We start from the raw sequence: 55939 nt of genomic DNA, 5'->3' as shown, positions 1-55939 counted from the left end.
CGTTGCGGCTCAATTTCAGCCATATCGACCCGGCCCGCCTGGATGAAGGTCTCAAGCGCCTGGCCGCGGTGGTCCGTCAAGCACAGCACGCGCAAGCGGCATAAGGGGAGCCCCATGTACAAGGTTTATGGCGATTACAAGTCGGGCAACTGCTACAAGGTCAAATTGATGCTCAACCTGTTGGGCATCCCGTATCAATGGATCGATGTCGACATCCTCAACGGTGACACCGAGACCGCCGAGTTTCTGGCCAAGAACCCCAACGGCAAGATCCCCGTCTTGGAACTTGAAGACGGCACCTGTCTGTGGGAATCCAACGCGATCCTCAACTTCCTCGCCGATGGCAGCGAGTTTTTGCCGAGCGAGCCGCGCCTGCGCACTCAAGTACTGCAGTGGCAGTTTTTCGAGCAATACAGCCACGAGCCGTATATTGCGGTCGCACGGTTTATCCAGTTTTACCTGAACATGCCGGAAGATCGCCTTGATGAGTACAAAACTACTCACAAGGGCGGTTACAAGGCACTGAAGGTGATGGAGCGTCAGCTGCAAGCAACACCGTACCTGGTGGGCGACCAGTACTCGATTGCCGATATCGCGCTGTATGCCTACACCCATGTGGCGCATGAGGGCGGTTTTGATCTGTCGCCTTACCCGGCGGTGCAGGCGTGGTTGGCCCGCGTGGCGAGCCATCCCAAGCATGTTGCAATGTTGGACTGACCCGCGCGATCGCGTCTGGCCGGCGAGGGGGTTCTTGAGGGCACCCTTGCCGGTCGCCCGTAAAAATTCCATTTGTGGGATCTGCAAATGGGAAAATCATGCCGTTTAAGCAATTTGAGGCAAAAAGCACAATTCGTTTCTGGGACGATGTGGGTAGTTTAGTGATGCACTAAAAAACTACGCCATGCGGGAACGTTATGCTGCCACTTAATTATTTATGTTGGTTGCCGGATCGTATTTCATTAGAACCCTTGAGTACGCTTGAGCAATCCCACGATTTAAAAGCGGGTACGTGCAAGGTCCTGCAGCGCTATTATTCTTTACAGGCCGTTGGCATGTCGTCCAGCCCCCATGCACAGATGCTGGAGCAAACGCTGTGCGCACTGATGGCAGCAAACCCTTATGTCAAACAACTCAGTGGGTGCCTGGTATATGCCAAGACCCAAACGCATAACACGTTCTTTGATAGTCATTGGCTGGAGGACATTGCCGAGGCCGGCGGGATAGGGCATTGGGAAGTACTCACGGTCAACTTGAACCATTGTTCGTCTGCCTTATCGGCGATTCACCTATTCAAAAACAGATTGATCAAGCGCGGCGAGCCGATGATTCTCCTGACCGGGGAGAAGGCTTTTCACAGTGCCGTCAACCGGCTGGATAACAGCGTGCTGGCCGAAGTGCCTGCGGCGATGCTGCTCAATGCGGGACCTGCCCAGTGGCAGTTGACGCATACCGCTGTAAGGCACCTGGCGTCCTTCTATGATAACCACCGCCAGGAAACGCCCACGCGCCGGCGCGAGTTATATGCGTCGCTGGAGCAGGACTATTATGACTTCTACCTGTATGCGTTGGATAAATTCAATGTGTCGCCTGACAGTATCGACGCCATCGTTCCGTGCAACCTAGACCTGCCGATGCTTAAAAGAGTGGCCGATAAGTTGGGTTTCAAAGGGATTCTGTTTACCGAACATGTTGCCGAGTACGGGCATGCCTATTGTTCGGATGTCCTATTTAATTTGTCCGCCCTGTTAAAAGGCTTTAGCGGGCAACGAATACTCTGCCTGACCATGGGCATGGGCGTTACGCTTTCATGCGTTTTAATTGAAAAAAACCAAAACAGCGAGGTTTTACATGTCACGTCTTCTCTTGGCGGTTAATGAAGCGCTCAACGATGTTATGTCGTCCGGCGTGTCGGTCAGCCTGGAAACGGATTTCAACGAAGACTTGGATCTGGATTCAGTGTTGTTTGTGCAGTTCTTGTTGACCCTTGAAGAAAAAGTACCTGGGTTGATGTTTGAGCCTGATCAAATCAGTCAGGACGCATTCACCTCGGTCGGTAAATTGATCGGGTGGATTGAGCAGCACGTGCAGGTGGAGAGCTCGTATGCCTGACGGTCCGTTTAACAGGACTTATCAGCTGTTTGCGGATAATGAGCCTGCGCAAGCCGTGCGCTTGTTGCGTCTTGAGTTGCCGGCGGCGAGTGCATTCAGCCACGGCTATCAAATCGTGCCGTATGAACGCACAGCGACAGCCAGCCCAGCCCAGGTGGACAGGGTGCTTGCTTGCCTCGGCCTGGACCTGCAATTCCTGGGAGAAGAGCGGACGGTCGCCGTCGATGATACCCAACTCATTGTCTCTGTCGCCGCCCGCTTGGGGCTGTTGGTGCGCATGCTGGGCATGAGCTGGACGCATTTGTCCGCACGCCGCAGCTTTGGTGTGAAAACCACCCGGCATCAGTTGATCAAAGCCGAATTCGCGGACTTGAGCAGCCAGTGCAGCCTCTTGGTGTCCCAATGGGAAATGCGCATCGCGGCGCAAGACTTCCAGGACGCTGAAGACGACCATTGGCAGATCACCCTGCTGACCAACCGAGCGGAAAAACTGATGGGTGGCCATGGCTACCTGCTTGGTGCAACGCACACGCTGTCTTATCTGTCGATGATGTTTTACAGCCTGTATGGCAAGACAACGGGTTACTACGCCGTGCCACGGCGCGATAGCCTGGGGGAGGTCATGTGAGCACTTCGCCGGGGTTGGTGCTGTTGCAACGCCAGGGGGCAGGCCGGGATATCGTGGATCTGCTCAAGCTTGCATGGCCAATGATCGTTGTGGCCGTCGCGGTGTCTTTTTCGCAAAACATCCAGACCGCCATCTTGGGGCATGGCGCCGAGACAACCTCGATTTATTGGCTGTCGATGATCCAGCCGTTCAGTTTTTTATTCCTGGCGATTCTCGAATGCCTGGCTATCAGCAACCAGGTGTTCAGCGCCAGGTCCTTGAACCTTTGGTCAAGACAGAAAGTATCGAGGGCAACCACCTTTTTATCCTTGCTGGGCATCCTGGTGGTTGCCTTGTTGAGTGGGGCAATTGCGTTGTCGTCGTCTTGGCTGGAAAAGCTGCTGCCTGTATCCGGCGGGAGCTTTTACCCAGAGGCGCTTCCTCTCTATTTCCTGTCGATGTTGCCGTTCATTCAGCTAGAGATGTGCAACAGCGCTCTGCGAGGGCAGGGTAAAAGTGCGGCGAGCATGTTCCTTGTGATTGCCTACATTCTCCTGAACGCCGGTATTTGCTACACCAGCTACCACGTCTACGGCCTGGGCTTCTATTCCATTCTCCTGGCCAATGCCTTGGCATCCGGCCTGTTGCTCCCGGTCGCCACCTGGCTGGTATGGCGTGTTGGCCGCCAGGAGCCGGATGACCGACCGCAAGCGTTCATTGCGCGATTGAAAGGCCTGCTCCAGCAGGTGGGCTTGCCGATCTTCGCATCGTTCATGGTGGTGTTTTTCAGTTCGCTGCTGGTGTTTCCACTGATTGGCACGCTGGGTGAACAGTATGTCGCGGCGTTCCTGATCATCACCAAGATCAGGATGTTCATCGTCATTCCAGCAGTGGCCTGCGGCTCAGCCCTCGCCATCCTGATAAACCAGCGTCTGACCATCAGCAGCGGTGAGGGACTGAAACGGCTCCTGCATCGTGGGCTGATGTTTATCGGCGGGCTTTATCTTGTGCTCACGGTCGGGGTCTACTTCGGTGAAAAAAGGCTGATTGGCATTTTGTCCGGGGATGGGGCCATCAGGGACGCCAGTAGCCAGATGATGCTGGTGTTATTACCGACATTCTTTCTCACGGCGTTTGTGGCCTCTCTGCAAGCCTTGCTGGAACAACTGGACCAGGCGCGCCGTGTATTGGTTTTGACGGTAATCATAGAGTTGCTCATGGTGATTGTCTTACTGGCCGGCTGGGATCGTTTTTCCAACGTGAATGCGATCCTGAGCATCATCATTGCATTCAGTACGATTAACTTTTTAGCCTTTGCCAATGAGTACTGGCGGCTGGCGAAAAAAATCGGGAACGAGCATGTTCTTTAGTGTTATCTATCCCCTGTTGCTGATCATTTCGCTGATCCACCAGAATTACCTGCGGGTGCTGGTGGTGATGCGGCTGCGGCCTACCTTGTTAATGAAAGCCAGAGTCAGGCCAACGACTCACTATGTGCGCGTGTGCCGTTTAATCAGGCTGTTCGACCTCTATTCGTTAGACATGATGTCCTCTTATCTGTCAGCGCTGTATGCACTGCGCCTGTTTGAAAAGACCCGACCCTTGCCCTATAAACCCGCCGAGATGATGTTGCTCAGCCAGTGCCGGCAGGAGAATCTCACCTGGCGGCACACGTTCGTGAAAATGTTTATCTACCCTCAATCGGCACCGCAAACAGAGAAAGTACTGTTGCTGCATGGCTGGGATGGGCGAAGCATCATGCTCAGGCACCTAGGCCAGCGTTTGCAGGCGAAGGGATACACCGTCTTTGCACCTGACCTGCCGGCACACGGGGTGTCCCCGGGCAAGGGGGTCTCCTTTTACGATCTCTCCAGGGCCGTCATCGATATCGAGCGCCAATACGGTCCTTTCTCAGTCGTAGTCGGACACTCATCCGGCGGGTTGGTAGGCTGTATGGCAGCATTGCAGGGGTTGTCGTTCAAGCGAATGATCTTGATCAGCAGCCCCTGCAGCTTCGGCGAAGTGCTGGACAATTATGTGCTCAGTCATAAGCTGCCCCGGCATATTGCAACGTCGATGAAAAAGCTCTACCAGCTGCGTTACGGCGTACACCCCGATAAAATCGGGCCGGAATTAATCGCAAAAATAAAGCAGCCTGTACTGATCTTGCATGACAAGGGCGACGTGAGTATCGATTTGGAAGATGCCATGGTACTTAACCATGTCCTGGGCAAAAGCAAACTGATTGTCACCGAAGGCAAGGGGCACAATGGTGCGTTGCGCGATGCCACGGTGTTCAAGCGTATTGCTGCTTTCCTGGATAATACGGCGCAGGATGACTATGTGGCGCTGGGTGATCCTGCATTACGCCTACGTAAAAAAATCAATATGAGGGTGAAGGTCTCAAGACGTTGATTCTATGTTTTTTGCCAATCGGTGGTTTTTGAACCCATCGAGCGTACTTCTGTTTTTTTGCCTTCCCCTCAAGCACTCACCACTCTTTTTCAGCAAGTTGGAGGGCTGCCTCAGCTTCTGCTCATGCCGTTGTCTGGCAACAGGACGCTGTAGCGGCATGGCTGCGCTGATGTGTCGTGCCGTATAAGTGTGTGAGCGACTTGAGGTTCGTGCTGAGTGTGGGTTCTTATTAGTTATAGTGTGTTGATGTTGTTGATCAGCATGTTGCGCGAGAAATCATTTCTTTGCATGCCAAAGATGAAGTCATATTCAGACGATTCTTTCTTGGCTTCCTGCCGGATCGACCTCATTACGTACTGTTTGAGTTTCAGCGGCGTTTCATTATAGGTTTTACTGAAGCTTCGAGAGAAATGTGGCAAGGAAGAAAAGCCGCAGGCGTAGCTGATATCGGTCAATGACCACTCCGGTGCCAGAAGGATAAACTCCTTTGCCAGCGCCAGCCGCACCCTCCACATCCACTTGATCGGTGTCACGTTGTAGAACAAGTTGAACATTCGACAGATATCGAACCGCGACTTACCACAGGTTTTTTCAAGGTCTTCCAACGTAATCTCCTCTGAAATGTTTTCCACGATGTAGTTGATCACCTGAACAATGCACAGGGCTTTTTCTGTGTGTGCATGTTTGCCATAGATGTTCAGGTGGCGTTTATGCAGGTCGTCCATTATATGTTGTGTAAATAATGTCTTCTCTGCGTTCGAGATTTTACGTTCTCCCATACAGACTCCGTTCTGCAGCACTCAATGGCGAGGCGTTTTATTATTGGTGTTGGCGTTTGACTCGCTGATGAGTAGGCAATTGCTATGCCATTTTTCTCGCTGTTTTAAGTGTCTGTTTGTTAACTGGTTTTTCACCCTGTCTCGATTTAGGGAAAATAAACTCCCATTTTCGAAATGCTTTTTCGTGGGCGACTCTCTGGCGTCCCACTATTGGGATTTGTGTTTTGTGCGGTTTAGCCGTACTCATCTGCTGAATAAGTAAGGCTGGGTTGTCTGCCGTTCCGGAAATGAGACGGCCAGCCGCGGGCATTCACATTTCTTGAAGGTTGTTGATTTTTATTCGTTTAATATCAATAGGTTATGTTTGTTTGTTTTGTTGGCATGAAGTGTGCTTGTGGTTATTTACGTTGTTAAGGGTGGTATTAAAATGGATATCTCAATCCCGCAGCAGGGAAATAAGTTAGTACTCAAAAAGCACAGTAAGGCCATTGCTGGTGGCATCCTTTTACTCGTGCTGCTGTTGGCTATTTATAACTACCGATTCTCGCCTTATCAGGTGGCCCGCGGCAGCGTCACGGTTGCTGAGGTCAAGTATGGTGATTTCGCCGTGGAGGTCCGGGGCAACGGAGTCCTTTTGCCCTGGGACATCAACTGGGTGGCGGCAAACGTTGACGCGCGGGTGGAGTCGGTCATTTATAAGGCCGGTATGAAAGTCAGCAAGGGAGAGTTGCTGGTTGTGATGAGTAACCCAACACTCGAACAGCGGCTTCAGGAGAACCAACTGGAGCTGAACGCCCTGCGGGCCGAAACCGAGGCAAAAAACGCCGAGTTGCAAAATAAGGTCCTCAATCAAGAGGCCTTGATGCTGGAGGCCAAGAGCCGCTTGCTTGGCTCCACACTGCGCCTTGCCGCCCAGAAAAAATATATTGCGGCGGTGCCAAGGCTGGAATATGAAACCACGCGCATCCTGACCGAACAGTACACTCAACAGGTTGGCTTTGAAGAGCGGCGCTTAAAGACACTCAAGCTCAGCGTCGAGGCGGATAAAAAGGCGAACTTCATGCGCCTTAATAAAGTGGAGTCACTGGTTGCCTTGAGTCAGCAGGAAGTTGATTCGCTCAAGGTCAAATCGCCGATCGATGGCATCTTGCAGGATGTGAAGGTCCAGGTCGGGCAGCGGGTCACGGTAGGCAGTGATATTGCCCGCCTTGCGAAAGAAAAAGAGCTGTATGCGGAACTCAAGGTGCCCGAATTGCAGTCACGCGACCTTGCGGTTGGGCAGGCTGTCACGATCAACACCGGGCGCAGCCGGTTTACCGGTGTGTTATCCAGGGTTGATCCTGCGGTGACCAACGGGACGGTCAAGGTGGATGTGACGTTCAATCAGCCGTTGCCTCAGGAGGCGCGGCCTGATTTGAGTGTCGACGGCTTGATCGCGGTGACGAAAATCAATAATTCGCTGTATGTCGAACGCCCGCCGTTCGCGCAGAATAACTTGCCTTCTATGCTCTACCGGCTGGATGACAAAGACCGTTCAGCCACCAAGATGAAAGTGGATTTCGGGCAGGGTTCTGCTGACTACATTCAGATCACCAGCGGGCTCAAGGCTGGCGACAAAATTATTCTCAGTGACAGCACCGCCTGGCAGGGTGCCGATCAGATTGAGATTGCCAACTGATGAAGCCTGCGCCGGCTAACGGAACAACGCCCTGGAGACAGTAATGATGGAACCTTTGGTAGAACTGACTGACGTTAATAAGATATTCCTGACTGATGAAATAGAAACCCATGCCCTCAGCAAGATCACGCTCAGTATTGCAAAGGGCGAGTATGTGGCGATATCGGGGCCATCAGGGTGTGGGAAATCCACGCTGCTCTCGGTGCTGGGGCTGTTGGACACGGCATCTAGCGGCACTTATCAGTTGGCGGGTCACAATGTCGAGAATATTTCCAAGAAGCAGCGTGCGCAGGTACGTAATCGAGACATCGGTTTCATTTTCCAATCGTTCAATCTCATCAGTGATCTGACCATTGAAGAAAATGTCGCGCTGCCACTGACCTACCGCAGCGATATTTCCAAACCTGAGCGACAGCAGCGGGTTGCGGAGGCCCTGGCCAAGGTCAATATGTCCCACCGCAGCCGCCACTATCCTTCGCAACTTTCCGGCGGGCAGCAGCAGCGTGTGGCGGTGGCGCGGGCCATTGTCGGCAATCCGGCCATTCTTCTCGCGGACGAACCCACCGGTAACCTGGATTCGCACAATGCCGAGGCGGTGCTGAATATCCTCGATAACTTGCATAAGGAAGGCGCCACGATCTGTATCGTGACCCATGACCCTCGCTCGGCTGAGCGTGCTCAGCGCAGTATTGTCCTGTCTGACGGCAAGGTCGTCGGCGACGGAGAACAAGCGCGGCCACTGACCCTGGTGAAGGAAGCATAAGATGCTTTTTGACATTCGCTATGCCCTGCGCTTACTCCTGAAAAGCCCCGGCTTCACGTTTGTGACCGTGCTGATCATGTCCTGCGGACTGGCACTGACCCTGTATATGTTCTCGGTGATCAATACCATTATGTTCACGCCGCTTCCCTATCAGGACGGAAAAAGCATGGTACTGGTCAATCCGACGGTGAATGGCGTGAGCCTGAGCGATTCTGGGCTGAACTTCATGGACTATAGCGATATCCAGGCGCGTACGACCCAGCTTGAGGATGTGGGCTATTTCTACGCAGAACGCGCGGATATCAGTGATGGCAGCAAGGCAGTTTCCTACATGGCCATCAGAAACACCCCGCAGATGTTCTCTTATGCGGCGGTCCAGCCATTTCAAGGGCGGGTGCTGAACCAGGAAGACGTGCAGCCAGGCGCTCCGCCTGTCGCAGTGATCAGCTACGCACTGTGGCAAAACTACTTTGCGGCGGACGCGCAACTCATTGGCCGCGATATCAGGATCAACGGTGTACATACCCGTATCGTCGGCATCATGCCGCAGAGTTTTGCCTTTCCCTTCTTCCACGACCTGTGGCTGCCCTCACAACTTGAACCTTCGAAATACCTGGTGCGTAAAGGCGCTCCGGAGGTTTCGGTGTATGCGCGCTTGAAGCCTGGCGTGACCCTTGAGGATGCGAACCGCGATCTCAATCAAGTGATGCAGGCGCTGGCACTGGAGCATCCGGAGAGCAATAAAGGGCTTTCCGTCCAGGCATTGACCTTCCAGGAAAACTTCATGGGGGAGGAGACCAAGCCGATCTTTATTATCATGTTGGCCGCCGTGAGTTTCGTGCTGCTGTTGGCGTGCTGTAATGTCGGGAATCTATTGTTGGCAAGAACGACCGAGCGTTCCAAGGAGATCGCCATACGCGTGGCGCTTGGATCCCCTGCGCTGCGCCTGGTCTTGCAAATGATGCTCGAAAGCTTGTTTATCTGTTCCCTGTCCGGTGTCGTGGCGGTCCTGCTGGCCGCGTGGGGGCTGGAGATAACCAATACGATACTGCCTGGTTTCGTACCCAATAAGATCCCTTTTTGGTGGCAGTTGTCACTCGACAGCATGTTGGTCCTCAATGCCCTTGCCCTGGTGATCATCACGGCGGTGCTGACCAGCGCATTGCCGGCCTGGAAAATCGTGCATGGCAATTTCAACGACGTGCTACGTGATGGCACTCGTGGCGCGCAAAGCCGTGGCGCAGGTCGGGTATCGCGCACTCTGGTGATTTTTGAAGTGGGGCTTTCCTGCTCGATCCTGTGCATCAGTGCGTTGTTCGCGGTCCTGGTCTACCAGGCCACTCGTGCGGATTACGGTGTCGACACCCGCCACTACATGACCGGTCAAATCCACCTCAACATTAACAATTATCCTGACGATGCGAGCCGCATCCTGTTTTACCAGCGCCTGCGGGATGCTGCCGCTGCGATTCCCGGCGTTCAAAGCGCAGCCCTGACCACCAGTGCCGTAGGGCAGTTCACCCTACCGCGCCAAGTGGACGTCGACTCGTCGACCAATAACAGAAACGAGCGTTGGTCCTATCCCATGGTCAATGACGTGCAGGTCATGCCGGGCAGCTTGTCGGCGATGGGGATTACGCCTACGGCGGGCAGGGAGTTTGCCCACGGTGATACGCAGGATTCGCAACAGGTGGTCGTCGTCAGCCAGTCCTTTGCCGAACAGTTCTGGCCCCAAGAGCGGGATGTGATTGGCAAGCGCCTGCGTTTTCGCGATAGCGATGACCAGCGCTGGTACACCGTCGTAGGCGTAGTGCCCAGCGTCATTCATGGGCGTCCGTTCAGCGCATTCCGCCACCGTGCCACGGTCTACCGTTCCCTGGAGCAGCAACCTGCCACCACCTTGATGGTGGTGCTGCGCGCTCAGCATCCTGAAACGGTCGGGCCCGCCTTGATCAACGCACTCCGCCAGGTGGACAGCAACCTTTCCGTCAATCAGCTCCAGACGTTGGATGAACGCCTGGCGCGCAATACCGCTGGTTTGCATTTTATCGCCAATCTTTTCATGTTATTTGGCCTGGTGGCGATGATACTGGCGGCAACGGGCATTTATGCGGTGATGTGCAACCTGATCAACCAGCGTACCCAGGAAATCGGCTTGCGCATGGCCATGGGCGCCACTGAGAATAGTTTGTTACGTATGCTGATGATCCAGGGCGGCAAGCAGTTGCTGACCGGCCTTATCATCGGCTTGCCTCTGGCATTTTTCGTCGCGCCCAAATTGACGCGTGTGCTGGGGAATGGGCACACACCCTTTGTGCTTCTGTTCTGGGGGGTGGCGTTGATGATTTCGCTGGTCGTTGCGCTTGCCGTCTGGCTTCCTTCCCGGCGGGTAACCCATATGTCGCCCGCCGACGCGATTCGTTATGAATAAACGATCGCCGTGCTCTCGGGCACGGCGGTACAAGCTGGATGCTTAAAAATGAACGATAAAAAACACATCCTTGTTATAGATGATGACGCGGGCATCCTGACCAGCCTCGATATCCTGTTGCGTATGCAAGGGTATGACGTGACCTTGGAAACCCAGGCTGATCGCCTGCTTGCCCATTTGTCCGCAGAGCCTATTGACCTGGTGCTGATGGACATGAACTTCCAGAAAGACACCACATCAGGCATGGAAGGCCTGCAGCTGCTGGCCGAGATGAAGAAGTTCGATGATTGCTTGCCTGCCGTCGCGATGACGGGGTGGGGGAGCGTCGACATTATCGTCAACGCCATGCGTGCGGGCGCGGCCGATTTTATTCAAAAGCCTTGGGATAACGAGCGTTTGCTAAGCATCGTCCAGCAGCAGATTACCCTGAGCCAGGCGCGCCGTTCAGGTGCGTGTCTGCGTGAAGAGAACAAGCTGCTGAAATTGGCGCTTGAAGACGATATGGACAGCGAGTGGGTGGTCCGTTCGCCCGCGATGAAACGCCTGGTCAACCTGGTGGAGCAGGTGGCGGTGACCGACACCAGCGTACTGATCCTGGGCGAAAACGGCACTGGCAAAAGCCTGCTTGCACGTTATATCCACCAGATTTCCTCACGCGCCGAACACAGCATTGTCGAAGTGAACATGGGCTGCATTAACGAGCAGTTGTTTGAAAGCGAGATGTTTGGCCATGTAAAAGGTGCCTTCACCGACGCGCGGGAGAACCGTATCGGCCGATTTGAATTGGCGGACAAAGGCACGCTGTTCCTCGATGAAATCGGCAACCTGCCGCTGACACAGCAAGTGAAACTGCTACGGGTGCTGGAAGAGCGGCAATTTGAGCGCGTCGGCTCCTCGCGGACCCAGACCACTCAATGCCGGATCATCGCTGCCACCAATTCCGACCTGGAAAAGGCCGTGGCGGAGGGGCGGTTCCGTCAGGACCTGCTGTATCGCATGAACCTGATTCAGATCCAGCTACCGCCGCTTCGCGAACGGCTGGAAGATATCGAGCCGTTGACCGCGCGCTTCCTGAAACGGTTTGCGCGCAAGTACAACAAGTCCCTGCCGGTGTTAACGCCGCAGGCCCGTCAAGGGCTACTTGATTATCCATGGCCTGGAAATATCCGTGAGCTCAGTCACCTGTTGGAACGTGCCGTCTTGTTGTGTCGCGCCAATGTGATTGATCTGGAAGACCTCTGCCTGCCGTTCTCGGTGTCATCCCATAGCGCCGCACGCCCAGTCGCTGACGTGGCGTCAGGTTTGACCGACGCGTGCACCCTGGCTGAAGCTGAAGAAACCCTGCTGTTACAGCGCCTGCGTCAGTATGACGGCAATGCGGTAAAGGCTGCGGAATCCCTGGGGCTCAGCCGCAGTGCTTTTTATCGTCGGCTTGAAAAATTAAAAATCTGCCATGAGTAAGTTTTTCCATTCTTTTGAAATACGTCATCTGCTGCTGTGCAGTCTCGCGCCGATCGGTGGAATTGTTGCTTACGTGCTGCTTTGGCTTTTTCCGGAGCAGTCGATCTACCTTAAGTTCTTCACGCTGTTTGTGCTGTGCGTGACGATGGTTTATTTCTGCTATCACTTTTTTCAGCAACTGCTTTATAAAATCAACGTCATCTCCAACTTGCTGGAAGCGGTGGAGCAGGAAGACTTCAGCCTACGTGGAGTGACCACTGGGGCGGGGGCTTTCGAGGGTGTTATCGAGCAGATCAATGATATTTCCGGTCAGTTGTCGCGCCACCGCCAGCAACAGCGGGAGATGGATTTCCTGCTGCAAAAAGTGATCTCCAATATCACGGTTGCTATTTATGCCCTGGACGCCAACCATCGCCTGATCTGGTGTAACAGCGCCGCCTCGCGCATGTTGGGCACCTCCCTGGAAAAGTTGATTGGCGACACGGCCAGTACCTGGCAACTGGATAACCTTTTACACAATGCCAATACCGAACACCCGGTGGTGTCCGATCACGAAGGACGGCCCGGGCGCTATAAGGTGACCAGTGACACCTACATGGTGGATGGCGTGCAGAACGTACTGTTGTTTGTCAGTGACGTTGACGACATGTTGCGTCAGGAAGAGCAGAAAGCCTGGCAGGACCTGTTGCGTGTGATCAGTCACGAAATCAACAACTCCCTCAGTCCCATCGCCTCCATCAGCCAAATGTTGCAACAACACTACCGGCATCACGCTGACAACCTGCCTCCCGGGTTCACCGAGGGCATCGATCTGATCAATCGGCGTGCCCTCGAGTTGATCGCGTTTATCAGCAGCTACAGGCAGTTGGGCAAACTGGCACCGGCGCTGAAGGAACGGGTGGATTTGACGGCCCTGGTGGCCGAGCTGCCGCTGCTGTTCTCCCACCGTGTGATTACCCTGAACGGGCCGCGACCGTTGATGGCCAGCCTGGATCGGGTCCAGATCCATCAGTTGCTGATCAACCTGATCAAAAACGCCGATGAGTCGATGGGCAGCAGCGCTGACACGATCGATATCGAATGGACAGAGGAAAAAGGGCGCTTATTGATCACCATCCTTGATCATGGCGTGGGGCTGACTAATCCGAAAAACCTGTTCGTGCCGTTCTATACCACCAAACCCAATGGCACCGGCATCGGCCTGATTTTGTGCCGGCAAATTGCTGAAAGCCATGGCGGTTACTTGTCCCTGGAAAATCGCCATGAGCAGACCGGTTGCAAAGTCACCATCAATTTACCGCTGCAGTCCCCTGCCTGAGTTGATCGAGGGCGTGGGCATCTGCCTGCTGCGGCATTTTGACGAGGTGCCCGCGCAGGTGACGGTGCGCCAACAGGCCCAACGTTGGCTGCACCAGGTGCTGGCCGCGTACTTGGCGATCCCGGTCGAGCACGTAAGCATTGCCCGAGCCGCTACCGGCAAGCCCTGGTTGCCCGAGCACGCCTGGTTGCGTTTCAACTTGAGCCATAGCGGTCATTCGGCCGCCATCGCGCTGTGCCGGGACCATGAAGTCGGGGTTGACCTGGAACAGGTCAGCGGCAAAGTCGCGGCTAAAAAAGCCATCGCCCAGCGTTTTTTTCACCCGCAAGAGCAACGTTGGCTGGCGCTTGACGAAGCCAACTACCTCACGCGTTTTACCCAGCTCTGGAGTCTGAAGGAAGCCTGGCTGAAGGCCTGTGGGACGGGGTTAACCCGATCGCTGGCCAGTTTTTGTGTCATCCCCCCGCAGGGGGAGAGTGGGGTGGCGCAGGTCATGGTCGAACCACCTGTCAGCCATGGGCAGGTTCATTATTGCCAGGTGAACGGGCCAGCACGTTTTTGCCTGGCTTATGGCGCGATCCCTGCGCCGCAACAGCCCTCAATCCGATGGCAGCTAGGCTGCCATCAAACGGAGGATGGCCGGTTGAGCCCTGCTGCTCAGGAACAACCCGAGGTTGAAACGTCGCTGCCAAAAGTGCCTGTGGCGCCGGTATCGACCTGAGCCGTTGGGCTGACAGACACCTTGGCGCCGGCAGACAGGCTCCCGTTGATCTGGGGAATACCGCACAGGGAAGATTCCGCGCCCATGCTCATGCGTACATTCGCCACCTTCGCGGTGAAGGGCTGCGGTTTCTTGTTGAAGGTGCCGCCCATGGCGAGGTCAAGCTTCAGCTCGTGGGTCTTGCCCTCGACTTGGATGTCTGCGCCCATGCTGCCGGCAACGGCTAGCTTGGCCTGATCGACGGCACAGGCGGGCGCCACGATTTTTACCCCAGCCTTGCCTGTCAGTCCCGTCAGTGGAGTACTGGTGTACAGCGTGATATCCAGCGTCCGCGAACCGAAGCGATCATCTTCAGCGGCAGCATTGACGAGCAATAGCGCTTTGTCGTTGGTGCTGACCTGGAGTTTGTCCAGCGCCTGCGCAGCGCCCGAGACCACCATCGACGGTGTCGCGGCGCATTTGATCGACAGGTTGATGCCCTGTTGGACCTCAACGCTGCTGAAGGCGGTCAACGGGAAGGTTTTTTCTGCGGCCAGCGCAGCGTAACTGGTCGTGGTGGCCAGCACGGCAAGCAGCAGTTTCAGGGGTTTCATGGTATTCATATCGCCTCCATATTTCACAGTAATGTCGCCAGTGTGCGTAGGGTTGTTTCAACGCTGTCCTGAGGCATGCCGAAGTCCACCAGCCCCGCCACCTCATCGATGCCCTCACGCTTGAGCTGTGTCAACTGCTCCAGGCACTCGACGGCAGAGCCAAACAGGCCGTAGTGGTTAAGGTACTTTTCCACGCCCCATTTAAGCGCGTAGTCCTGTTTTTTTCCTGTTGTCTGTTGATCACGCGCCGAGGGCGCATTGAGGTTGTCAGACAGCTGCATAAACGCGCGCAGGTAGCCTGTCAGGGCTGGCCGTAGGCGTGGCAGCAGCGCTTCCCGATCCTCGCCAGCCTGGGTATGCATCATCAGCGTGACCGTGCCGCCCGCCGGATCCAACCCGGCGTCCCGGCGAGCGAGGCGATAGCTGGCGCAGTTTTCCTGCAGTTGTTCGCGGGTTTGTGAAACCAGGTGGGTCAGTACATTCAGGCCGCGTTTTCCGGCCTCGCTGAACAGCAAGGGATTACTCCCTGTCGTGACCCAAACCGGCATTTCAGCTTGATAGGCGGGCGGCCAGGTTTGCAGCGTGACCGGTTCCGCATGGCCCGCAAAGGACAGTTCGTGGCGCGTCACGGGTTCGCCGCGCCACAGAGCCTGAACCTGCTCCAGGGAGGAGAAGAGCACTTCGTGACGTGCCCGGTAATTCTGCGCATTGAGCACGAAATCATTGCGTTGCCAGCCCGCCGAAAAGGCGACGCCGACTCGGCCGCGCGAAAGGTTATCCACCAACGCCCACTCTTCAGCGACGCGCAGCGGATCATGCAAGGGCAACACCACGCTGCCTGCGCGGATCGCGATACGTTGTGTACTGGCGGCCAACGCGGCGCTCATTACGGACGGATTAGGAAACATCCCGCCGAAAGTATGGAAGTGTCGTTCAGGCGTCCAGATAGCATGAAAGTTGAGCTCATCCGCCAGCCTGGCGGTGCTCAGCAACTGTTCATACTTTTCTGCAAAGCTGTCCCGGGCCACGTCTGAAAAACAAAACACGCTCAGGTGCGGGAGGGTATCTCCCGCCAGGTTAGGCGATGCATTCATGCTGTGTGACCTTGCCTACGGATTCGAGGGTGAAACAGATAGCGCCCCTGGGCATCACGTTCAGTCCATACAGCGGTGTGAGCGCAGCGGGGGCAGTGGATGGCGCCAGGACGAAGTGACATTGGCTGCACAGCGTCTCAATGGCCGTGGTGAGTTGGTCCAGTGCGAGCGCCATGCCTACGCAGTTACGCTTACCCACGCTGAAGGGCACAAAATGCTCCCGTGCAATCTTCCGGCCCTCAAGAAAGCGTTCGGGCCGGAAGCTCAGGGGCTCTGGCCAGTAAGAGGCGTCACGATGGATCAACCAGGGGGAAAACAGCACTTTGGTGCCGGCCGGAACCACGGCGCCATCGATCTCCAGAGGGCCCAGGGTGGTGCGCTCGAAAAAGGCGGTCACGGGTGTAAGGCGCAATGATTCCTTGACGATGGCGCTGGCCATGTCGCGCGTTCCGTGGCGGGACTCTTCGCGGACTTGATCCTGGTAATGGGGGTGTTGGGACAGATGGGTCAGGCACCAAAGCAGCGCAATCCCGGTGTTATCCACGCTGGCGATCAGGTTGCCCAGCAACAGGCTGATCGCCCGTTCCCGTTCCTGCGGGTGAGCATTGATATCCAGTGCCTGGCAAAAGCGCTGGAGCATATCGACGTTCCCGCCGCCGTCGCCGGTGATCAACGGCCCGATCATTGACTCAAGTTCCTCACGAAACGCCGTCAGGGCCGGGTGTTGACTTAACACGGCATAATCCTCGGTCCGCTCAGCGATAATCAGCTGCAGGTAGATTTTGCGGAAGTGATTGATCAGGCTGTCGAGCTGCATAGGGTCAAGCGTTGAACCGGCGAATCCGTGGGCAACGCACATCAGTGCCCACTGCAGGCAGATTTCCTGCACCGAGTTCTTTTCCGGGGCCTGCAGCGCCTCCACCAGCCACTGTGCGGAGAGTTGGGTGCCCTGCTTGAGCAGCACCGATTTAGGATTGACCAGCGGGGCAGTCAACTTTCTGGCCAGGTACCACTCTTCACCCTCTCTTGCGGTGATCAGCGATTGGCCCAGCAGTAGTCGCCTGACCGAGGTGCCATTTTCGAGTTCCTTGTGAAAGCTGCTTTCGTTCTCAAGGAAAAAGCGGATATGACGAGCACCTGCCAGGAGCAGCACGGCTGCCTTTTCTTCACCGATCCAGACCTTATCCCCGTGCTGGCGACAGGCACTTTCAGCAATTTTCAGGAAGCCCAGTTGCGCGTATTTGGCTGCGGACGGTTTTACGATCGCAATAGCGCTGGAGTTACTGGACATGGGCTGTCTCCGGTAAGGCGTCTGAGGTAATGGCAGCGCAACCGACCCAGCCGCCCAGGCCCACCGACAGCAGCAGAGCAGGGCGGCCGGTATCCTGAGGGGCGTAGCGCTCAAGCAGTAGCAGAGGGTCTGCGGCATAACAATGCCCGCATTCACCGAGCAGGTCCGTTGCCACCGAATGGTCGCGATTTCCTGGGTGCCGCAGCCAGGTTTGCCAACTGAGACGGTTGATATTGTGTGGCAGCAGCCAGGCACGTGAGCGCATGTCCTCGGGGTAGGACGCCAGCGCATGCTCGACCAAATGGTTGTGGGACTGATAGAAACGTTTGGTGTCTTCGCGTGTACCGTCCAGGCCTTGCCAGAATCCTGGATGATAAAAACACTGGATGCCTGACACCCGGCGTTGACCACCACCCGGCTTGAGCAGGGCGGCCGCAAATCCGTCGGCGATCATTGTGCAGCCAGGGATATAGCGCTCGGCCAGGTCAAAGTCGGCCAACGTATCGCCCACCAGCAGCGCCACACAGCGATGCTTGCCGCTTGCGAGCAACTGCTCGGCCAGGCGCAACCCCCAGAACAACGTGGCGCAGTTTTGTTGGTTGAGGGTCAGCAGGGGCGCATCTGCAGCGATGAACGTTGAGCGTTGGCGCAGCGATGCCAGGTTGACGCTTTGGCGCAAGGACGGTGCTGGTAAGCCCTGGGCCAAGATGACGGCGTCAACGTTCTCGCCTTCATCCAGGCTTTCACCCAGTTGCTGCAGTAAGGTATGGAAACAGCCTTCGGCGCTCTCATCATCGGCCAGGGTTGCCGCCTGCCGCATACCGAACAGCTGAGCAAATGTCCGGGCTTCCGACGGGTTGCCGCCGCGATGCGCGACGACCAGGTCGAGGGGCACTCGGGCGGGTGGAATGTAGGTGGCCAGTGAGGCGATGTTCATCGTGGGCCTTCCTCGGCTGCGAGTCCGCACAGGCTGATACCGTTGTCATTTTCGCTGATCAGCAGGTAATCACGTTGTGGCTCCCAGAGGGTGCGCAGGGCTACGAATGGGGCCGCGCACAGCAAATGGGGGTCGCTGGCATAAGAGCGCACGCCGGCATGCGCGGCCTCCAGGCGCCCGGCAGGGCCAATCAGGGTCAGGCGCTCCTTGGCCAGTCCCAACTGCCCGACAGCGTGCATAAGCGTCTCATTGGACCACTGTGCCAGGGGCACGCGGCGCAAGCCTCGGTAACGTAATCCCCGCTGCTGTTTGTTCAGCAGGCAAACGCAAGCGTTGTTTTGCGGTTGCAGGCCGGCCATCAGTTTTGACGCATACATCAGGCTTTTCTGCTCGGCAATCAGCAACAGGCCGTCCTCGTCTTTACCAGCCAGGCAGTCATTGAGGCCGTCCAGGGCGAACAGGGCTGCGTCCGGGCCGCGGTCGCTGATGGCCAATGCCAGGCACGCGCGAAGCCCCAGTTGATGGATGGCGGCATTCACTACCGAACTGCCCATGTGCAGGTCTGGCGTCCAATGGGCCATCAATACGGTTTTGACCCGCGCAGTGTCGATGACCGCAGCCAGTCGCGGTAACAGCGCGGCGATCATATCGCTGAAGGACGCGCGCTCCTGGCTGGTAACCCACGCTTGCACTTGATCATCCTGCGGGCTGAGCGTCTCACCGTTGGCCTGGAAGAAATGCTGCACATAAGAGCGCCAGTGCGGGATGTCGGCATCCCACTCGGGCATGGGCGCTTCGGTTTGATGAAACGACTGGAACACGATATCGGCGGGATCGAGGCACAGAGTCACAGGCTTACCCCTTGGGCTACGGGCGGGCGGAAGCTATTGAGCAGGTGGATATGGCTGGTGCCTTCCATGTATTCGAAAGCAAAGCTGTCGCGATAGCGCTTGCGCAATAAGTGATCTTCGAGCCAGTCGTCGCGGTTCAGCCAATGGGGCAGGTGGCACGCGGTGTCCTCGACCAGTCGGGTGGCATTGCGCTTGAGCTGGCTGGTGAGGGCATGCTGATGCTGGCCGTTGCTGTAACCGTCTGCCACGGTGAGCATCTGCTGAAAGATCGCATGGTAGGTACGCCACTGCTGGGCGACCCAACGTCGTGCCACGCTCGACAGGGTGCGCGTGCCGAGGGCGGTGAGCAGGCCAAATGTCGTGCCCAGGGCCATGGCCGACACCATGGGGCGATGACGTTCGAACACCAGGCTCAGTGAGTTGAGCCCTTGCAGGAGCTCGCGGCGCTCGTGCCCCAGGATATCTTCCTGCGCGACGCAATGGTTCTTGAACGTCAGGCGCGTCAACCCGGCACCGGCCAAGCCGACGGCCCCCAGCGGATCACGCCGCAGGCTAGGTACGCGTTCAGTGGGGAACACCATCACCAGTCGCTGGCTGTTTAGATATCGCGCAAACACAAGGCCGGCGCTTGCCAGTGTGGCAGCCCCGACCAGTGTTTTGGTGCCATTGAGCCGCCAGCCCTGTTCGTCGTGGGTGAGTTCACTATTGATCGCGCCCGCATCTGAACCCACCTGGGGCTCCGTGACGGCGAAGAATGTCCAGGTTGGGCGTTCTTCAAAGCAGGCAAAAAAACGTGCCTGCTGCTGTTCATTGCCCAGGGTCAGAATCGCGCGGGTACTGAGGGATGCACCCGGCAACAGCATCATGGCACTGGCGTCCGTTCGGCTCAGATACTCGATGATTTGCAGGTGCCTGGAATAATCGACATTGGAAAATGCCGGTGTTTCCCAAGGGTTGAATCGTGAAGGTATACCGATACAAGCGAGGCTTTTGAGCTCCGCATGATCCAGGCAGGCAATCGCCTGCTCAAGATTGGTTTCTGCGAGCTGTCCGGCAGCAAGAAGTCGTTCTGACAGCGCGTACAGTTGGGGATAGCAGCGGGTGATATCGCTCATAAGTGGTTGCGTTCGCGTAGAGGAAGAACTACGCGCTAACTTAAGTCGACCTCAAATCCGGGTATTGCTTGAGGTTGCAAAAGACCGGGATTTCATTGCCCGCGGGTAGCTCAAGCAGTAGCGAAGAAAACGTGGCCCCCATCCCGACACTGACCAGCATCACCTTGGCGCCGGGAGGTAGCTGTTGCCCACGGATCAGGGCGGCGAGATTGAGGTAAGGGTCCGCGCCGAAACAATGGCCGTAGCGCGGAACATTCTGCAGAAAGACCCGTGTGCGTGGGATGTCGAGTTCATCGGCCACTTTCTGCCAGGAGGACAGGTTGACATTGTGCGGGGCTATCCAGTCCAGGGCTTGCAGGGCGCAGTCGAAATGCTGCGTGGCGCTGCGCATGGCATTGCTGACGAAGGCGAAATAGGCCTCAGCGAATGCCGGGTTGGTTCTCGGCTCATTCCCCTTGTGTTGGCTGAACTCGCCGGCCTGCTCGCTATACCGGGCGATGACCCTGGCGCGATCCCCTGATCGGCTGAGCAGCACGGCACAGCCGACTTCACCCATGATGGTGGTGTCATCCAGCAGTTCTACCTTGGGGTGGAAGGCTTTCTCGCCGATCAACAGCAAGGCATATTCCTCGTCCTTGAGGCGGCTGCAGGCATATTCCACGGCAGACAACGAGGTCGCACAGTGGCCCATCGTCAGGCTGCAGTACTCGGTGTCTTGGTCAAACCCGCACCCGTCGAGCAGGGCCCTGCCGGTCTCGTGAAAAGGACGCAGGGTCGGCACAGTGTGCGCATGCACCACGTGGCGGATGCGTGGGACAAGGTTGGGGTGGGCGGCAACGAATTGCTCCAGAAGCGGGCGTATCAAGTCATCCACCGTGCCGGGTTGGCGCGGGAAGCTCTCCAGCCCGTAGAAGCGTGAAAACATCCTCACATCCAGCGCGCTCAGCCCAAGGCTGTGGGCTGCCTCGGCCAGTGACTTGCGCTGCTCGGGTATGTGCAGGGTGATGGACTCAATATGCCCCAGCATGGGTGTTCCCTTTTTCATGATCGGCGTTTGTCGCACAGAGAAACCTGGCCAGCGACTGCAGGGCAGGCTGATGCGCGAGAATGCCCAGGTGCCCTGTGTTTTCAATGATGTGCAACTCGCTCTGCGGTAGTTGAGCCTGGATCTGCCTGGCGTTGGCAGGGTCGAGTCGCTGGTCCCGGGTGCCATGCATGATGAGCACGTGCGCCTCGCTGAAGGTGTAGGGGGATAAGGTTTGCAGGTCGGCACACATGGGGTAGCGGTTTTGGTAATAGGCGCCGAGCAGTGGCAGGTAATGTTCGGCGGCCCGGTGCAGCAACAGGTAATGCTGTAGCAGGATGGACAGTGACGCCGGGGCAGACAGCAATGCTACCCGGTTGAGGGTAAACCCCAACGTGTGGGCCAGCGCGGTGATGATCCCGCCGGCCGAATGGGCAACCACGCTGTCGAATGGGCCGTATGTGGCTTGCAGTGTCAGCAATAACGAGCACTGAGCGGGTATATCGCAACTGGCGCAGGCATCGGGGTCATGGCCCAGCAGGAAGGGGGTATAGACCCGGTATCCACGCGCTTGCAGCAGGGTTTGCAGCGCTGACAGCATCAGCGGATGCCCCCCCCAGCCGTGTAGCAACAGCACGCTTTTGGCCTGTGGGTCGTGGTTGTCGTGGATCAGCACTCGGCTGCGATAGGGGTCGCAGGTGACCACCTCGGTTTTCAGGGCCTCCAGCTGTCGCAATTCGGCCGAACGCATCGGCATTACGGCAGGGTTTGCCAGGCGCTCAATCAGTGACGTGAGCTGGGTATCCATAGCGCCCCCTTGGTTATGCAGAAAAAATCAGATAGTTCAGCGTTGCCGATTGAGGCGTGGAATCACCACTCAGGCGCTGCAACGGGTCATGCAGATACAGCAGGCGCTGTCCGGGTTGAAGCAGCCGGCTTGCCAGGACGCCTGCGTGTTCCGGGTCAAACTGCCCGCTGCAAATGCCCCAGGTTTCGATGAAGCCCGGGCAATGGGTTATCAGGCTTTGCAGCAGCGGAGTGGCCCCGCGCGCGGCCGGGTGAAGGCTGTCGTATACCAGCTGGGTCGGATACGGCCCGCTGACGACGCTGCGACACAGTTCCACCGCGTCCCTGGCGTGCAGGCGCTCGCCACAATCGACCTGAGGCCAGTGCTGATACCACTGGGCCTGGGACAGTTGCTGTCGGCTGGCAACAAAGTGTCGGGTGTCTGGCGTAACGGCTTGGCAGGCACTGACGATATTCAGTTGGCCCTGCACCAGTGGGGCAATAGTCATCGGCGATCCTGGCTGGCGTGTTGGGGTGAGAAACTTGCGCTCAGTCGGTGGATCTGGCGGGTTCCTTCGGTGTATTCAAAAGCCTTCACATCACGGAATGCCTGCCGCAGGGCTGTCGGTAAAGGCTGTCTGTCTGTGGGGAACGCATGGATCAGATGGCTGACAATCTCATCGGCAACGACCATACAGGCGGTTTTCACCATGCCAGGGCTTTTTGTCGGGGGCTGCTGCTCATCGGCTTGCTGGCAGAGGGTCAGCGCCTCACGATAAGCGGTATCCCACCGTCGCTTCAGTCCCGACAGCCGTTGTAGACGCGCGGGGGTAGGTGTGACGCAAGCTTGCCATTCGTGCAATGCGCGCCGCGCCACACCCAGCGCCAGAGCGCCCACGCAGGGGCGCAATGCGTCGAATGTGGCCATCGCCGACTGCGCAAAACGCTGTGTGGGCTTCAAGTGTTGCCCGAGCAAATCAGCTGTCGGGATGAAGAGGTTATCGAATTGCATCAGTGCCAGGTTGGTGCCTTCAAGTCCGGTCAGCGCCAAGCGGTGGCGGGTGATGGCCGGGTTCTGCGGCGTAAACACAAACGCGTTGATCCCCAGCTGGCCAGGTGCGGTACGCGCAAACAGCACACCGGTTTCGGCGACCATGCCGTTGCCGATAAACATCTTGCGCCCAGAGATAAGGTACCCACCGTCAACCGGCGTCGCCGTTGTCTGCATGGCGCCGGCATCGCTGCCCAGTGAGGGTTCGGTCATCGCAAAACATGACCAGCACAATGCCCGTTGGAACTGACCGAAAAAGGCATCCTGTTGCTGTTCGTTGCCCAGTCCGGCCACGACATAGGCCGCCATGCTTGGCCCGGGCGCGCTGAATATCAGCGCCGCTGAGACAAAGCCCAGCTGTTCGTAGAGTTCATAGCGTTCGACCAGGCTGACTACCTGATGGCTTGATGAGGTCAGATAGCGTTGCGGCAAGCCGAGCTGATTCAGCACAGGGGCGAACGACCACTGGCCCAGCACCTGTCGCGTGTCGCCGAAGTTGCGCAGTCGGTCAGCCACCTGCTGGGCGTCTGCGCCCAGCAGGCGAGGGTATCGGGCGAAAGCATCATCGTAGAACTGACTCATAGCGGGCCTGACATGATTTCGATCACCCCGGCATCGGGGTGATAGAGGTGGCTGGAGAGGTGGTTGCTATCAAAGGCATTGAATGGGCGTGTCAAGACGAGCCAGCCAGCTGTCTTCATCACGTTGAACTGCTCGTCAAAGTCATTCACTTCGAAGCAGATGTGGTAAGGCAGCGACGATTTGCCGGATTTAGCCAGGAGCTGGCGCAAGGGCAGATTGTTTTCCAGCGGCTCGACCAATTCTATTTGGCTGCTCCCATCAGCGGTGGCCAACAGGGTGATGAACACTTTTTGTGCGGCCACATATTCTCTGAATCGGACGATAACCGGGAAGAACGGCTTGACCGCGCCAGCCGTTGCCGCGCTGTCGCTCACCACATAACCGATATGACTAAACCGCATCGCGTCGCCCTTTATCCTTGAGGAAAACGTTTATGCCCGGCGCCTGTTCGACGCCGGTGCACAGAGTGATGGGCATTTTCTCCGTCATGACGGGAGGTTTTTTATATGTGCTTGCAGGTCGTATCAGCTGACGTCCGACAGCGTTTTGTGTGCATGCACCAGTTGCTGGCGGTCGATCTTCCCGTGCAATGTCACGGGGAAGGTCTGACAAAAGAATATGGACTTGGGGATCATGTAGCCGGGCAACTGTTCTGCCAGGAACTGGCGCAGTGCGTCGCGATGGGTCGCATTGTCTTCTCGCAGTTGAATAAACAGTTGCAGGTCGGTGACCTTGCCCTCGTCCTTGATCGGCACCACGCAACACTGGATGACTTCCCCGTAGCGACACACACTGCTTTCAATTTCGGCCAGCTCCACACGATTGCCGTTCACCTTCAGTTGGTTGTCATCCCTGCCGTGGATGAACAGGGCTTGGTCGTCATCCAGAAAACCCCGGTCACCGGTGGCGTAGTAACGTCCGAACTCGTCATGGCTGAAGGCGTTGTTGCGCGGGTCGTCTTCGGGTTGGTAGCCCAACGCGACTTGCGGGCCGTATAAACGCACCTCACCCATTTCGCCGGGTGCCAGGCTGTGGCCATCGGCATCCACAATCCGGATCCGGGTCAACCCACAGGGTTTGCCAAGGGACAGCAGGCCGGCGTTGTGCTCGGGCGGCTGGCCAAGGGCGAAGGTATGAGTCATGCCGGTGGTCTCGGTCGGGCCATAACCGTGCATCACCTCCAGGCCCGGGAAGCGCGTCTGCAACTGGTTGACCAAGCCCAGGGACGCGCGTTCGCCAGCCATGAAGAACCGCTTCAGCTCCGGGAACTCCTGGCGGTTGAACAAGGGGTCTCGCAAGATCAAATCGACAAAGCTCGGCGTTGAAAACCAGCTGGTTGCCGGGCATTGCGGGTAGCGCGACATCAGGCGGATATTTTGCCGGGGCAGCATGTTGTGGCAATGATCCAGCATCAGCAGGGCGCGGCCCTGGCACAGCACGGGGAAGAGATCCAGCAAACCCATGTCGAAGGAGAAGCAGGCATGGCTCACATGGCAGCCATATGCGATGTCGTCGCTGATCATCGGGCTGTACCACGTCGAGAATGCGGCGAAGTTCTCATAGCTGACGACGACGCCCTTCGGTTCACCGGTGCTGCCTGAAGTCGGGAGAATGTAAAAGGCCGGTTGGGTCAGTTCCGGTTCGAGTGGCAGTGACGCCGGGTCGCCATTTTCCAGGTGCGGCGTGACCCATTGTGGCCAGCGGTCCAGGCCCTCCAGCTTGTGCGTTGTGGCCGTGAGGATCAGTTCGGCGCGGGTCAGGTTGGCAATCTTTTCAACCCGCGCAAGCGGGTTGGATTGGTCGACAAAGGTAAAGCAGCTTCCCTGGCTGATGCACGCCAGCAGGGCCGCCACGGCATCCAGTTGCTTATGGCCGTGAACTAGCACGTTGCGGCCTGCCCATGGCGCGATTACCTGGGCGATTGCGGCGGTGCGCAGGCCCAGTTCGGCAAAGCTGTAGATACCTTGCTGGTTGATCAACGCGGTCGCGTTGTCCTGATATTTCAGCCGCTCAAACAGCGGTTTGATTTGCGATGAAAACATATTTCTCTCCGTTGTCCTTAGCCAGTTGCCAAACAACTGAACGATCCAGTTTGCCGTTGTGATTCAGTACGGGGTGTGGGGGGCTGTACCAATAGCGAGGGATAGCCCACGGGGGGAAATGGGCTTGCATGGCGCTGCCAAGCTGCGCCAGGCTGCAGTTCGTATTGAGGATCACGCAGGCCTCGAGCGCCTCTGCATTGCCCTTGCGCCAATACGGTTGCACCACCACATCCGCGACCAGGTTGCGGTCACGCAGGAAGTGTTCGATTTCGTGCAGGTCAATGCGATGTCCTTGTATCTTGACCTCGCCGTCTTCCCGCCCGAGGAAGTAGTACCAGGTGCCATCAAACAGGCCGATATCACCGGTGGCGTAAGTGGCGTGCCCCGCCTGTTGGCTGAAACTGGCCTGGCGTGCAGGCGCCGCATTGAGGTAACCAGGGCCGACACATGCGCCACTGATCAACAACTGCCCCCGGCCAGAGGCATTCAGCGGCTGGGCGAGTTGCAGTATCGCGCCGGGCCGGGCCTGACCAATCGGCAGGGGCAGTGGCGAAGCCAGCATCTGTGCGGTGATCAGCACCTGTGAAACCGCCACGGTACATTCGGTGGGGCCGTAGGTATTGATCACCTCACTGCCTGGAAAGCGAGCCCATAACTGGGTGACGATCTCTTTGGGCAGCGTTTCACCGCAGAAGATAAACCGGCGCAACTGTGCCAGTGATTGGGCATTGAAGGTCGGGTCCAGCAGGTAGAGGCGCATCATCGACGGCGTGGAGACCCAGCAGGCCAGCTCTGTCTGTGCATGTTGGGCAATCATCTTGCGGGTGTTGATCAACTCTCGATGGTCAAGCACCGACAGGGGTTGCAGAAACTGCCAGGCGAGCCAGATTTCAAACAGGCAGACATCGAAGCAGTACCGCACATTTCCCGTAATAGCCCCATCCAGTGGAAAGTCACTGCGTATCCAGGCCACGAAACCTGCCAGGTTGCTAAGACTGATTTGAATACCCTTGGGCTCGCCGGTGGTACCTGAGGAAAACATGATGTACGCCAACGGGGTTGAGGTCGCGTTGGCAAGCCGCCGGCAGGTGCCGTCGAGTAAGTGCTGCAGCGCCGATTCATCATGGTGCTGCCAGGGCAGGTCGGCGACGGCAATCACCCGGGCATTGGCGGCGAACAGCGGCAGGGCGTCGGTGTTCAGGATCAGGTTTGCCCCCACCGTATGGGCAATACGCTCCAGGCGCTCGGGCGCGTTGTCTGATTCCATCGGTACAATCGGACAACCGCACAAGAGGCAGGCCCACCAAGCCGCCAGAAAATCGAAAGACTTATGGCCATAAACCAATACCGGAGCCAGGGGCATGTCGCTTTGCGGCTGTTGGCGGACGATTTCAAGGGCGATGTCCTGCGCGCGCTGACCGAGCGCCGCGTAGCTGTACCTATGGGAGTGGTGATGCCAGGCGGTATGCGGCTGCCCCTCAAAGCGCCTGAACACCGTCATGAGCTCAGTCCAAGCGTCCATTCATGCCGCCCGGCTGGCAAGCTGTAGTTCAATGAAGTTCGACAAACTGCCCACGGTTTCGAAGTGGTGGAATTCCAGCGTCGCGGGGTCGAGCATCAGGTCTTCGATGCGCTCCTCGAGGTACATGATCAGTTCGATATACAAACCGCTTTCAAATCCCAGGTCACGCTCCAGATGGGTCTGGGCATTGAGCTGCGAGAGGTTTGAGGTTTCCAGGACCAGCCCGATGGCTTCAATGATGGTTGGCGTATACATGGTGGCTCCCTGTCTGTTGTGCATGTCCGACTTTTAGGTTGCTTTCCTGGCGTGGCAGGAGGGCTGATAGCTGGCTGCGGTCGACTTTGCCATTGTTGTTTTTGGGCAAGGCTTCGCTGAAGTAATAACGATGGGGCCGTTTGTAGGTTTCCAGGTGGGTCTGGCAAAAGGCTTTGAGCTGCGCGATGTCCAGGGGCGCTTCGCATTCGATGCAGGCCACGATTTCATCACCGTAAACAGGGTGTGCGAGGCCAATCACCGCGACCTGCAGTACGCCAGGCATGCGTTTGAGTACGCCCTCGACTTCCCGGGGCGCGACTTTTTCGCCATTGGTTTTCAGGATGTCATCTTTGCGCGACAGGAAGTAAAGCAAGCCCTGCTCATCCAGCCGGCACACGTCGCCGGTGTACAGCACCGACTCGCCGGGTAAGGGGCCTGGCCGCAACTTTTTCGCAGTCTGCTCCGGGTTGCGCCAGTAGCCGCGCATCACGGTCGCGCCTCGGATCACCAATTCACCAGTGGCATTGCTGCGGTGTTCTACGCCGTCATCGTCCACGACCCAGAGTTCTGTATTCGGGATGGCGTATCCCACGCTGTCTTTATGCCGGGACAATAAGGCGGGTGGGAGCCACGTGCAGCGATGGCATTCGGTCAGCCCATACATGGAAAAAATCTCGGCCTGCGGGAAGAGCGAGATCAGCAGATCGATATCGCTGGGGTGCAGGGCCGCTGCGGTATTGGTGATTTTGCGCAGGGAGGAGAAGTCATAGCGCTTGGCCAAAGGAGCAATGATCGCCAGCAGCGTGGGCACAATCGGCAGCACGGTGGCCTGGTGCTTGACCAGCTGTTTCAGCGCGAAGAGCGGTCGGCTGAAATCCTTTTCGATAATCAGCGTTGCACCCACCTTGGCCGTCATGATCGCTTGATACAGCCCGTAGTCGAAGCTCATGGGGATTGTGCAGAAAATCCGGTCGCTGGCGGCCAGTTGCAAATAGCTGGCGACGGAATCTGCCGCGCTGAGCATATTGCGCTGGGTCAACATCACCCCTTTGGGGTCACCCGTGGAGCCTGAGGTGTAAATCAGGCAGGCCAAGTCAATATCCAGCGTGCCTTGAACGGGCAAGGTGATTACCGGTGGAAGCGCCGCTATCTGTTGCAGGGACAAGCGCGAGGCGCCGCTTGATTGCACACTGGATGCCTGATCGAACACCACCTGCAAGTCGGGGGCATGTGCTGCCATGGCCAGCGTGGTGGCCTGTCCGGCCTGGGCGATCAACAGGCGGGATGCCGCGTTGCCGAGCAGCCAGCTGACCCGCGCCGGCGGTGTATCCGGATTCACCGGGACAAACACCGCCTGCAGATATTGCACAGCCCAAAAGCAGACGACGAAATCCACCCCATTGGGTAGCCACACCAGTACCCGATCACCCCGCTCAACGTGCTGCTCGCGCAAGTAGGCAGCGGTATTGAGCACTCGTTGATGGAGCGCGCCCCAGGTCACGGCATGCTCGCCCTCGATCAGCGCGGTTTTCTCAGGGAACAGGTGTGCAGCCTGCACCAGCCACTGGCTCAAATGGTTTGTGCTCATGTCTCATCCTCAGTATTCAATTCAAGAACGACAGCGGCAAAAGTGCCTGCGATACCGGACGCCAGGGCGAGGATGGGGTGAACGGCAGTGTCGCTGTCGCGGTGCGCCAACAAGCTTTTGAGGTTGAGGAACGCATCGCTGCAAAAGCAATGTCCTAACTGGTACAGATGACGACGGTAAATGATCTCCCGGGCAAAACCTGCACCATCGGCAATCCTGTCGAAGGTCGGCGGGCTGATGTGGTAGGGGATCAGTGTGCGCAGCTCTTCGGGACGCCGCCCTGCTTGCTGCAACGCGGCGTTTACGGTCTCGAGCATGGTGGGGATAAAGGCGTGGTCGTAGGCGTTTTCACTGGCGCGATCCGTCGCACGCGTACGTGTGCCGTAGGCCGCCAGTTGCTGGACATGCACGGCACTCACGCGCAAGGCGTCGGGCGCGGGTGTTGCGCTGAGCAGGGTCGCGCAGAAGGCTTCGCCGAAATAGCCATTTTGATCGGCATACTGCACGGTGCCGTGAAAGCATTTTTCCCCGCTGATCAACACGCCGCAGACGTCTTCCTGCCTGGCGTGAGCTGCGGCAAGTTTAGTCTCGAGAAACTTCAGCCCAACCAGCGCCGACGCACACGACGCCTGGGTGACAGAGAAAAACTCAATCTCTGGTCGCCCCAGGAACGTGCGTACATCGTTGGCCAAGCGGGGGGCACGGTCAAAAGGGCAGGGGCAATTCAACGAGTGCGCCCAGGCCACATAGCCAATGCGTTCAAACAGTACCGGGTCGCACTCGGCCTTGAACTGTTGCAACAGCTGCATGATCAGGTCCCGCAACCCCTCCCGCTCAAACAGGCTGGCCGACTCCATCCGATGAAAGCGTCCAAAGATCTTGGTGTTGCGCTCGCCCCAGGCATATTTTTGCGCCAGGGCAGGCAGGGCGGTGAGGTTTGCAGCGACAAGGCTGCTGATCGTATGGATATACATCTCAGGCCCCCGCCACAAAGCCCGCGCAGGCCAGGAAGTTCCCCTGCGGCAGCATCAGCAGGATACGATGGTGGGTCGGTGCCAGTTGTTCCAGCCTGGCCCAGGGCGCGCATGAGAGCAGTGTCTCGTCCCAGCTCTCGACGCGATGGGTTGCCAGTTGCTCATGTTCGAGCAACTGCGTGGCAAAACCCGGTGTGGTCAGGATCAGCAGGGGGAGCAGGTCTTCCCTGGGCGTGAACATATCCAGCGTGACGAGCAGGGTATCCCATGCCTTGGGTGTGGCCGGGAGAGGCATTTTTCGATAGCGTTTGAACCCTATGCCGCTGGGCTGTTCGCCTGGCCGGTTGTGCAACATCACGACGCAGGCACTGGGCGCCGGGTTGAAACGGGCCAGGCTGGGGCTGTCATACAGGATGGCATCCTGGTCGGCGATCAGCAGCAGCGCCTTTTTTCCACGGCCTGCACGATCGCTGTCGTCGAGGTAGTCCTCAATGACTTGCAACGCCAGAAACGTGCTGCTCAGGCCGTGATCGCTGATCGCAATACCAAAGGCGTCGTGGCAACCCGACTGATGAATAAGGGCGTTGGTCACCGAGCAGCCGACCTCTACGTCCGGCGTCCAGTGAGCAAGTACCAACAGATCCAGGTCATCAAGCCGAGTCTGGTTTTGCAGCTCCCCAATCAACTGTTTCAGCATGACCCGGAAGGCTTGGTGTTGTGAGGCGTACCAGCGCGTGGCGTGAAAGTCCTGGGCATGGCCGGGATGGGCATGGGAGCGAAAAAAACCGTTGACGAAATCCGTCACGATTTTCAATTGCCCGGCGTCTGCGGCAAACGCATCGTTCTGCCGTCCAAACTGGCGCCACAGGATGTGAGAAGTCGCAAACTCCAGAGGCATGGCGACTCCTTCAGGCGCAGGGCAAAGACAACTGTTGGCACACCTGGGGCGCCAGCAGGGTGTCTACGCTATCTGCCGTGCGAATCAGAAAGGCTTGGTCATTTTCCACAAGCACTTCTGCCGGATGGCCGAAACTTAAAAAGCCCACGGGTGAGGCACTGGCGCCATAGGCACCGGAATGTCCGATACCGATCAGGTCCCCCGAACGAAGCTCGGCGAGCATGATGTTTTCGCCGAGCAAATCAGTGGGCGTGCACAGGGGGCCGGTTACTTGATAACGATGTTGATCGTCATGCCGGGAGGGTCCAAGGCGTGCCATCGGGAAATTCCGGCGGATCAGGGAGTTGATGCCGGCAGCACTGCCGTGGCAGTTGGCACCGCCGTCACATACTGCAAACCACTCATCACGGGAAGGCTTGAGGTAGTTGACCCGGGTCACAAAGATGCCTGCGCGCGCCACCAGGAAGCGGCCGAGCTCAATCACGATTGCGCAGCGTGGAAAGTCCCTGCGGTAATCATTCACCACCGGTAGCAGTGCCTCGCCCAAGGCGGCCAGGTCGAGTGCTTTTTCTTTATCGAAATAGCGCACGCCAAAACCGCCGCCGACATCCACAAAGTCCAGGCTTACTTCATAGGTCTGCTGAATCGTCGCAGCCAGTGTGAGTATGTTTTGTGTGTTGTTGGCCAAGGCCTGCCAGTCAAGAATACGGGTGCCTAGATAAATATGGATGCCGGCCAGGCGCAGGTGAGAAAGTGGCGCGAGCGCAGCGAATGCCTGCGGCAAGAGTTGCTCGTCAATACCAAATTGGCGCGGCTTGCCGCTCATGACCAACTTGGCTTTTTCACCGATGAAGTCAGGGTTGATGCGCAGGGCAATGTCCTGCTTTAGCCCCAGGCCAGCGGCAATGTCATTAAGTAACAGTATTTCTTCGATAGACTCGACTACCACGGCTTTAATGCCCGCGAGGCAGCACTGCGTCAACTCGTTAATATGCTTTCCGGGGCCGACGAAAATGATATCGCTCGGTGCCACACCTTGACGCAGTGCAATCTCCAGTTCTACCAGCGAACAGACTTCGCAGCCCGTTCCCGCCTGGTGCAGAAGTGACACCAGGGTTTTATTCGGGTTGGCCTTGAGGGAGTAGAAGTATTTTATATCGCGGGGAAGTGTCTGTTTAAGTTCTGCAAAGTCTGTTTTTATTTGGGTGGCACTGTACGCATAAAAGGGAGTCGGTACGTTGTCGGCCAGTACGTGATAGGGGATCTGTTCAATTTTGTCGGTGTTGATATATTGACTATCAGGCGCAAAAGCTGACATGGCTGAATTTTCCGTTTAATAACGATTCGATTCGATTGATATCTGTAAAATTGCCGAACAGATCCTCATCGAGAACATCGAAGAAACTTTCGGAATTACCAGCGGTGTTATCGATGCATTCACCAATGACCGAGATCAGGCCGACTAAATGTATCGAGTCCAATAAGCCTTGTGCTCCATACATGGGCGCGCCGTCTTGGATGGCTTGTAATTTATCCTGAGCAACGCCGATGTGTTGCAGCGAGGCGAGAATGAACTCTCGTGCTGTCTGTGTTGAAGCGCTCATAAATATGACAACCCTATAGACGTTGTAGGGGTGATCTTATCTAGGGAGAGGACTGAGATTTGCTTGAAATTGCAAGAGCACTGACGGCGCTCTTTTTATTGATAAAACCCGTTGTAGCAGCGCGTGCCCACGCTGATTACCGAGTCTTGCCTAAGGGGGGCGAAATGCTTATGCAGTTGCACTGCCGGGCCCGGCGCATCCCGCTGCGATTGATCAGCCCGATTTCCCACTTGGCCCCAGGATGATCGATTTGGATGCGCTTCAACCTCTTCAGGCTGTCCAAGCCTTGGATCGACGGTGTCAGTTAGATTGCCGCAAACCGCTTGTCCAGGTAATCAATGATCACCTTGGAGTCATACATCCAGGTGGTCTGGCCGTTTTCTTCGATGCGCAGGCACGGCACTTTGATCTTGCCGCCTTGTTCCAGCAGGGCCTGGCGGTCTTGCTCGTTGTTCTTCGCGTCCTTCAACGCCACCGGTACATTCAGGCGATGCAGGGTGCGACGGGTCTTCACGCAGAACGGGCAGGCGTGGAACTGATACAGGGTCAGGTCCTTGGCCGCGGCGTTCACTTGCGCCTGTTGTTCGGCGGGACGCTGCTTTTTACGTGGGCGGGTAAGGAAGTCGCCCGCAATGATGACGTGGCCGAGGCCGACTCGAAGTGCTTTGACGAACATGGCTGAAACCTCTTGCCCATGACAGAAGGGGCCGCAGCTTACCTTAATTTCGGGGGCGAAAAAAAACCGGCGATGAACGCCGGTTTTTTCCTGCTCGGCCGATTACTTGATCAGGCTGAGGAATTCGCTACGGGTCGCCGCGTTTTCGCGGAACTCACCCAGCATCACCGAAGTGATCATCGACGAATTCTGTTTCTCCACACCGCGCATCATCATGCACATGTGCTTGGCTTCGATCACGACTGCAACACCCAGGGCACCGGTGACCTGCTGGACCGCATCGGCGATCTGGCGGCTGAGGTTTTCCTGGATCTGCAGGCGGCGCGCATACATGTCGACGATACGCGCGACCTTCGACAGGCCCAGCACCTTGCCGCTTGGGATATACGCGACATGCGCCTTGCCGATAAACGGCAGCAGGTGGTGTTCGCACAACGAATACAGCTCGATGTCCTTGACCAGCACCATTTCGCTGTTGTCGGAGCTGAACAAGGCACCGTTGGTGACTTCTTCCAGTGTCTGTTCATAGCCGCGGCAGAGGTACTGCATTGCCTTGGCGGCACGTTTTGGCGTGTCGAGCAGGCCCTCGCGGGAGACGTCCTCGCCGAGTTGGCCGAGAATCTCTGTGTAATTCTGTTCCAGGGACATGAAACTACCTGTGGGATTTTCGCAAAGCGCAAGGTTACGGTGGCGGACACATCGCTGCAAGCCTGACGATGGCACTTGTTACTCGTCGCGCCCTTCCATCATGGTGCGCTTGAGCATCACATACACCGCGCCGGCGCCGCCGTGGCGGGCCTGGCAAGAGGTAAAGCCGAGTACTTGGGCATGCTGGCGCAGCCAGGTGTTGACGTGACTCTTGATCATTGGCCGCTTGCCATCCAGCCGCACGGCCTTGCCGTGGGTGACGCGCACGCAGCGGATTTCGAATTTCGTGGCTTCGGCGAGGAAGGCCCACAAGGTTTCCCGGGCTTTTTCCACGCTCATGCCGTGCAGGTCCAGGCTGCCTTCGAACGGGATCTGGCCGATCTTGAGCTTACGCATCTGGCTGTCCTGTACACCGTCGCGGGCCCACATCAGCTCATCTTCGGGGCCCACGTCGATCACGAACTGGTCCGACAGACCATCTACCGTGGTGGCATCGCTGCGCACGGTCGCGGCCTGGCGCAGCTTGGCGATCTGCGCGCGGTCAGCCTTGGGTTTGCCAGTGTCGGCGCGGTCGTGCTTGATCGGCTTGACGCCGCGCAGCTCGTTTTTGAACAGGGAAAAATCGTCGTCTTGCATGTCAGCCTCCGCGAAGGGCGGGCAGTTTACCTAAAACGCGGCGGCCCGGGCGCAGGAAACGCTATCCAAGCGCCATCAGTCGTGCTTTTTCATCAGGTGCGAGGCGATGTTCAATGACAGCGGCTGGCGCATCCGCCGACGGCTACGGCGCCACAGCCACACAGCCAGCCACAGCACCAGCAGGCCGAGGCCCAGCAGGATGGCCGAACCGCCTGGGCTGGCATTCAGTTCGCCGAGGGCCGGCGAATGACCAAACAAACCGGCGCCACCCGCACCCGCGAGCAGCAAACCTACAATGGCCAGCAGCGCGGCAAAGCCGGCTACCAGGCGCAGACGCCAATTGCTCGGGCCCTTGGGGCGCAAGCGACGAGCATCAAAACCATCGGATATCTTCATTCCGACCTTTCCTCCAGGGTATCGGCCCTTCGACCGGAAGATACACAGGTTGTTCCTGTGCCAGAGGTAAATGCACCAAATGAGGAGGCTTTGCGGATGAGCGGAGCCATAAACAGGCCGTACCGCTCATCGAAAGGCGATCTAGATCAGGTCTTTGGTCAGCGCGAGGGTCGCGAAGTTGTCGGCCATGATGGCCATTTCAGTCTGTTGCACATGCTCGGCACTCAGGATGCCGCCCTTGTAAGGCAGGTCACGGGTGGCGCAGGCATCTTCGACCAGGGTGCAGCGAAAGCCCAGGTTCTTGGCGGCGCGCACCGTCGTGCTGACGCTGGAGTGGCTCATGAAACCGCAGACGATCAGGTCCAGGGAGCCAAGGTCTTGCAGGTGTTTTTCCAGGCCGGTGCCGTGGAAGGCACTGGGTAGCAGCTTGCCGATGATGGTTTCGTCGCCAAGGGGTTCCAGGCCCGGAATGAACTCGCCGCGCTCGCCCTGGGGGTCGAACAGGCCGCCAACGGTGCCCAGGTGGCGCACATGCACAATCGGGCGCCCGGCATTGCGTGCTGCTGCGGCCAGTTGCTTGATGTTATCGACAGCGGCGTCCATGCCCGAGAGGGCGAGTGGGCCACTGAGGTATTCCTTCTGGGCGTCGATGATCACGAGGGTCGCATGGTTCAGATTGGCTGCTGCGTAACCGCGACCGCTGAGTTGAAACATCGTCTTTGGAACGGACATTCTGGGGCTCCTGTGAGGGGGGCTTTTGTGACATTGTCCACTGGCTGAGCGGTTCTGTGAATCGCTACCATCGTAAGGTACGCCGTTGTTGACGTGCAGCCATGTCAAGTAGGCGGCTTGTTTAGCCCAATGATGGCAAAATGGATGAAATCCGACATGCGGCGAAGGATTTTCGTACATCGTCGGTACAGGCGAAGGCTGATAGAATCGCCAGTCGTTTTTTCCAGGAGCTTGCCCCCGTGATTACCTCTCGCCTGCGCACTTTGCGCGACCACATCCGTTGGGCTGTCAGCCGTTTCCATGGGGAAGACCTGTTTTTCGGGCATGGCACCGACAATGCCTGGGACGAAGCCCGGCAATTGGTGCTCGGCGCCTTGCACCTGCCCTGGGAAATTGCAGACAGCTACCTGGATTGCAACCTGGAGGAAGAGGAAATTTCTCACGTGCAGCGTTTGCTGCACCGTCGCATTCACGAGCGCGTACCCACTGCCTACCTGTTGAAGGAAGCCTGGTTCTGCGGCTTGTCGTTCATCGTTGACGAGCGCGTGCTGATCCCGCGCTCACCTATCGGCGAATTGATCGAAAACCGCTTCGAGCCCTGGCTGGCCCAGCCGCCAGCCCGCATCCTCGACCTGTGCACCGGCTCCGGTTGCATCGGTATCGCGTGTGCCTATGAATTCCAAGAGGCCGAAGTGGTGCTGGGCGATCTGTCTTTTGAGGCGCTGGAAGTCGCCAACCAGAATATCGAGCGCCATGGTGTCGACGAGCGTGTCTACACCGTGCAGGGTGATGGCTTTGACGGTTTACCGGGCCAGCGTTTCGACCTGATCGTCTCCAACCCGCCGTATGTCGATGCCGAAGACTTCGCCGACATGCCAGACGAATATCAACACGAGCCGGAGTTGGGCCTGGCTTGTGGTGACGATGGCTTGAATCTGGTTCGGCGCATGCTGGCCGAGGCGGCGGACCACTTGACCGAGAAGGGCTTGCTGATTGTCGAAGTGGGCAACAGCCAGGTGCATGTTGAGGCGTTGTACCCGGAAGTGGATTTTGCCTGGCTGGATTTCCAGCGCGGTGGCCACGGTGTGTTCATGCTCACGGCTGAACAGTGCCGGGAACATCAGGCGGTGTTTGCCGCGCGGGTTTAACCGAAGAGCACCCTCAATGTGTGGGGGCTTGCTCCCGATAGCGGTGTATCAGTCATGCATTCGATGACTGAAACGCCCTCATCGGGAGCAAGTCCCCTCCCACATGTTTAATTGCGTACCCGCCTGGTCACCGGTGAGTGGCAATCCAGATCAACAATCCCGCCTGAAACACGGTAAACGCCACCAGGCAGGTGATGGTAAAGCGCAAGCCGCTGTCCTCGCGCTTGAACTTGGTGACCTTTTCCTCTTCCTTGCGCAGTTTCACTTCCTGCTCTGCCAGGTTGTGCTCAGCCTGCTGCAGCATCTGCGCGGCTTCGAGGATCTCTACAAACTGCACCTTTTCGGTGTTCCAGCTGTCCAGCACGTCGCTGACCTTGCCCGGCTGCACATTGCCCTTGAGGTGCTGCACATCGGCATAGGCCACATCAAACCCCTGGATACGCAGGAAGTGATCGCGGCGCAGGCGTGTGGCTTCGTTGAGCGCGTCCTTGTTGGCAAGGTCTACGCCATCGACGCGGTAGTGTGACCACTTCTTTTTCGCCCAGGCGGCGCCTTGGGCGACCAGGAAGCGGCCAAGGCCGCGGTTGGCGGGTTCGATTTCCAGGCTGTTGCCCGGGCCGAAGTGCACGCGATGTTTATCGTGGTCCACCCAGATATCCAAGTGGTTCTGCTCGCGCCGTACCCGCTGGCTCGGTAACTGGATGACCATGCGCAGCAGGCTTTGGTGTGAGGAATGGCGCTCTGCATAGCCGAACTGCACAAAGCGCAATGGCCGCGCGCCGGTGGCACGGTCGGTGGCCAGGGGAGCCAGGCGCAGCATTTTGAAATGTTCGGCGTGTACGTCCGCCCAGGGCAGGGCCGCCGCCTCGACGGCCTCGGTTTCAGCCGGGGTCTCGGCGGTGGGTTCTGGTGTTGCTTCAGTGGTTGTCATGCGGTGCGATCCTGTCCAAGCCCAGCGAGTCGACAGTCTTTTTACTGTCGACCCTGGGCTTATCGGCCGGTTTTCACAGGACTGGAGGCCAATAGTCGCTTAACGGGGTTGAAGTCCGTCGATAAAGCGCACGATACGCTGGCCCAACTCGGCGGCGAGCGGGAGTTGCGGATCATTGTAGGACTCCAGTTGTTCCTTCACATCCTTGGGCACGATGCGCATGACGTGGTTCATTCCTTCGATTACCGTCAATTGGGCGTCCGGCTTGGCTTTTTTCAATTGCTGGGCATCTGCCACGCCGACCTGGATGTCGTTGGTGCCCTGGATGATCAAGGCTGGCATGCTCAGCTGGGCGAAAGCGGCCGACGGGTCGGCACGAAACAGGCTGATCAGATAGGGCTGCACGCTGGGGCGGAAAATACCTTCCAGTGGGCGAGGTACATCGGTATCCACCTGGCCGGCCTTGAGATGGTCGAGGATTTCATTGCTGCGTAGCAGCAGGGCAGGGGGCAGGTGATCGGCCAGTTGCTGGCGAATCACTTGGTCCACCGGGCGAGCGCTGCCGGACAGCGAGACAACGCCCGCCGGGTCCAGTTGCGGCGCGGCGAGGGCAGCGACCAGTGCGCCTTCGCTATGGCCCAGCACCACCAGCGGGCCCATGCGGCTGTCGGCCTTGAGCAGCTTGCCCCAGGCCACGGCGTCGGACACGTAGGCGTCGAGGGTCAGGTTACGTTCGTCGGGGGTGGCAGCCAGGCTGGCGGCCACGCCGCGCTTGTCATAGCGCACACTGGCGATGTTATTCCGCGCCAGTACCCAGGCCAGGCGCTTGAGGCTGTCATTGCGTGCGCCGTCGGCGCTGTTGCCATTGCGGTCGGTGGGGCCGGAGCCGGCGATGATCAACACCACGGGTACCGGCTTGTCGGATTTGGGCAGCAAGAGTGAGCCAAACAGCTCGCCGCTGCCGGTGTCCAGGCTGATGGGCCGTTGCAGTACGACTGGGGAAGCGGCGAAGCCAAGGCTGGAAAACAGGGTAAGGGTCAAAAGCAGAACTCGTAGCATCATCACGCCATCATGAGGAAGGTGCCGGTTGGACCAACGTCTACCGGTAAGGTTTCGAGGATGAACTACTCGGTTAGCCTGCGTATACTGGCGGCCTTAAGTTATTACGGTTGACTTGATTCAACTGATTTCACGGAGCGCCCTGCATGTCCGGCAATACCTTCGGCAAACTGTTCACTGTCACCACCGCCGGCGAAAGCCATGGCCCTGCGTTGGTCGCCATTGTCGACGGCTGCCCGCCTGGCCTCGAGCTGTCCCTGGAAGACCTGCAGCGTGACCTCGACCGCCGCAAGCCCGGCACCAGCCGCCACACCACCCAGCGCCAGGAGCCCGATGAAGTCGAGATCCTCTCCGGGGTGTTCGAAGGCCGCACCACGGGCTGCGCTATCGGTCTGCTGATTCGCAACACCGACCAGAAATCCAAGGACTACTCGGCGATCAAGGACCTGTTCCGCCCGGCCCATGCCGACTACACCTACCACCACAAATATGGCGAGCGCGACTACCGTGGCGGTGGCCGCAGCTCGGCCCGCGAAACCGCCATGCGCGTGGCGGCCGGCGCCATCGCCAAGAAGTACCTGGCAACCCAGGGCATCGTGATTCGCGGCTATATGAGCCAATTGGGCCCGATCGAAATCCCGTTCAAGACCTGGGACAGCGTCGACGACAACGCCTTCTTCAGCCCCGACCCGGACAAGGTGCCGGAACTGGAAGCCTACATGGACCAGTTGCGCCGCGACCAGGACTCCGTAGGCGCCAAGATCACCGTGGTGGCCGAAGGTGTAAAGCCGGGCCTGGGCGAGCCGATCTTCGACCGCCTCGACGCCGAACTGGCCCACGCGCTGATGAGCATCAACGCGGTCAAAGGCGTGGAAATCGGCGCCGGCTTCGCCTGTGTGTCCCAGCGCGGCACCGAGCATCGCGACGAACTGACCCCACAAGGTTTCCTCAGCAACAATGCGGGCGGCATCCTCGGCGGTATTTCCTCCGGCCAGCCGATCGTGGCGCATCTGGCGCTCAAGGCCACCTCGAGCATCACGACGCCGGGCCGTTCGATCGACGTGCATGGCAACCCGGTGGATGTCATTACCAAGGGCCGTCATGACCCGTGCGTCGGCATCCGTGCCACGCCGATTGCCGAGGCGATGATGGCTATCGTGTTGATGGACCACCTGCTGCGCAACCGTGGGCAAAATGCTGATGTGCGCGTGACTACGCCGGTACTGGGCCAGTTGTGACAGCCGCTGGCAAGCGAGCTTGTTGTGGCGAGCGAGCTTGCTCGCGCTGGGCCGTGAAGCGGCCCCTGGCATGACGCCGTCCCTCCCGTACTGGCGTCTCTCCAGCTTCTACCTGTTCTACTTCGCCCTGCTGGGGGCAACGGCGCCATTCCTGGCGCTGTACTTCGATCACCTGGGGTTCTCCAGCGCGCGTATCGGCGAGCTGGTGGCCATCCCCATGCTGATGCGATGCGTTGCCCCCAACTTGTGGGGCTGGCTCGGCGACCACACCGGCCGGCGCCTGGCCATCGTGCGGTTTGGCGCGGTGTGCACCCTGGCCAGTTTTTCGCTGATTTTCGTCAGCAAGACCTACGCCTGGCTGGCCTTGGTCATGGCCTTGCATGCGTTCTTCTGGCACGCGGTGCTGCCGCAGTTTGAAGTCATCACCCTGGCCCATCTGCACAATCAGACATCACGCTACAGCCAGATCCGCCTGTGGGGTTCCATCGGTTTCATTCTCACCGTGGTGATCATGGGGCGCCTGTTCGATGGGCTGAGCCTGGATGTCTATCCGGTGGTGGTCGTGGTGATCATGGCGGGGATCATCGGGGCCAGCCTCTGGGTACCGAACGTGCAACCCGCCAGCCACGGCAACCGCCTGGCCGGGGAGGGGTTCCTCAAGCAATTGCGCAGTCCCGGAGTGCTGGCGTTTTATGCCTGTGTGGCGCTGATGCAAATGAGCCATGGCCCGTATTACACCTTCCTGACCCTGCACCTTGAACACTTGGGCTACAGCCGCGGCGTGATTGGCATGCTGTGGGCGCTGGGGGTGGTCGCGGAAGTCCTGATGTTCCTGGCCATGAGCCGCATCCTCGCGCGCTTTTCGGTACGCCGGGTGCTGCTGGCCAGTTTCCTGCTGGCGGCGGTGCGCTGGTTGCTGCTGGGCTCATTTGCCGAGTTTTTCTGGGTGCTGCTACTGGCGCAGGTGATGCACGCTGCCACATTTGGCAGTTTCCATGCGGCCGCGATTGCCTTTGTGCAACGCAGCTTCGGGAGTCGCCAGCAAGGCCAGGGCCAGGCGCTCTATGCCGCATTGGCCGGCACGGGTGGCGCACTCGGCGCCCTGTATTCCGGTTATGGCTGGAACCTGTTGGGGCCGACCCTGACCTTCAGCATTGCCAGCATCGCGGCCCTGGCCGCTGCCATTATCATTGGCCTTCGATTGCAAGAGCCGAACCAAGGAACCGTGCAATGAGTTATGTAGCCGTTTACCACGTCGCCACACCGGACACTCCGAACAAGGTGTTGACCCACGTCGACGACATCCAGTCGACCCTGGCCGAACACGGTGTGCGGTTCGAGCGCTGGCAGCCCAGCCCCATCGAAAAGGGCGCCAGCGACGCTGAAATGATCGCGGCGTATCAGTCACAGATCGACGCCCTGGGTTACGCCGCCGTGGAAGTGATCCGCATGAGCCATGACCATCCACAGAAGGACGAGCGACGTGCCCAGTTCCTGGATGAACGCACCTACAGTGAGGATGAGGTGCGCTTCTTCATTGCCGGCCAGGGGTTGTTCACGCTGCATATCGGCGACTACGTGTACAGCGTACGCTGTGAGAAAAACGACCTGCTGGTGATTCCGGCCGGTTTGCCGCATTGGTTCGACATGGGTGAGAACCCGTACTTTGTGGCACTGCGCCCGTTCAATACGGCCAAAGGCTGGGTGCCTGTGTTTACCGGTGACGAAAACGCACGCCGTTATCCCGGGTTGGACGACTAAACATAGGTATTTGAATGTTCAACCCCGATAGCGCGGAAATTGCTGTGGGAATAAGCCTGGTTTGCTGTAGGGCGTAGCTGTTTATGCTGCGCCTTATGCCTTAATACTCTTCACTGTGTAACTCTCTCCTGCCTCAGCCATGTTTATGCCACCTGTCAATGAGAGGAATCCGAAAGGTGGCTATGCATCAGCAAATAAAGGAGAGCGCAATGAGTGGGCCAGACAAGTCATGTCGACCGTTGGTCATCATGCCGACAGCTATCAGAAAACGCCTGAGCTTGTCCGGCAAATCCTTGACCCCGACGGAGCTGGAGATTCTTCGATGGGCGTCCGAGGGCAAGACCGTCTGGGAGATCAGCCAGATTCGCGCAACCTCCGAAGCCACGGTGAAATTCCATTTGCGTAACATTTACGGCAAGTTGGACGTTACCAACCGCGTGCAGGCAATGAATGAAGCGGCTCGCCAGGGCCTGTGCTAAAGACAAAAAAGGGCCGCGACGCCATTCAGCGTCGCGGCCCTTTTTTCGCCTGTGTGTCTTAAGCCGAATGGTAAGTCGGCAGGGCAAAGCGGTTTTGGCTTTGCAGCATCGAAATCTGCGGCAGTTCGCTGGCTTGTTCGGCCAGGTCACGGCGAATGGCGCTGATCACCCATGTCAGTTGGTCGGCGGTGTGCAACTGCTGGTACGAGATCGAGCGCTTGACCTGTTTGCCTTCGCTGTTGCGCAGGGTCAACAGGATGCCACCGTCAGGACGAGGTTGGGTGGTGACGTCGTACTGGGAGAATACTGAAGCGAATTTATCTTGGATCAGGCTCATGTCTATCAGCTCCATTGGCTCAAGTGGGCAAGCATGGAGTGATAGGTGCAGTGATTGTGCCAGTATTGGCTATTGATAAAAAACGTTATAAATCAGCAAGTTATAAGAAATCAGTTTTTTCGTTTTCGTGCAATTTGCATGAATGGCCATCGTGCATCCTGCATTTTGCGTTATCCGGGCTGCGATCTCTCCAGGGTGTGGCCCACGCGCTATGAATACTGACCGCCTTTTCCCCGGGAAAATTCCATTGGGTGAGGCGGCTTACGCCCGGGATACAAAACTTTTCAAATCCTGCGTGTACAGCCCAAGAAGCGCTGACGTATTTTCCTGCGAGCCATCCGGCGAATTCCCTCGGGCGCGAGGACATTTCTGGACCAGACCAAGAATAAGAAAAAGGACGCTCCGCCATGAGTCATCAGCAAAGCGGCATGATCACCTGGAGCATGATGCTGCGAAAGGTGCCTGCAATTGTTCGTGCGCTCCCGCGTGTGGTACGCGGCATGCGTGCGGCCAACGTCACCGACCCCAAGCAGTCGTGCGGCTTGGGCTGGCACTTCGAGCAAGCCACCCTGCGCAACCCGAATGGCATCGCCTTGCTTTACGGTGACGGTGTGATCAGCTACAGCGACGCGAACCAGCGCGCGAACCGCATCGCCCATTACCTGCAGGCGCAAGGCATCCGCAAGGGCGACGTGGTCGGGCTGTTTGTCGAAAACCGCCCAGAGTTGCTGCTGAGCGTGCTGGCCATCGCCAAGCTGGGTGGCATCTGCGCCATGCTCAATACCTCGCAAACCCAGGCGACGCTGGTGCACAGCCTGAAGCTGGTGAACCCGGTGGGCATCATTGTGGGGGCGGAGTTGGTGGCGGCTTACGCGGCGGTGCGTGAGCACGTTGAGATCAGGGCGGATAGAACCTGGTTTGTCGCCGATCAGCAGGTGAGTGGCGTGCCCGACGGTTATATCGACCTGATGACTGCCAGCGCCGAGCGCCCAGTGGACAACCCCGCGAGTAGCGCGCAGATCTTCTTCAATGATCCCTGCTTCTATATCTACACCTCCGGCACCACCGGCTTGCCCAAGGCTGGCATCATGAAGCACGGGCGCTGGACCAAGACGGCGGTCAGCTTCGGCAGCATCGCCCTGGACATGGGACCGCAAGACGTCCTGTATTGCACGCTGCCGCTGTACCACGCCACCGGCCTGTGCGTGTGCTGGGGGGCGGCCATTGTCGGCGCGTCCGGGTTCGCCATCCGCCGTAAATTCAGTGCCAGTCAGTTCTGGGATGATGTGCGCAAATTCAAGGCGACCACCTTGGGTTATGTCGGGGAGTTGTGCCGCTACCTGCTCGATCAGCCACCCAGCGCCCAGGACCGGGATAACCGCGTGACCAAAATGGTCGGTAATGGCCTGCGCCCCGGCGTCTGGGCGCAGTTCAAGCAGCGCTATGGGGTTGGGCACGTCTGCGAATTGTATGCCGCCAGCGACGGCAATATCGGTTTCACCAACGTGTTGAATTTCGACAACACCATCGGCTTTTGCCTGCAGCACTGGGCGTTGGTGGATTACGACCACGACAGCGGTGAACCGCTACGTGGCAGCGATGGTTTCATGCGTAAGGTGCAAACGGGCGGCCAGGGCTTGTTGCTGGCCCGGATCGATGAAAAGTCGCCCTTCGACGGCTACACCGACCCGCAAAAGAACCGCAAGGTGGTGCTGACTGACGTATTCGAGAAGGGCGACCGCTATTTCAACACCGGCGACCTGGTGCGCAGTATCGGCTTCGGTCATGCGCAATTTGTGGATCGGCTGGGGGACACCTTTCGCTGGAAGGGTGAAAACGTCTCGACCACCGAGGTGGAAAACGTCCTGCTGCAACACCCGCAGATTGCCGAAGTAGTGGCCTACGGGGTCGAGATCGAAAACACCAATGGGCGCGCGGGCATGGTTGCCATCACCCCCAGTGAATCCCTGGCTGCCCTGGATATGCGCGAGCTGCTGCAATTCGCCCACGGCCAGCTGCCGCACTATGCGGTACCGCTGTTCCTGAGGATCAAGGTGAAGATGGAGACCACCGGCACCTTCAAGTACCAGAAGGTCAAGCTCAAGGAAGAAGCGTTTGACCCGGACAAGGCCGGCACTGATCCCGTCTATGCCTGGTTGCCGGGTTCGGACAGCTATGTGCCGGTCACCGGCCAACTGTTGGCGCAGATCCAGGGCGGACAATTTCGTTATTGATTCTGGCTATAGGCGCTTTTGACAAAAAAGCCATGACAGTGGGGAACTCCATCGCGACACTGGGCGCCTATAAAGCACACCAGACCAGGAGCCCCCACATGTCAGACCAGCCCAAACAAATGACCGAAGCCGAAGCCGCCGAATTTGCCGAGCAGGTCTTCGACGTGGCCCGCCGCGGTGACGCCGCCATGCTCGCGGCATTGTTGGCCAAGGGTTTGCCGGCCAACCTGCGCAACCACAATGGCGACACCTTGCTGATGCTGGCGGCCTACCACGGCCACGCCGACGCGGTAAAAGTGCTGCTGGAATTCAAGGCCGACCCGCAGATTGCCAACGACAAGAACCAGCTGCCGATGGCCGGTGCGGCGTTCAAGGGCAACCTGCCGGTGGTCAAGGCGCTGATTGAAGGGGGCGCACCGGTGGATGCGTGTTCTTCGGATGGGCGTACGGCGTTGATGATGGCGGCGATGTTCAACCGCGTTGAAATGGTTGAATACCTGCTGGGCCAGGGCGCCAACCCCAAGGCCACCGACGCCCAGGGCGCGACTGCGTTGGCGGCGGCGCAGACCATGGGGGCGGTGGATACGACGGCGCAGTTGCAGAAACTGGTGTAGGCTACGCGCCCTTTAAAACCCGCCCGCCACAGGAACACCCCATGAAAACCGCCCTCGTCGAACTCATCAGTAAAATCAGCGCCGGCGTCATGAGCGACGACGAGGTAGCGCGTATCGCCGACGAAGCGGCCCAGGCCTACGCAGACCCGGTGGCGTTCCTGGCGGCCAACCCGGACATCAACTACGACGACACTTTCCCGATTTCGCTGGGAGAGTGGGTGGTGGTCGGCAGCCTGCCGGACACGGTGTTGTTCCAGGCCGATACCTATGCCGACCTCTTCGCCCAGATCGTGGCGTCGTTCGGGCCGGGTGTGGCGTTCAACCTCAAGCCCAAGCAATTGGCCAAGACCGAAGACCTGACGGCGCTGAACCGCATCCAGATCCAGATGAGTGCCCTGAGCCCGGAAGACGGCGGTTATGTGCTGATGAACTTCAGCCAACTGTTGGATGACGAGATCCAGGCGGTGCTGGTGTTCGGCAATGACGTACCGCGGGTACTGGCGCTGTGCGCCGAAGTCGGCATCAAGGCCGAGCCGTCGCTGGAAGCGTTGAAGATCGCGGTGCACGTCTGAAATAAAACGGAACCCCCGTCAAGGCTGACTATCCTACAAGTGCATGCCCTCACTTAGGAGCGACACCATGGGTTCCACTTTTAATGGCCTGATCGGCCTGATCATTCTCGCACTGGACATCTGGGCGATCATCAACGTGTTCAAAAGCGGCGCGAGCACGGGCGCCAAAGTGCTGTGGATCCTGTTGATCCTGCTGTTGCCGGTATTGGGCTTGATCATCTGGGCCATTGCCGGGCCTCGCGGTAACGTGCGGATCTGAGGCCGTCGCCGTAAGGTCATTCAGCGTGGCTGAGTCTGCGGTGCAACTGACACACCGCAGGCCCAGCCTCGTTCCGGAGGATTTATGCTGCCTGTGACAATCGGGCCAGCGCTCGCCGGAAACCGTCCACCTTAGCCACATTTCCCCGTGTTCTGTGGGTAATGGCGCCATAGGCGTAAGGCAGCAGACCTTCCAGCCAATCCCGTGGGTGGGCCTCGGCGCTGTTTTCCAGTGTCGCGACGACCCAATCAGGCAGCCATGACATATCGCGATCAGAGAAGTTGACTTCACCTGCGATCAGCAACGCCAGGGTGGTGCGCAGCGATGATGTGTCCTTCAGTAAGCGTTCCTGCAGTGCCAGGCAAGCGTCCGGGTTATCGAGCAACACACGCAGATCGCTGGGCTTGCTCAGCTTGAACGATGGCGTCAGCAACGCGGACAAGGCCGGTAACGCATCCACCCAGCGTTTATGCACCTCTTGATCAATCCCGACGAAGTCCAGTGCCGGAGGCACAAGCAGCGTCACATGGGTAAGCGTGGGGGTCAGGTAGCGCAGGCGAAGGCCCATGATGTCCATGAACAGCCGGTCGCTGGCACATAAGGACGTCACGGTTGGGGTGGTGGAGGGCAGGGGGCCGATAATGAACGTCGCATTGCGTCGATGGGGCAGGTGGTGAATGTCGCCCCAGCTGTCGTTCAGGCGCTGGGCGAGCCATGCCTGGGGCGTGGAACCTGTGAACGGCGCCAGGTTCATGGGCACGCCGAAACCGTTGAATACCACATGACCGCGAGGATTCAGGCGGCGCTTGAGCAATTGGTGGAACCCATGATCAAACACGATCGGGGCATAACCCTCGTCGGTGTAGAGGTCGACAATAATGACGTCGTAGCGGTCGGGGGTCACCGCCAGGAAGTGCGCGGCGTCGTCGACCACACTGTCAACGTCGAGGTGTGCTGCCAATCGGTTTCGGTTGTCGAGGCTGCGTACGGGGGCTGTCTCGTCCAGGTCGACGGCCAATAGGCTGGCCACCCTGGTACTGGCTGCGATCGGCGCCAGCGCCACCCCGTCCGAAAGCCCCAGCATCAGTACCGAGATGTGCTCCTTGGACGGGTCCCCCAGGAAGCCGATACACCCCATGTCGTCATAATATTGGCCGCAGAAGATCTGTTCATGGCGAACAGATTCAGGCCGGTCTTCGAGGTCTGGCATGGTCAGCAACAACTCCGTTTGCAATAGGCCGGTGACGGCGACGCGCGTCAGTGCGCGAACGCGGCAGGGTATTTGTCCAGGTAGGCATCGCTGAGCTGCGTATCCTTGGTGCGCATGAACGTCTTGAAGTCGGGTACCAGAAATACCAGCAACGACAACAGCAGCACCATGACGCCCAGCAGTGTGATGGTCAGCGCGACTCCCAGGTGAGCGATCAGGCTGTTCATCGCGAAACTGCCCAAGGGGCTGGCCGCCGCAGACAGAAACGAGACCGTGGCAAAGATCCGGTTGCGATGGAGCTTGGGTGTCGCCAGCAACCTCACGGCGGAGGTGGGGATGTTGATCAGCATCAGCCCGACGCCGCCGCAGAAGAAGGCGGCGGGTACGAGCAGCGATGAAGAAACGGTACCGACCACCACCAGGTTGAACCCCAGTAACGCAAAACCTGCGGATACACACAGGTCGCGGGGGAGGCGTTCGGATAACCAGCCGATGATCTTGTAGCTGCCCGCCAGGATGCCCAGCCCGAAGCACGAGTCCAGGAGACCGATGTAAGTGACCGGGTAGTGGATGACGTCTTTCACGTAGAGAGGCAGCAGGATGGTGAAAAATGGAAACAGGGCAAAGTTGATCAGCATCGCGACAATGGCCAGGTAAAACTCGACCTTGACGCCGTACACCACCTTGAAGCCGGAATAGATCATGCTAAAGCCGCCGGCGCCCGTGGCTTTTTCGCCTTGGCCTGTGGCGCCGATGTGGCTGGGTATGGTCGCGATCAGCGCGCCGGCGATCAGAATCGCAAAAAAATCAGCGGCAAAGGCGAACGTGATGCCGAACCCGTAGATCAACCCACTGGCCATGACCGGCCCCAGCAGGATCGAAAAGGACGACATCACGCTTTTGGTGCGAAAGGCCAGGGAGACTTTATCGTCGTCTGCAAACAAAGGAATGATCGACGCCTGGAGCGGGTCACGTACGCCGACGACCGCACTGCTGATCATCATCAGCGCACCCACCGTCCAGGGGTTGAACGACTCCGTGGCGGACAGGATCACCATCAACAGGGCGGTCAGCAAACTGACCCAGGCGGCCAGCTTGATGATCAGGATCTTGTTGTACTTGTCCCCCACCCATCCCAGCAGGGGTTTGGCTAACACCTCTGCGGCGATGGAACAGGCAATCATGTTGGCAAAATAGAGCGCAGAACCGGTTTCCTGCAGGGCCCACCAGGCCACCGCCAATTGATTGCAGCGTCCCCCCAGGACCATCAGCAAAAAGCTGAATTGCACTTTCAGCAAACGCCGGTCGATGCCGGGAAAACCCCAGGTAATGCCTGAAGAATTTGCACTCATTGAGGTACCTTTGATTCGGAGAGGATGACTGCGCAATCAGGGGCGTTCACGGCGTGACCGGGGCGCAGTGATCAGGGTAAGTCGCCAGGTACCGCTCGATGCCACCTTCCAGGCTATAGAGGTGCGCGTGCGGGTGGATGCTGCGAACAGCCAGCAGGGCGGCCTTGCTCCTGACACCGGACTTGCAATAGAAAACGATACTGCGGGTGGTATCGAGCTCTAGTTGGCGATGGATGATGTCTTTGAGCGGAATCAATTGACCGCCCAGCGAACCCTGCAGATATTCATGGCTGTCGCGTACGTCGACCAGTTGAAAGGGCGCTTGTGACTTGAGCCAGTCATGCAATCTGTCGGGGGCGAGCCAGTCGCTGTCGCGCCATGCCGGCGTGGTCGAAGCCCCCAGGGTGGGTGCAGGAAGGCGATCCCGGGTTTTATGGATGTTCAGCAGGTGGACGCTGTTGTCCAGGCAATCGATGGACAACAATTTGCCGCTCAAGGGCTCCCCGGCTTGGAGGATGAGCTTGAGCACTTCGTTAGCTTGAAAGCAGCCGAGCAGGCCGGGTATGACGCCAAGCACACCCGCTTGCGCGCAGTTTTGCGTCAAGTGAGGGGGCGGTGGTGTTTCGAACAGATCCCGGAAGCACGGCCCCCGTTCCTGGGTGTCTGGGTGGTAATGATTAAAGACCGACACCTGCCCCTCGAACTGGCTGATCGAGGCATAGACCATCGGTTTTTCGCAGGCGATACAGGCATCGCTGATGAGGTATTTGGTGTCGAAGTTATCGGTGGCGTCGACAATGATGTCGTAGCTGGCCAGCAACGACAGGACATTGTCCGGGTTCAGCGTGGTGGCAACGGTGTCGACGACGATGTCCGGGTTCAACTGGAGGATACGACGCCTGGCTGCCGACACTTTCAATTCGCCGACATCGGCAACCCCATAAAGAATCTGCCGATGCAGGTTGCTCAGGTCGACGATGTCGTTATCAACGATGCCAATCGTGCCTACGCCCGCGCCCGCCAGGTACAAGAGCACCGGGCAGCCCAGCCCCCCTGCACCGACCACCAGCACCTTGCTGTCTTTGAGACGTTGCTGGCCCTGGGGGCCGACCTCGCTGAGGATCATCTGGCGGGCGTAACGGGAGGTGTCCGTCTTCAGGGTGCACTGCATGTCAGCCACCTGCCACGGCGTTGATCAGAATCAATTGCGCGTTACTGTCCAGGGGGCGGCCACGGTCCTGCTCACTCATCACTGGCATGCCGTTGACGAACAAGCCCACGAACGGCAGTGGGTGAAGGTCCTCGGAGAAGACGGGGCCAATCAGGGCGGGAAACCGCGTGGTCAGGTTGCCCAGCACATCGTTGACACACACACCCTCGGCGACGTGGGTTTTATGTTGGTCGGTGTAGGGCATGAACTGCCGGGGAAAGTGTACGACTGCCATGGGTCATCCTTGAGCGGTGTCAGTTGTCAGGTCACTGGAGAATGTATCCAGTCTGGAGGTGATCAGCTTGCCGATTTCAGACAGTTCGGCTGATGCCTGGAGCGTGGCCAGGCTCTGGAGGAAATACTGATGCAGAAAATCCAGCCGTTCGGGGCGCGCTCGCACCGAGCCGCTGGCCACCAGGCGCTTGTGGTAGTTCACGGCGCTGACCGCGAACAGGCAGGCCAGCAAGACGCCCCGAGGGTTCTTGCCGCCGGTGCCCGATGGCAGGACGTAGTCGTTTGCGCTGTCCTTGAGCTGGAAGTCGTAAATCTCAGCGATCATGCTGCACCAGATATGCGACAGCTCATGCACGAGCAGTTCTTCAAGATCCGTCATGCTGGTGAACGCGGCTTCGCCCAGGAACATTTGTTGCGGCAGCACGGGATTGGTCAGGCTGACTTGTTGCGTCAGCAACTTATATATATTAACCGGCAGGTCGAATAGTTTGCTCCATTGCGGTAGCAAGGCTTTCAGGTTGTTCTTCGCTTCGGCCAACATGAACTGCTCGGCGTTGCTCAGCGCTTGATGGGGCGGAAACTCAGGTGCGCCTTCGACGTGCTGTTGATACAGGGCGGTGGCAAAGTCGGGTTGCAAATAAGTGGCTAAAGGTAACCCGTTGCCCGCGATATTTCTGCGCACAACGGCGACGAGGGTTAGAAGTTTCGTGCTGTTGAAGTGTGAGTTTACAAATGGCAAGCCATTTATTTCACACAGTATCTCTGATGGCGACATTCTGGTTTACCGTCTTCGTCCATGGTTTCAGTTTGAGAAAATCGATCAAGTCCAGGCTTTTGATTCTGTAGGCAGAAAAGTTGGCCAAGGCGCTGTCTATGGTGTTTTCCGCGACCGGCAGTGTCATCAAGGTGTCTTTCAAGCAACGGAGTGTGCGATGTCCGTACCACATGTTTTTCAGGTAGTGCAGGGTATGTTGTTCGTGTGCCGGCGTGATGATTTTTTCCGCCGCCCAGTGCCTTAAAAACTGCCTGATATGGATCAGTGGTTCACTGAGCGAAAGGTACGGCTCCTGTGCTTGATGCACCAACGTCACTTCGTCATCGGACATGTCCGGGTCGCTGGCGAATTGTCGATAGACTTCACCAAAGCCGGTCATTCCCAGCGTATCCATTTCACAGGCGCGAATGGCTCCCATGGAAGACAGGCCCCAGATGCGCCAGCCGGCGTCCAGGGCACCCAGTATCTCGGCGTGGCCGACCGCTGGGTGTGCATGGAACACGCCATCGACAATCGCGAGGTTCGAGGGCGGTGATTGCGCCACCAGACGCTCTATATCGCCGCGTTTGACGGGCGGGCACAACACCAGGCCGTCACTGCACAGTAACTGGCTGTCGATGCCTTGCAGGGAAGGGCCTGCAAACAGCAGGCAGGGCTCAAGCGTTTTGTTTGACATACGTAAGTAACCTCGGACCGACCCTTTTCAACCCCGGTTCAAAGGCTTCAAGCCCCGGAATCATGATTCTGACCACCGTGATGTCGTCCGTGGCCTTGCTGAGCACAACCCTCAGCACGGTACTGAGCCCGATGCTCTGCAATCGCTCGATGAGCAATGCCCAGGCCGATTCGAGGGTGGGGATCGCGGCCTCCTGGCAGTCGATGGCGGAGTAATCGATCATCTGGTCACGGGCGGTGGCCACGCTACGCAGGCGTGAGATGGCTTCAAGCTCGACCGTACGGCCCTTCTTCTCGAAGTATTTGACCCGCTCGATGATGTCGTCCCGGCCGCCGTGGATGTGGCTCAGGCGGCTTTGGGCCGCTTCGCAGATCGCACGGATCAAGGCGATTTCCTTGATGGGGTGCAGCCCTGAGCCCGTCGCGACAGAGATGGGCGCCTGGGGTGATTCTTCCATGATGAACGCCTGGAAGTAGGCCAGGCCAAAACAGTTCTCGGTGTAGCGAACCGACAGGCTTAAGCCCGCATCATTGATTTTCCTGATCAGGCTGTCGGTTTCGGCGCTGTAGTGGTCCAGATTGACGAGGCAGGAGCGGTCATGCAGGTGATTGAAGGCTTGAACATCGCGCTCCATCAGTTCGCACACCGCGTGCACCGAGGCTTCCACCACGTCATTGCCTGAGGCCAGGCCACTGGAGCTTTCGCCGAAGAGTTGCTGCCCGGGGTTCTCGGGGTAGGGAATGAACACCAGTTCGGCGGGTGCCAGGACCTGTTGCTGACGCAATACATCTTCGACTTCGATGGCCATGATGAGCGCGTCGGCATTGGCAGAGAAGCCATACAACAGGCAGAACTGATTGAACGCTATTCGGCCCTCATGGCTTTCTATGAGTTGCCTGGGCGTGGTCTCTAACAGTTTCAACTGGGCGGTATTGTATTGCGCAAGGCTGAATTCGATAGCCTCCATGTACGCGCCTATCTTGGCTTCTGCTGGCCTGAGGCCCTTACCCGCATTGACGCACAGCGACCCCTTGAGTGCGGCGGGTCGAATACTGGCAAACACGGGAATACCAATACGGTCCAGCCAAGTCGTGTCTGTTACCCGGGTAATGCCCAGGCGGGGGGCGATGTCGTTGACGATGACTTTTAATGTTTCTTCGGCACTGCGACGACGAAGGCTCGAACTAAGCCTTTGCATAAGTTGGCACCTTGGCTTGATAAAAGATAAACAAGCATCTACTAAAAAACGGGAGGGAATGACTTCCCTCCCGTTTTTTTAGGCTGCGATTTTTACTTCTTCAGCCAGGGCCAGCGTCAACACGTTGTTGTTCGACTGATGGGCCACAAAACCGGCGTGCATCAGACTTTCATCGTTCAGGATGACGGAAAACTTTTCTGCTGTTTCCGAATCCAGTTCCAGCGCGAAGGTTGCATTGTTAACGAGAGTGTCCATTTTATTTTCCTATCCATAGTGTTGCATTTGAGGAGGTGTGTTGCGCAACGGCTATAAACCTTGCAGGTGAGGAAGTTCATGTCAAGGCAATGCGTTTAGTTTTGATTCGGACTTTATTTGGGGCAATGCACTGGAAAATTACTTGGCGTACGGGCTGATCACTTCATCGGCATTCGATGTAAAAGTCGCTGAAGTCTAGTGCAGTAGCATGTTTGCTCCGTTGCGCCGAACACGAAGGCGCTGTCTTGGGTGAGGGGTGGCCTTGGGTGTTTGTTGAATTCCCCGCCGGTTCCATGACCCCCATAATGGGGACGGCTTCTTGGGCTGGGTTGCCGATGTCATTCACAGGAGCGAACGGCAAAGGTAGTGGCTAAATAATGGCAATTACAGCGCGCCAGTTGTGCCGATAAAGTGCTTTGCAACTGCGCTGTCGGAGCGGCCCGTGCCATTCGTATTTTGTGTATCGAAATATTCGCTGCACAGAATTTTCACATTCCAACCAAGACAATTCGCAGGCCTTGTGCAGCTGCCAAGGCTCTACCTCCGGGGCCATATAAAGGCGTAGCAACGTTGCACATTCAGTAATTTATAGCCTTGCCGGCCTTGATCGGGCACCATTTGTGCCATCGCGTTAACCGCCTACCCCAGCCAGCCTGGGCGAGGGACGGACGCCACTGCATTATTTCGTAACTTAAACTTCCAATGGGTCCTAAAACGACATGGCAAACCCGGACGCCCTGAATCAGCAGCGAGCTTCAAATCGCCTGCTGCAACCGACCGTCAAATCCCATCTGGCTTATACGCTGCTCTGCGCACTGGTCATGATGGTGATGTTCTCCCTGCTGCGCCTGGCGCTGCTGGTCTATAACCGCGAGATGATCCTCGACACGCCGGCCTCGACCTTCCTGGAAGCGTTCGTCAACGGCACCCGTTTCGACATCCGCTTCGTGATGTACGCGCTGGTCCCGTTGCTGCTGGCCTTGTTCAGCGTACGGGCCATGGCGGCGCGGGGCTTCTTCCGTTTGTGGCTGACTGTCGCGTCCAGCATTGCCCTGTTCCTGGGCCTGATGGAGATGGACTTCTACCGTGAATTCCACCAGCGCCTCAACGGGCTGGTCTTCCAGTATGTGAAGGAAGACCCGAAAACCGTGATGAGCATGCTCTGGTACGGTTTCCCGGTGGTGCGTTACCTGTTGGCCTGGGCCGTCGGTACGCTGATCCTGAGCATCGCCTTCAAGGGCGCCGACCGTGCAACGCGCCCGCGTGGCCCGTTCAGCGGCGGCAGCATCGGCACACGCCAGGTGGCGCCGTGGTACAGCCGCATTGCGGTGTTCGTGGTCTGCCTGCTGATCGCCGTGGTGGCCATCCGTGGCACCCTGCGCCAGGGCCCGCCGCTGCGTTGGGGGGATGTCTACACCACTGACTCGAACTTTGCCAACCAGCTGGGCTTGAACGGTACCCTGTCGCTGATCGCCGCTGCCAAGTCGCGTTTCTCCGAAGAGCGTTCCAACATCTGGAAAGCCACCCTGGAGCAGCCGCTGGCCACCCAGACCGTGCGCGACATGTTGCTGCTGCCGGCCCACGAGAAGCTGGTGGACACCGACACCACCGCCGTACGCCGTGACTTCACGCCGCCGGCCGAGAAAACCCTGCCGATCAAGAACGTCGTCGTGATCCTGATGGAAAGCTTCGCCGGCCACTCGGTGGGCGCGTTGGGGCGTCCGGGCAACGTAACGCCGTACTTCGACAAGTTGTCCAAGGAAGGCTTGTTGTTCGACCGCTTCTTCTCTAATGGCACCCACACCCACCAGGGTATGTTCGCCACCATGGCCTGCTTCCCGAACCTGCCGGGTTTCGAATACCTGATGCAGACCCCGGAAGGTAGCCACAAGCTCTCGGGCTTGCCGCAGTTGCTCAGCGCACGCAAGTTTGACGACGTGTATGTCTACAACGGCGATTTCGCCTGGGACAACCAGTCGGGTTTCTTCAGCAACCAGGGCATGACCAACTTCATTGGCCGCAATGACTTCGTCAACCCGGTGTTCTCCGACCCGACGTGGGGCGTTTCCGACCAGGACATGTTCAACCGTGGCCTGGAAGAACTGAAGGCCCGTGAAGGTGGCAAGCCGTTCTACGCGCTGCTGCAAACCCTGTCCAACCACACCCCGTACGCGTTGCCGACACCATTGCCGGTTGAGAAAGTCACCGACCGTGGCAGCCTCAACGAGCATTTGACCGCCATGCGCTACTCCGACTGGGCGCTGGGCCAGTTCTTTGAAAAGGCTCGCAAGGAGCCGTACTTCAAGGAAACCCTGTTCGTGATCGTGGGTGACCACGGCTTCGGCAACGAACAGCAGATTACCGAAATGGACCTGGGCCGTTTCAACGTGCCGATGCTGATGATTGCACCGGGCATGCAGGAAAAATTCGGCGAGCGTGACCACACCGTGGGCACCCAGATCGATATCGTGCCGACCATCATGGGCCGCCTGGGTGGCGACACCCTGCACCAGTGCTGGGGCCGTGACTTGCTGAACCTGCCGGAAGGCGACAAAGGTTTCGGCGTGATCAAGCCGTCGGGTAACGACCAGACCGTGGCATTGCTCACGGGCGACCGCGTGTTGGTATTGCCGAAGGAAATGCCGCCCAAATTGTGGGAATACACACTGGGCGCTGAGCCGACTGGCAAGGTGATCCCGGAATCGCCGGACGAGGCCGCCCTCAAGCAGAAACTTGAGTCGTTCCTGCAAACGGCGACCAAGAGCCTGCTGGATAACACCGCAGGTGTGGTGGATAGCAAGCCGGACTGATGAACCGCTG

General features: G+C 58.1%; 59 protein-coding genes (1 of these 59 cut by a window edge). 23 read left to right on the top strand and 36 right to left on the bottom strand.

Going from position 1 to position 55939, the window contains the following annotated elements:
• From M5B43_RS20380 to M5B43_RS20350, 7 genes are all read left to right on the top strand, one after another.
• A protein-coding gene (locus M5B43_RS20380; protein WP_248751801.1) for a PLP-dependent aminotransferase family protein crosses the window boundary here: on the top strand, window positions 1-104 show its end. 1063 nt of this gene lie to the left of the window's left edge; 104 of the gene's 1167 nt are visible here — the last part of the coding sequence; its start codon lies beyond the left edge, outside the window; the stop codon is at window positions 102-104.
• A 10-nt stretch (window positions 105-114) separates the two neighbouring features.
• Entirely contained in the window at window positions 115-717 is a 603-nt protein-coding gene (locus M5B43_RS20375) for a glutathione S-transferase family protein (RefSeq protein ID WP_248751800.1), read from the top strand.
• A 197-nt stretch (window positions 718-914) separates the two neighbouring features.
• Window positions 915-1874, top strand: a complete 960-nt coding sequence (locus M5B43_RS20370) for a 3-oxoacyl-[acyl-carrier-protein] synthase III C-terminal domain-containing protein (RefSeq protein ID WP_248751799.1) — start codon at window positions 915-917, stop codon at window positions 1872-1874.
• Window positions 1849-2109: a phosphopantetheine-binding protein gene (locus M5B43_RS20365; protein ID WP_248751798.1), complete on the top strand. Its 261-nt coding sequence runs from the start codon at window positions 1849-1851 to the stop codon at window positions 2107-2109. Before M5B43_RS20370 ends, M5B43_RS20365 begins: the two co-directional genes overlap by 26 nt.
• Complete coding sequence (locus M5B43_RS20360) at window positions 2102-2737, top strand: hypothetical protein (protein WP_248751797.1); 636 nt, start codon at window positions 2102-2104, stop codon at window positions 2735-2737. The genes M5B43_RS20365 and M5B43_RS20360 overlap by 8 nt, the downstream gene beginning before the upstream one ends.
• A complete protein-coding gene (locus M5B43_RS20355) occupies window positions 2734-4086 on the top strand; it encodes an MATE family efflux transporter (protein ID WP_248751796.1) in 1353 nt (450 codons plus the stop codon). Before M5B43_RS20360 ends, M5B43_RS20355 begins: the two co-directional genes overlap by 4 nt.
• Complete coding sequence (locus M5B43_RS20350) at window positions 4076-5131, top strand: alpha/beta fold hydrolase (RefSeq protein WP_248751795.1); 1056 nt, start codon at window positions 4076-4078, stop codon at window positions 5129-5131. The genes M5B43_RS20355 and M5B43_RS20350 overlap by 11 nt, the downstream gene beginning before the upstream one ends.
• A gap of 233 nt (window positions 5132-5364) precedes the next feature.
• Here M5B43_RS20350 and M5B43_RS20345 read toward each other — a convergent pair whose 3' ends face one another.
• Window positions 5365-5910: an AraC family transcriptional regulator gene (locus tag M5B43_RS20345; protein WP_248751794.1), complete on the bottom strand. Its 546-nt coding sequence runs from the start codon at window positions 5908-5910 to the stop codon at window positions 5365-5367.
• A 427-nt stretch (window positions 5911-6337) separates the two neighbouring features.
• Here M5B43_RS20345 and M5B43_RS20340 point away from each other — a divergent pair, with 427 nt between their 5' ends.
• The 6 genes from M5B43_RS20340 (at window position 6338) to M5B43_RS20315 (ending at window position 14282) form a co-directional block, all read left to right on the top strand.
• Window positions 6338-7588: an HlyD family efflux transporter periplasmic adaptor subunit gene (locus tag M5B43_RS20340; RefSeq protein WP_248751793.1), complete on the top strand. Its 1251-nt coding sequence runs from the start codon at window positions 6338-6340 to the stop codon at window positions 7586-7588.
• A gap of 43 nt (window positions 7589-7631) precedes the next feature.
• Window positions 7632-8351 carry an ABC transporter ATP-binding protein gene (locus M5B43_RS20335; protein ID WP_248751792.1) on the top strand — a complete coding sequence of 240 codons (720 nt, stop codon included), beginning with the start codon at window positions 7632-7634 and terminating at the stop codon, window positions 8349-8351.
• Window position 8352: 1 nt separating this feature from the next.
• Window positions 8353-10782 (top strand): ABC transporter permease, encoded by a 2430-nt coding sequence (locus tag M5B43_RS20330; protein ID WP_248751791.1) that lies wholly within the window; start codon window positions 8353-8355, stop codon window positions 10780-10782.
• Window positions 10783-10830: 48 nt separating this feature from the next.
• Window positions 10831-12243 carry a sigma-54 dependent transcriptional regulator gene (locus M5B43_RS20325; RefSeq protein WP_248751790.1) on the top strand — a complete coding sequence of 471 codons (1413 nt, stop codon included), beginning with the start codon at window positions 10831-10833 and terminating at the stop codon, window positions 12241-12243.
• A 73-nt stretch (window positions 12244-12316) separates the two neighbouring features.
• On the top strand, window positions 12317-13561 hold the full coding sequence (locus M5B43_RS20320) for an ATP-binding protein (protein WP_248751789.1): 1245 nt from the start codon (window positions 12317-12319) through the stop codon (window positions 13559-13561).
• A complete protein-coding gene (locus M5B43_RS20315) occupies window positions 13506-14282 on the top strand; it encodes a 4'-phosphopantetheinyl transferase superfamily protein (protein WP_248751788.1) in 777 nt (258 codons plus the stop codon). The genes M5B43_RS20320 and M5B43_RS20315 overlap by 56 nt, the downstream gene beginning before the upstream one ends.
• On the opposite strand, the gene M5B43_RS20310 is transcribed toward M5B43_RS20315, so the two are convergent.
• From M5B43_RS20310 to M5B43_RS20195, 24 genes are all read right to left on the bottom strand, one after another.
• Window positions 14219-14884 (bottom strand): DUF2807 domain-containing protein, encoded by a 666-nt coding sequence (locus tag M5B43_RS20310; protein ID WP_248751787.1) that lies wholly within the window; start codon window positions 14882-14884, stop codon window positions 14219-14221. The two genes, M5B43_RS20315 and M5B43_RS20310, sit on opposite strands and share 64 nt — an antisense overlap.
• A 14-nt stretch (window positions 14885-14898) precedes the next feature.
• Window positions 14899-15969 (bottom strand): MupA/Atu3671 family FMN-dependent luciferase-like monooxygenase, encoded by a 1071-nt coding sequence (locus tag M5B43_RS20305; RefSeq protein WP_248751786.1) that lies wholly within the window; start codon window positions 15967-15969, stop codon window positions 14899-14901.
• The gene (locus M5B43_RS20300; RefSeq protein ID WP_248751785.1) at window positions 15953-17260 is read right to left on the bottom strand and encodes a cytochrome P450; all 1308 of its coding nucleotides are present in this window, start codon (window positions 17258-17260) and stop codon (window positions 15953-15955) included. Before M5B43_RS20300 ends, M5B43_RS20305 begins: the two co-directional genes overlap by 17 nt.
• Window positions 17250-18197, bottom strand: a complete 948-nt coding sequence (locus tag M5B43_RS20295; RefSeq protein ID WP_248751784.1) for a 3-oxoacyl-[acyl-carrier-protein] synthase III C-terminal domain-containing protein — start codon at window positions 18195-18197, stop codon at window positions 17250-17252. The genes M5B43_RS20300 and M5B43_RS20295 overlap by 11 nt, the downstream gene beginning before the upstream one ends.
• Window positions 18194-19048, bottom strand: coding sequence for a hypothetical protein (locus M5B43_RS20290; RefSeq protein ID WP_248751783.1), 855 nt, complete (start codon window positions 19046-19048; stop codon window positions 18194-18196). The genes M5B43_RS20295 and M5B43_RS20290 overlap by 4 nt, the downstream gene beginning before the upstream one ends.
• Window positions 19045-20163: an acyl-CoA dehydrogenase family protein gene (locus M5B43_RS20285; protein WP_248751782.1), complete on the bottom strand. Its 1119-nt coding sequence runs from the start codon at window positions 20161-20163 to the stop codon at window positions 19045-19047. The genes M5B43_RS20290 and M5B43_RS20285 overlap by 4 nt, the downstream gene beginning before the upstream one ends.
• 40 nt (window positions 20164-20203) lie before the next feature.
• On the bottom strand, window positions 20204-21190 hold the full coding sequence (locus M5B43_RS20280; protein WP_248751781.1) for a 3-oxoacyl-[acyl-carrier-protein] synthase III C-terminal domain-containing protein: 987 nt from the start codon (window positions 21188-21190) through the stop codon (window positions 20204-20206).
• The gene (locus M5B43_RS20275) at window positions 21174-21995 is read right to left on the bottom strand and encodes an alpha/beta fold hydrolase (RefSeq protein WP_248751780.1); all 822 of its coding nucleotides are present in this window, start codon (window positions 21993-21995) and stop codon (window positions 21174-21176) included. Before M5B43_RS20275 ends, M5B43_RS20280 begins: the two co-directional genes overlap by 17 nt.
• 13 nt (window positions 21996-22008) lie before the next feature.
• Window positions 22009-22482: a hypothetical protein gene (locus M5B43_RS20270; protein ID WP_248751779.1), complete on the bottom strand. Its 474-nt coding sequence runs from the start codon at window positions 22480-22482 to the stop codon at window positions 22009-22011.
• Window positions 22479-23606, bottom strand: a complete 1128-nt coding sequence (locus M5B43_RS20265) for an acyl-CoA dehydrogenase (protein ID WP_248751778.1) — start codon at window positions 23604-23606, stop codon at window positions 22479-22481. The genes M5B43_RS20270 and M5B43_RS20265 overlap by 4 nt, the downstream gene beginning before the upstream one ends.
• Window positions 23603-24007 (bottom strand): VOC family protein, encoded by a 405-nt coding sequence (locus M5B43_RS20260; protein ID WP_248751777.1) that lies wholly within the window; start codon window positions 24005-24007, stop codon window positions 23603-23605. Before M5B43_RS20260 ends, M5B43_RS20265 begins: the two co-directional genes overlap by 4 nt.
• 123 nt (window positions 24008-24130) lie before the next feature.
• Window positions 24131-25648: an AMP-binding protein gene (locus M5B43_RS20255; RefSeq protein WP_248751776.1), complete on the bottom strand. Its 1518-nt coding sequence runs from the start codon at window positions 25646-25648 to the stop codon at window positions 24131-24133.
• On the bottom strand, window positions 25617-27170 hold the full coding sequence (locus tag M5B43_RS20250) for an AMP-binding protein (protein WP_248751775.1): 1554 nt from the start codon (window positions 27168-27170) through the stop codon (window positions 25617-25619). Before M5B43_RS20250 ends, M5B43_RS20255 begins: the two co-directional genes overlap by 32 nt.
• Complete coding sequence (locus M5B43_RS20245) at window positions 27171-27425, bottom strand: phosphopantetheine-binding protein (RefSeq protein WP_248751774.1); 255 nt, start codon at window positions 27423-27425, stop codon at window positions 27171-27173.
• Window positions 27403-29013 carry an AMP-binding protein gene (locus tag M5B43_RS20240; RefSeq protein ID WP_248751773.1) on the bottom strand — a complete coding sequence of 537 codons (1611 nt, stop codon included), beginning with the start codon at window positions 29011-29013 and terminating at the stop codon, window positions 27403-27405. The genes M5B43_RS20245 and M5B43_RS20240 overlap by 23 nt, the downstream gene beginning before the upstream one ends.
• Window positions 29010-29987 carry a 3-oxoacyl-ACP synthase gene (locus M5B43_RS20235; protein WP_248751772.1) on the bottom strand — a complete coding sequence of 326 codons (978 nt, stop codon included), beginning with the start codon at window positions 29985-29987 and terminating at the stop codon, window positions 29010-29012. The genes M5B43_RS20240 and M5B43_RS20235 overlap by 4 nt, the downstream gene beginning before the upstream one ends.
• A 1-nt stretch (window position 29988) precedes the next feature.
• A complete protein-coding gene (locus M5B43_RS20230; RefSeq protein WP_248751771.1) occupies window positions 29989-30885 on the bottom strand; it encodes a hypothetical protein in 897 nt (298 codons plus the stop codon).
• A gap of 10 nt (window positions 30886-30895) precedes the next feature.
• On the bottom strand, window positions 30896-32203 hold the full coding sequence (locus M5B43_RS20225) for a diaminopimelate decarboxylase (protein WP_248751770.1): 1308 nt from the start codon (window positions 32201-32203) through the stop codon (window positions 30896-30898).
• Window positions 32184-32489, bottom strand: a complete 306-nt coding sequence (locus M5B43_RS20220) for a hypothetical protein (RefSeq protein WP_248751769.1) — start codon at window positions 32487-32489, stop codon at window positions 32184-32186. The genes M5B43_RS20225 and M5B43_RS20220 overlap by 20 nt, the downstream gene beginning before the upstream one ends.
• Window positions 32490-32793: 304 nt before the next feature.
• On the bottom strand, window positions 32794-33165 hold the full coding sequence (locus tag M5B43_RS20215) for a glutathione S-transferase N-terminal domain-containing protein (RefSeq protein WP_248751768.1): 372 nt from the start codon (window positions 33163-33165) through the stop codon (window positions 32794-32796).
• A 102-nt stretch (window positions 33166-33267) separates the two neighbouring features.
• A complete protein-coding gene (gene folE, locus M5B43_RS20210; protein WP_024076633.1) occupies window positions 33268-33813 on the bottom strand; it encodes a GTP cyclohydrolase I FolE in 546 nt (181 codons plus the stop codon).
• Window positions 33814-33891: 78 nt separating this feature from the next.
• On the bottom strand, window positions 33892-34449 hold the full coding sequence (locus M5B43_RS20205; protein ID WP_248751767.1) for a Smr/MutS family protein: 558 nt from the start codon (window positions 34447-34449) through the stop codon (window positions 33892-33894).
• A gap of 75 nt (window positions 34450-34524) precedes the next feature.
• Complete coding sequence (locus M5B43_RS20200) at window positions 34525-34845, bottom strand: hypothetical protein (RefSeq protein WP_248751766.1); 321 nt, start codon at window positions 34843-34845, stop codon at window positions 34525-34527.
• A gap of 141 nt (window positions 34846-34986) precedes the next feature.
• Complete coding sequence (locus M5B43_RS20195; protein WP_248751765.1) at window positions 34987-35577, bottom strand: cysteine hydrolase family protein; 591 nt, start codon at window positions 35575-35577, stop codon at window positions 34987-34989.
• A 239-nt stretch (window positions 35578-35816) separates the two neighbouring features.
• Between M5B43_RS20195 and prmB the strand changes: the two genes are divergently transcribed.
• On the top strand, window positions 35817-36725 hold the full coding sequence (gene prmB / locus M5B43_RS20190; RefSeq protein ID WP_248751819.1) for a 50S ribosomal protein L3 N(5)-glutamine methyltransferase: 909 nt from the start codon (window positions 35817-35819) through the stop codon (window positions 36723-36725).
• A gap of 127 nt (window positions 36726-36852) precedes the next feature.
• On the opposite strand, the gene M5B43_RS20185 is transcribed toward prmB, so the two are convergent.
• The gene (locus M5B43_RS20185; RefSeq protein WP_248751764.1) at window positions 36853-37656 is read right to left on the bottom strand and encodes a hypothetical protein; all 804 of its coding nucleotides are present in this window, start codon (window positions 37654-37656) and stop codon (window positions 36853-36855) included.
• A 99-nt stretch (window positions 37657-37755) separates the two neighbouring features.
• Window positions 37756-38718, bottom strand: coding sequence for an alpha/beta fold hydrolase (locus M5B43_RS20180; protein WP_248751763.1), 963 nt, complete (start codon window positions 38716-38718; stop codon window positions 37756-37758).
• 143 nt (window positions 38719-38861) lie between these two features.
• On the opposite strand from M5B43_RS20180, the gene aroC reads away from it, so the two are divergent.
• From aroC to M5B43_RS20160, 4 genes are all read left to right on the top strand, one after another.
• On the top strand, window positions 38862-39953 hold the full coding sequence (aroC, locus tag M5B43_RS20175) for a chorismate synthase (protein ID WP_248751762.1): 1092 nt from the start codon (window positions 38862-38864) through the stop codon (window positions 39951-39953).
• A 70-nt stretch (window positions 39954-40023) separates the two neighbouring features.
• Window positions 40024-41187, top strand: a complete 1164-nt coding sequence (locus M5B43_RS20170) for an MFS transporter (protein WP_248751761.1) — start codon at window positions 40024-40026, stop codon at window positions 41185-41187.
• Complete coding sequence (locus M5B43_RS20165; protein ID WP_248751760.1) at window positions 41184-41714, top strand: acireductone dioxygenase; 531 nt, start codon at window positions 41184-41186, stop codon at window positions 41712-41714. Before M5B43_RS20170 ends, M5B43_RS20165 begins: the two co-directional genes overlap by 4 nt.
• Window positions 41715-41923: 209 nt before the next feature.
• A complete protein-coding gene (locus M5B43_RS20160) occupies window positions 41924-42193 on the top strand; it encodes a helix-turn-helix transcriptional regulator (RefSeq protein ID WP_248751759.1) in 270 nt (89 codons plus the stop codon).
• 58 nt (window positions 42194-42251) lie between these two features.
• Here M5B43_RS20160 and M5B43_RS20155 read toward each other — a convergent pair whose 3' ends face one another.
• Entirely contained in the window at window positions 42252-42530 is a 279-nt protein-coding gene (locus M5B43_RS20155) for a DUF3509 domain-containing protein (protein ID WP_016970113.1), read from the bottom strand.
• Between the two features lie 407 nt (window positions 42531-42937).
• Here M5B43_RS20155 and M5B43_RS20150 point away from each other — a divergent pair, with 407 nt between their 5' ends.
• The 4 genes from M5B43_RS20150 (at window position 42938) to M5B43_RS20135 (ending at window position 46209) form a co-directional block, all read left to right on the top strand.
• Complete coding sequence (locus M5B43_RS20150; RefSeq protein ID WP_248751758.1) at window positions 42938-44764, top strand: long-chain-acyl-CoA synthetase; 1827 nt, start codon at window positions 42938-42940, stop codon at window positions 44762-44764.
• Window positions 44765-44862: 98 nt separating this feature from the next.
• Window positions 44863-45378, top strand: a complete 516-nt coding sequence (locus tag M5B43_RS20145; RefSeq protein ID WP_248751757.1) for an ankyrin repeat domain-containing protein — start codon at window positions 44863-44865, stop codon at window positions 45376-45378.
• A 41-nt stretch (window positions 45379-45419) separates the two neighbouring features.
• Window positions 45420-45950 (top strand): hypothetical protein, encoded by a 531-nt coding sequence (locus M5B43_RS20140; protein ID WP_248751756.1) that lies wholly within the window; start codon window positions 45420-45422, stop codon window positions 45948-45950.
• 67 nt (window positions 45951-46017) lie between these two features.
• Entirely contained in the window at window positions 46018-46209 is a 192-nt protein-coding gene (locus M5B43_RS20135) for a PLDc N-terminal domain-containing protein (protein ID WP_003172956.1), read from the top strand.
• A gap of 82 nt (window positions 46210-46291) precedes the next feature.
• Here the strand turns inward: M5B43_RS20135 and M5B43_RS20130 are convergent, their stop codons facing one another.
• From M5B43_RS20130 to M5B43_RS20095, 8 genes are all read right to left on the bottom strand, one after another.
• Entirely contained in the window at window positions 46292-47419 is a 1128-nt protein-coding gene (locus M5B43_RS20130; protein WP_248751755.1) for a hypothetical protein, read from the bottom strand.
• 47 nt (window positions 47420-47466) lie between these two features.
• Complete coding sequence (locus M5B43_RS20125; RefSeq protein WP_248751754.1) at window positions 47467-48771, bottom strand: MFS transporter; 1305 nt, start codon at window positions 48769-48771, stop codon at window positions 47467-47469.
• A 46-nt stretch (window positions 48772-48817) separates the two neighbouring features.
• Window positions 48818-49942 (bottom strand): HesA/MoeB/ThiF family protein, encoded by a 1125-nt coding sequence (locus tag M5B43_RS20120; RefSeq protein WP_248751753.1) that lies wholly within the window; start codon window positions 49940-49942, stop codon window positions 48818-48820.
• Window position 49943: 1 nt separating this feature from the next.
• Window positions 49944-50216 (bottom strand): MoaD/ThiS family protein, encoded by a 273-nt coding sequence (locus M5B43_RS20115; RefSeq protein WP_248751752.1) that lies wholly within the window; start codon window positions 50214-50216, stop codon window positions 49944-49946.
• 3 nt (window positions 50217-50219) lie between these two features.
• On the bottom strand, window positions 50220-50897 hold the full coding sequence (locus tag M5B43_RS20110) for a hypothetical protein (RefSeq protein ID WP_248751751.1): 678 nt from the start codon (window positions 50895-50897) through the stop codon (window positions 50220-50222).
• Between the two features lie 67 nt (window positions 50898-50964).
• Entirely contained in the window at window positions 50965-51666 is a 702-nt protein-coding gene (locus M5B43_RS20105) for a TfuA domain-containing protein (protein WP_248751750.1), read from the bottom strand.
• Complete coding sequence (locus M5B43_RS20100; protein ID WP_248751749.1) at window positions 51647-52864, bottom strand: YcaO-like family protein; 1218 nt, start codon at window positions 52862-52864, stop codon at window positions 51647-51649. The genes M5B43_RS20105 and M5B43_RS20100 overlap by 20 nt, the downstream gene beginning before the upstream one ends.
• Window positions 52865-52942: 78 nt before the next feature.
• A complete protein-coding gene (locus M5B43_RS20095; RefSeq protein WP_248751748.1) occupies window positions 52943-53119 on the bottom strand; it encodes a hypothetical protein in 177 nt (58 codons plus the stop codon).
• 719 nt (window positions 53120-53838) lie between these two features.
• On the opposite strand from M5B43_RS20095, the gene M5B43_RS20090 reads away from it, so the two are divergent.
• The gene (locus M5B43_RS20090; RefSeq protein ID WP_248751747.1) at window positions 53839-55929 is read left to right on the top strand and encodes an LTA synthase family protein; all 2091 of its coding nucleotides are present in this window, start codon (window positions 53839-53841) and stop codon (window positions 55927-55929) included.
• Window positions 55930-55939: the final 10 nt, after the last annotated feature.

This window comes from Pseudomonas sp. MWU15-20650 (genome assembly GCF_023242475.1).
Lineage (GTDB): Bacteria > Pseudomonadota > Gammaproteobacteria > Pseudomonadales > Pseudomonadaceae > Aquipseudomonas.
This window is presented reverse-complemented; position numbering and strand designations above follow the sequence as displayed.

Bases quoted from the DNA above. Each gene is read 5' to 3' on its own strand.
- M5B43_RS20375 (WP_248751800.1), top strand. From the start codon at position 115: ATGTACAAGGTTTATGGCGATTACAAGTCGGGCAACTGCTACAAGGTC.
- M5B43_RS20280 (WP_248751781.1), bottom strand. From the start codon at position 21,190: ATGCTGGGGCATATTGAGTCCATCACCCTGCACATACCCGAGCAGCGC.
- M5B43_RS20170 (WP_248751761.1), top strand. From the start codon at position 40,024: ATGACGCCGTCCCTCCCGTACTGGCGTCTCTCCAGCTTCTACCTGTTC.
- M5B43_RS20240 (WP_248751773.1), bottom strand. From the start codon at position 29,013: ATGAGCACAAACCATTTGAGCCAGTGGCTGGTGCAGGCTGCACACCTG.
- M5B43_RS20310 (WP_248751787.1), bottom strand. From the start codon at position 14,884: ATGAATACCATGAAACCCCTGAAACTGCTGCTTGCCGTGCTGGCCACC.
- M5B43_RS20270 (WP_248751779.1), bottom strand. From the start codon at position 22,482: ATGACTATTGCCCCACTGGTGCAGGGCCAACTGAATATCGTCAGTGCC.
- M5B43_RS20125 (WP_248751754.1), bottom strand. From the start codon at position 48,771: ATGAGTGCAAATTCTTCAGGCATTACCTGGGGTTTTCCCGGCATCGAC.
- M5B43_RS20150 (WP_248751758.1), top strand. From the start codon at position 42,938: ATGAGTCATCAGCAAAGCGGCATGATCACCTGGAGCATGATGCTGCGA.
- M5B43_RS20135 (WP_003172956.1), top strand. From the start codon at position 46,018: ATGGGTTCCACTTTTAATGGCCTGATCGGCCTGATCATTCTCGCACTG.
- M5B43_RS20315 (WP_248751788.1), top strand. From the start codon at position 13,506: ATGAGCAGACCGGTTGCAAAGTCACCATCAATTTACCGCTGCAGTCCC.
- M5B43_RS20265 (WP_248751778.1), bottom strand. From the start codon at position 23,606: ATGAGTCAGTTCTACGATGATGCTTTCGCCCGATACCCTCGCCTGCTG.
- M5B43_RS20095 (WP_248751748.1), bottom strand. From the start codon at position 53,119: ATGGACACTCTCGTTAACAATGCAACCTTCGCGCTGGAACTGGATTCG.
- M5B43_RS20245 (WP_248751774.1), bottom strand. From the start codon at position 27,425: ATGTATACGCCAACCATCATTGAAGCCATCGGGCTGGTCCTGGAAACC.
- M5B43_RS20335 (WP_248751792.1), top strand. From the start codon at position 7,632: ATGATGGAACCTTTGGTAGAACTGACTGACGTTAATAAGATATTCCTG.
- M5B43_RS20140 (WP_248751756.1), top strand. From the start codon at position 45,420: ATGAAAACCGCCCTCGTCGAACTCATCAGTAAAATCAGCGCCGGCGTC.
- M5B43_RS20220 (WP_248751769.1), bottom strand. From the start codon at position 32,489: ATGAGCGCTTCAACACAGACAGCACGAGAGTTCATTCTCGCCTCGCTG.
- M5B43_RS20325 (WP_248751790.1), top strand. From the start codon at position 10,831: ATGAACGATAAAAAACACATCCTTGTTATAGATGATGACGCGGGCATC.
- M5B43_RS20295 (WP_248751784.1), bottom strand. From the start codon at position 18,197: ATGAACATCGCCTCACTGGCCACCTACATTCCACCCGCCCGAGTGCCC.
- M5B43_RS20200 (WP_248751766.1), bottom strand. From the start codon at position 34,845: ATGAAGATATCCGATGGTTTTGATGCTCGTCGCTTGCGCCCCAAGGGC.
- M5B43_RS20255 (WP_248751776.1), bottom strand. From the start codon at position 25,648: ATGTTTTCATCGCAAATCAAACCGCTGTTTGAGCGGCTGAAATATCAG.
- M5B43_RS20275 (WP_248751780.1), bottom strand. From the start codon at position 21,995: ATGGATACCCAGCTCACGTCACTGATTGAGCGCCTGGCAAACCCTGCC.
- M5B43_RS20120 (WP_248751753.1), bottom strand. From the start codon at position 49,942: ATGCAGTGCACCCTGAAGACGGACACCTCCCGTTACGCCCGCCAGATG.
- M5B43_RS20260 (WP_248751777.1), bottom strand. From the start codon at position 24,007: ATGCGGTTTAGTCATATCGGTTATGTGGTGAGCGACAGCGCGGCAACG.
- aroC (WP_248751762.1), top strand. From the start codon at position 38,862: ATGTCCGGCAATACCTTCGGCAAACTGTTCACTGTCACCACCGCCGGC.
- M5B43_RS20365 (WP_248751798.1), top strand. From the start codon at position 1,849: ATGTCACGTCTTCTCTTGGCGGTTAATGAAGCGCTCAACGATGTTATG.
- folE (WP_024076633.1), bottom strand. From the start codon at position 33,813: ATGTCCCTGGAACAGAATTACACAGAGATTCTCGGCCAACTCGGCGAG.
- M5B43_RS20090 (WP_248751747.1), top strand. From the start codon at position 53,839: ATGGCAAACCCGGACGCCCTGAATCAGCAGCGAGCTTCAAATCGCCTG.
- M5B43_RS20230 (WP_248751771.1), bottom strand. From the start codon at position 30,885: ATGCCTCTGGAGTTTGCGACTTCTCACATCCTGTGGCGCCAGTTTGGA.
- M5B43_RS20105 (WP_248751750.1), bottom strand. From the start codon at position 51,666: ATGTCAAACAAAACGCTTGAGCCCTGCCTGCTGTTTGCAGGCCCTTCC.
- M5B43_RS20225 (WP_248751770.1), bottom strand. From the start codon at position 32,203: ATGTCAGCTTTTGCGCCTGATAGTCAATATATCAACACCGACAAAATT.
- M5B43_RS20205 (WP_248751767.1), bottom strand. From the start codon at position 34,449: ATGCAAGACGACGATTTTTCCCTGTTCAAAAACGAGCTGCGCGGCGTC.
- M5B43_RS20145 (WP_248751757.1), top strand. From the start codon at position 44,863: ATGTCAGACCAGCCCAAACAAATGACCGAAGCCGAAGCCGCCGAATTT.
- M5B43_RS20345 (WP_248751794.1), bottom strand. From the start codon at position 5,910: ATGGGAGAACGTAAAATCTCGAACGCAGAGAAGACATTATTTACACAA.
- M5B43_RS20360 (WP_248751797.1), top strand. From the start codon at position 2,102: ATGCCTGACGGTCCGTTTAACAGGACTTATCAGCTGTTTGCGGATAAT.
- M5B43_RS20155 (WP_016970113.1), bottom strand. From the start codon at position 42,530: ATGAGCCTGATCCAAGATAAATTCGCTTCAGTATTCTCCCAGTACGAC.
- M5B43_RS20305 (WP_248751786.1), bottom strand. From the start codon at position 15,969: ATGAATGCATCGCCTAACCTGGCGGGAGATACCCTCCCGCACCTGAGC.
- M5B43_RS20235 (WP_248751772.1), bottom strand. From the start codon at position 29,987: ATGTATATCCATACGATCAGCAGCCTTGTCGCTGCAAACCTCACCGCC.
- M5B43_RS20160 (WP_248751759.1), top strand. From the start codon at position 41,924: ATGAGTGGGCCAGACAAGTCATGTCGACCGTTGGTCATCATGCCGACA.
- M5B43_RS20100 (WP_248751749.1), bottom strand. From the start codon at position 52,864: ATGCAAAGGCTTAGTTCGAGCCTTCGTCGTCGCAGTGCCGAAGAAACA.
- M5B43_RS20350 (WP_248751795.1), top strand. From the start codon at position 4,076: ATGTTCTTTAGTGTTATCTATCCCCTGTTGCTGATCATTTCGCTGATC.
- M5B43_RS20115 (WP_248751752.1), bottom strand. From the start codon at position 50,216: ATGGCAGTCGTACACTTTCCCCGGCAGTTCATGCCCTACACCGACCAA.
- M5B43_RS20340 (WP_248751793.1), top strand. From the start codon at position 6,338: ATGGATATCTCAATCCCGCAGCAGGGAAATAAGTTAGTACTCAAAAAG.
- M5B43_RS20370 (WP_248751799.1), top strand. From the start codon at position 915: ATGCTGCCACTTAATTATTTATGTTGGTTGCCGGATCGTATTTCATTA.
- M5B43_RS20185 (WP_248751764.1), bottom strand. From the start codon at position 37,656: ATGACAACCACTGAAGCAACACCAGAACCCACCGCCGAGACCCCGGCT.
- M5B43_RS20165 (WP_248751760.1), top strand. From the start codon at position 41,184: ATGAGTTATGTAGCCGTTTACCACGTCGCCACACCGGACACTCCGAAC.
- M5B43_RS20330 (WP_248751791.1), top strand. From the start codon at position 8,353: ATGCTTTTTGACATTCGCTATGCCCTGCGCTTACTCCTGAAAAGCCCC.
- M5B43_RS20195 (WP_248751765.1), bottom strand. From the start codon at position 35,577: ATGTCCGTTCCAAAGACGATGTTTCAACTCAGCGGTCGCGGTTACGCA.
- M5B43_RS20285 (WP_248751782.1), bottom strand. From the start codon at position 20,163: ATGAGCGATATCACCCGCTGCTATCCCCAACTGTACGCGCTGTCAGAA.
- M5B43_RS20215 (WP_248751768.1), bottom strand. From the start codon at position 33,165: ATGTTCGTCAAAGCACTTCGAGTCGGCCTCGGCCACGTCATCATTGCG.
- M5B43_RS20180 (WP_248751763.1), bottom strand. From the start codon at position 38,718: ATGATGCTACGAGTTCTGCTTTTGACCCTTACCCTGTTTTCCAGCCTT.
- M5B43_RS20300 (WP_248751785.1), bottom strand. From the start codon at position 17,260: ATGTCCAGTAACTCCAGCGCTATTGCGATCGTAAAACCGTCCGCAGCC.
- M5B43_RS20130 (WP_248751755.1), bottom strand. From the start codon at position 47,419: ATGCCAGACCTCGAAGACCGGCCTGAATCTGTTCGCCATGAACAGATC.
- M5B43_RS20250 (WP_248751775.1), bottom strand. From the start codon at position 27,170: ATGGACGCTTGGACTGAGCTCATGACGGTGTTCAGGCGCTTTGAGGGG.